General features: G+C 61.5%; 58 protein-coding genes (2 of these 58 only partly in view). 21 read left to right on the top strand and 37 right to left on the bottom strand.

All coding sequences use genetic code 11. From position 1 onward, the window contains the following. Nucleotides 1-597, top strand: partial view of a thymidylate synthase gene (locus ACXR0M_RS02375; RefSeq protein ID WP_458829550.1) — the 3' portion only. 375 nt of this gene lie to the left of the window's left edge; 597 of the gene's 972 nt are visible here — the last part of the coding sequence; its start codon lies off the left edge, out of view; its stop codon occupies nt 595-597. Between the two features lie 134 nt (nt 598-731). Here ACXR0M_RS02375 and cadR read toward each other — a convergent pair whose 3' ends face one another. Beyond that, the gene (cadR, locus tag ACXR0M_RS02380; RefSeq protein WP_458829551.1) at nt 732-1,181 is read right to left on the bottom strand and encodes a Cd(II)/Pb(II)-responsive transcriptional regulator; all 450 of its coding nucleotides are present in this window, start codon (nt 1,179-1,181) and stop codon (nt 732-734) included. Nucleotides 1,182-1,265: 84 nt separating this feature from the next. Between cadR and ACXR0M_RS02385 the strand changes: the two genes are divergently transcribed. Beyond that, nucleotides 1,266-3,521 carry a heavy metal translocating P-type ATPase gene (locus ACXR0M_RS02385; RefSeq protein ID WP_458829553.1) on the top strand — a complete coding sequence of 752 codons (2,256 nt, stop codon included), beginning with the start codon at nt 1,266-1,268 and terminating at the stop codon, nt 3,519-3,521. Nucleotides 3,522-3,532: 11 nt separating this feature from the next. Then, nucleotides 3,533-3,664 carry a hypothetical protein gene (locus ACXR0M_RS02390; RefSeq protein WP_458829864.1) on the top strand — a complete coding sequence of 44 codons (132 nt, stop codon included), beginning with the start codon at nt 3,533-3,535 and terminating at the stop codon, nt 3,662-3,664. 155 nt (nt 3,665-3,819) lie between these two features. Here ACXR0M_RS02390 and ACXR0M_RS02395 read toward each other — a convergent pair whose 3' ends face one another. Together ACXR0M_RS02395 and ACXR0M_RS02400 are read right to left on the bottom strand one after the other, a co-directional pair. Then, nucleotides 3,820-5,196 carry a GTPase/DUF3482 domain-containing protein gene (locus tag ACXR0M_RS02395; RefSeq protein ID WP_458829555.1) on the bottom strand — a complete coding sequence of 459 codons (1,377 nt, stop codon included), beginning with the start codon at nt 5,194-5,196 and terminating at the stop codon, nt 3,820-3,822. Then, on the bottom strand, nt 5,189-6,562 hold the full coding sequence (locus ACXR0M_RS02400; protein WP_458829557.1) for a DUF2868 domain-containing protein: 1,374 nt from the start codon (nt 6,560-6,562) through the stop codon (nt 5,189-5,191). Before ACXR0M_RS02400 ends, ACXR0M_RS02395 begins: the two co-directional genes overlap by 8 nt. 85 nt (nt 6,563-6,647) lie before the next feature. Between ACXR0M_RS02400 and ACXR0M_RS02405 the strand changes: the two genes are divergently transcribed. Further along, nucleotides 6,648-7,160 carry a dihydrofolate reductase gene (locus ACXR0M_RS02405; protein ID WP_458829559.1) on the top strand — a complete coding sequence of 171 codons (513 nt, stop codon included), beginning with the start codon at nt 6,648-6,650 and terminating at the stop codon, nt 7,158-7,160. 94 nt (nt 7,161-7,254) lie between these two features. Here ACXR0M_RS02405 and ACXR0M_RS02410 read toward each other — a convergent pair whose 3' ends face one another. After that, a complete protein-coding gene (locus ACXR0M_RS02410) occupies nt 7,255-8,646 on the bottom strand; it encodes an L-cystine transporter (protein WP_458829561.1) in 1,392 nt (463 codons plus the stop codon). Nucleotides 8,647-8,888: 242 nt separating this feature from the next. Between ACXR0M_RS02410 and ACXR0M_RS02415 the strand changes: the two genes are divergently transcribed. Further along, entirely contained in the window at nt 8,889-9,950 is a 1,062-nt protein-coding gene (locus ACXR0M_RS02415) for an HAD family hydrolase (protein ID WP_458829563.1), read from the top strand. 86 nt (nt 9,951-10,036) lie between these two features. Here the strand turns inward: ACXR0M_RS02415 and ilvD are convergent, their stop codons facing one another. The 6 genes from ilvD to ACXR0M_RS02445 form a co-directional block, all read right to left on the bottom strand. Beyond that, a complete protein-coding gene (ilvD, locus tag ACXR0M_RS02420; RefSeq protein ID WP_458829565.1) occupies nt 10,037-11,878 on the bottom strand; it encodes a dihydroxy-acid dehydratase in 1,842 nt (613 codons plus the stop codon). Nucleotides 11,879-12,137: 259 nt separating this feature from the next. Beyond that, nucleotides 12,138-13,373 (bottom strand): multidrug effflux MFS transporter, encoded by a 1,236-nt coding sequence (locus ACXR0M_RS02425; RefSeq protein WP_458829567.1) that lies wholly within the window; start codon nt 13,371-13,373, stop codon nt 12,138-12,140. Then, entirely contained in the window at nt 13,366-14,343 is a 978-nt protein-coding gene (locus ACXR0M_RS02430) for a diiron oxygenase (protein WP_458829569.1), read from the bottom strand. Before ACXR0M_RS02430 ends, ACXR0M_RS02425 begins: the two co-directional genes overlap by 8 nt. Then, nucleotides 14,340-15,413 carry a SagB family peptide dehydrogenase gene (locus ACXR0M_RS02435; RefSeq protein WP_458829571.1) on the bottom strand — a complete coding sequence of 358 codons (1,074 nt, stop codon included), beginning with the start codon at nt 15,411-15,413 and terminating at the stop codon, nt 14,340-14,342. Before ACXR0M_RS02435 ends, ACXR0M_RS02430 begins: the two co-directional genes overlap by 4 nt. A 442-nt stretch (nt 15,414-15,855) precedes the next feature. After that, entirely contained in the window at nt 15,856-17,052 is a 1,197-nt protein-coding gene (locus ACXR0M_RS02440) for a class I SAM-dependent rRNA methyltransferase (protein WP_458829573.1), read from the bottom strand. A 218-nt stretch (nt 17,053-17,270) separates the two neighbouring features. Beyond that, nucleotides 17,271-17,810, bottom strand: a complete 540-nt coding sequence (locus ACXR0M_RS02445) for a type 1 glutamine amidotransferase domain-containing protein (RefSeq protein ID WP_458829575.1) — start codon at nt 17,808-17,810, stop codon at nt 17,271-17,273. A 228-nt stretch (nt 17,811-18,038) separates the two neighbouring features. Here ACXR0M_RS02445 and ACXR0M_RS02450 point away from each other — a divergent pair, with 228 nt between their 5' ends. The 3 genes from ACXR0M_RS02450 to ACXR0M_RS02460 all read left to right on the top strand — a co-directional run bounded on the left by ACXR0M_RS02450 (nt 18,039) and on the right by ACXR0M_RS02460 (nt 20,069). Continuing rightward, nucleotides 18,039-18,851, top strand: a complete 813-nt coding sequence (locus ACXR0M_RS02450; RefSeq protein ID WP_458829852.1) for an HDOD domain-containing protein — start codon at nt 18,039-18,041, stop codon at nt 18,849-18,851. Between the two features lie 12 nt (nt 18,852-18,863). Then, nucleotides 18,864-19,676 carry a bifunctional DNA-formamidopyrimidine glycosylase/DNA-(apurinic or apyrimidinic site) lyase gene (mutM, locus tag ACXR0M_RS02455; protein ID WP_458829577.1) on the top strand — a complete coding sequence of 271 codons (813 nt, stop codon included), beginning with the start codon at nt 18,864-18,866 and terminating at the stop codon, nt 19,674-19,676. Between the two features lie 69 nt (nt 19,677-19,745). Then, nucleotides 19,746-20,069 (top strand): multidrug transporter, encoded by a 324-nt coding sequence (locus ACXR0M_RS02460; protein WP_458829579.1) that lies wholly within the window; start codon nt 19,746-19,748, stop codon nt 20,067-20,069. A 151-nt stretch (nt 20,070-20,220) separates the two neighbouring features. Here the strand turns inward: ACXR0M_RS02460 and ACXR0M_RS02465 are convergent, their stop codons facing one another. The 5 genes from ACXR0M_RS02465 to ACXR0M_RS02485 all read right to left on the bottom strand — a co-directional run bounded on the left by ACXR0M_RS02465 (nt 20,221) and on the right by ACXR0M_RS02485 (nt 24,944). Next, nucleotides 20,221-20,472, bottom strand: a complete 252-nt coding sequence (locus ACXR0M_RS02465) for a YfhL family 4Fe-4S dicluster ferredoxin (RefSeq protein WP_003195146.1) — start codon at nt 20,470-20,472, stop codon at nt 20,221-20,223. A 146-nt stretch (nt 20,473-20,618) separates the two neighbouring features. Continuing rightward, nucleotides 20,619-21,098: a pantetheine-phosphate adenylyltransferase gene (coaD, locus tag ACXR0M_RS02470; protein ID WP_003229157.1), complete on the bottom strand. Its 480-nt coding sequence runs from the start codon at nt 21,096-21,098 to the stop codon at nt 20,619-20,621. Between the two features lie 115 nt (nt 21,099-21,213). After that, complete coding sequence (locus ACXR0M_RS02475) at nt 21,214-22,809, bottom strand: GMC family oxidoreductase (RefSeq protein WP_458829583.1); 1,596 nt, start codon at nt 22,807-22,809, stop codon at nt 21,214-21,216. Between the two features lie 130 nt (nt 22,810-22,939). After that, nucleotides 22,940-23,485, bottom strand: coding sequence for a twin-arginine translocation pathway signal protein (locus ACXR0M_RS02480; RefSeq protein WP_458829585.1), 546 nt, complete (start codon nt 23,483-23,485; stop codon nt 22,940-22,942). Between the two features lie 28 nt (nt 23,486-23,513). After that, nucleotides 23,514-24,944 (bottom strand): coniferyl aldehyde dehydrogenase, encoded by a 1,431-nt coding sequence (locus ACXR0M_RS02485; protein WP_458829587.1) that lies wholly within the window; start codon nt 24,942-24,944, stop codon nt 23,514-23,516. Between the two features lie 145 nt (nt 24,945-25,089). On the opposite strand from ACXR0M_RS02485, the gene ACXR0M_RS02490 reads away from it, so the two are divergent. After that, complete coding sequence (locus ACXR0M_RS02490; protein WP_458829589.1) at nt 25,090-25,761, top strand: TetR/AcrR family transcriptional regulator; 672 nt, start codon at nt 25,090-25,092, stop codon at nt 25,759-25,761. A gap of 30 nt (nt 25,762-25,791) precedes the next feature. Next, nucleotides 25,792-26,646: a sulfurtransferase gene (locus tag ACXR0M_RS02495; RefSeq protein WP_458829591.1), complete on the top strand. Its 855-nt coding sequence runs from the start codon at nt 25,792-25,794 to the stop codon at nt 26,644-26,646. A 110-nt stretch (nt 26,647-26,756) separates the two neighbouring features. Here ACXR0M_RS02495 and ACXR0M_RS02500 read toward each other — a convergent pair whose 3' ends face one another. The 5 genes from ACXR0M_RS02500 to ACXR0M_RS02520 form a co-directional block, all read right to left on the bottom strand. Next, nucleotides 26,757-27,596 (bottom strand): helix-turn-helix domain-containing protein, encoded by an 840-nt coding sequence (locus ACXR0M_RS02500; protein WP_458829593.1) that lies wholly within the window; start codon nt 27,594-27,596, stop codon nt 26,757-26,759. Then, nucleotides 27,593-28,588 carry a hydrolase gene (locus ACXR0M_RS02505; protein WP_458829595.1) on the bottom strand — a complete coding sequence of 332 codons (996 nt, stop codon included), beginning with the start codon at nt 28,586-28,588 and terminating at the stop codon, nt 27,593-27,595. The genes ACXR0M_RS02500 and ACXR0M_RS02505 overlap by 4 nt, the downstream gene beginning before the upstream one ends. A 161-nt stretch (nt 28,589-28,749) precedes the next feature. Then, nucleotides 28,750-29,361, bottom strand: coding sequence for a 16S rRNA (guanine(966)-N(2))-methyltransferase RsmD (rsmD, locus tag ACXR0M_RS02510; protein ID WP_458829596.1), 612 nt, complete (start codon nt 29,359-29,361; stop codon nt 28,750-28,752). After that, nucleotides 29,361-30,848: a M16 family metallopeptidase gene (locus tag ACXR0M_RS02515; protein WP_458829598.1), complete on the bottom strand. Its 1,488-nt coding sequence runs from the start codon at nt 30,846-30,848 to the stop codon at nt 29,361-29,363. Before ACXR0M_RS02515 ends, rsmD begins: the two co-directional genes overlap by 1 nt. Then, nucleotides 30,841-32,196 (bottom strand): M16 family metallopeptidase, encoded by a 1,356-nt coding sequence (locus tag ACXR0M_RS02520; protein ID WP_458829600.1) that lies wholly within the window; start codon nt 32,194-32,196, stop codon nt 30,841-30,843. Before ACXR0M_RS02520 ends, ACXR0M_RS02515 begins: the two co-directional genes overlap by 8 nt. 344 nt (nt 32,197-32,540) lie before the next feature. Here ACXR0M_RS02520 and ftsY point away from each other — a divergent pair, with 344 nt between their 5' ends. The 4 genes from ftsY (at nt 32,541) to rpoH (ending at nt 36,726) form a co-directional block, all read left to right on the top strand. Continuing rightward, a complete protein-coding gene (gene ftsY / locus ACXR0M_RS02525) occupies nt 32,541-34,067 on the top strand; it encodes a signal recognition particle-docking protein FtsY (protein ID WP_458829602.1) in 1,527 nt (508 codons plus the stop codon). Then, nucleotides 34,064-34,735, top strand: a complete 672-nt coding sequence (ftsE, locus tag ACXR0M_RS02530) for a cell division ATP-binding protein FtsE (RefSeq protein WP_458829604.1) — start codon at nt 34,064-34,066, stop codon at nt 34,733-34,735. The genes ftsY and ftsE overlap by 4 nt, the downstream gene beginning before the upstream one ends. Beyond that, complete coding sequence (gene ftsX, locus ACXR0M_RS02535; RefSeq protein ID WP_458829606.1) at nt 34,732-35,757, top strand: permease-like cell division protein FtsX; 1,026 nt, start codon at nt 34,732-34,734, stop codon at nt 35,755-35,757. The genes ftsE and ftsX overlap by 4 nt, the downstream gene beginning before the upstream one ends. Nucleotides 35,758-35,871: 114 nt before the next feature. Beyond that, complete coding sequence (rpoH, locus tag ACXR0M_RS02540) at nt 35,872-36,726, top strand: RNA polymerase sigma factor RpoH (RefSeq protein ID WP_003229146.1); 855 nt, start codon at nt 35,872-35,874, stop codon at nt 36,724-36,726. A 182-nt stretch (nt 36,727-36,908) separates the two neighbouring features. On the opposite strand, the gene mtgA is transcribed toward rpoH, so the two are convergent. Continuing rightward, on the bottom strand, nt 36,909-37,631 hold the full coding sequence (mtgA, locus tag ACXR0M_RS02545; RefSeq protein ID WP_458829609.1) for a monofunctional biosynthetic peptidoglycan transglycosylase: 723 nt from the start codon (nt 37,629-37,631) through the stop codon (nt 36,909-36,911). Between the two features lie 74 nt (nt 37,632-37,705). Here mtgA and ACXR0M_RS02550 point away from each other — a divergent pair, with 74 nt between their 5' ends. From ACXR0M_RS02550 to ACXR0M_RS02570, 5 genes are all read left to right on the top strand, one after another. Then, entirely contained in the window at nt 37,706-38,077 is a 372-nt protein-coding gene (locus tag ACXR0M_RS02550) for a DUF423 domain-containing protein (protein WP_458829611.1), read from the top strand. A gap of 208 nt (nt 38,078-38,285) precedes the next feature. Beyond that, nucleotides 38,286-38,486 (top strand): sulfur carrier protein ThiS, encoded by a 201-nt coding sequence (thiS, locus tag ACXR0M_RS02555; protein WP_458829613.1) that lies wholly within the window; start codon nt 38,286-38,288, stop codon nt 38,484-38,486. Between the two features lie 60 nt (nt 38,487-38,546). Next, nucleotides 38,547-39,341 carry a thiazole synthase gene (locus ACXR0M_RS02560; RefSeq protein WP_458829615.1) on the top strand — a complete coding sequence of 265 codons (795 nt, stop codon included), beginning with the start codon at nt 38,547-38,549 and terminating at the stop codon, nt 39,339-39,341. Between the two features lie 9 nt (nt 39,342-39,350). After that, entirely contained in the window at nt 39,351-40,076 is a 726-nt protein-coding gene (gene trmB, locus ACXR0M_RS02565) for a tRNA (guanosine(46)-N7)-methyltransferase TrmB (RefSeq protein WP_064589653.1), read from the top strand. 174 nt (nt 40,077-40,250) lie between these two features. Then, on the top strand, nt 40,251-41,039 hold the full coding sequence (locus ACXR0M_RS02570; RefSeq protein WP_458829617.1) for a hypothetical protein: 789 nt from the start codon (nt 40,251-40,253) through the stop codon (nt 41,037-41,039). Nucleotides 41,040-41,162: 123 nt separating this feature from the next. Here the strand turns inward: ACXR0M_RS02570 and ACXR0M_RS02575 are convergent, their stop codons facing one another. The 11 genes from ACXR0M_RS02575 to ACXR0M_RS02625 form a co-directional block, all read right to left on the bottom strand. Then, the gene (locus ACXR0M_RS02575; protein ID WP_458829619.1) at nt 41,163-41,711 is read right to left on the bottom strand and encodes an RNA 2'-phosphotransferase; all 549 of its coding nucleotides are present in this window, start codon (nt 41,709-41,711) and stop codon (nt 41,163-41,165) included. 121 nt (nt 41,712-41,832) lie between these two features. Further along, nucleotides 41,833-42,156, bottom strand: a complete 324-nt coding sequence (locus ACXR0M_RS02580; protein WP_064116274.1) for a DUF3392 domain-containing protein — start codon at nt 42,154-42,156, stop codon at nt 41,833-41,835. Nucleotides 42,157-42,190: 34 nt separating this feature from the next. After that, nucleotides 42,191-43,396 (bottom strand): radical SAM family heme chaperone HemW, encoded by a 1,206-nt coding sequence (gene hemW, locus ACXR0M_RS02585; RefSeq protein ID WP_458829621.1) that lies wholly within the window; start codon nt 43,394-43,396, stop codon nt 42,191-42,193. Further along, nucleotides 43,393-43,989, bottom strand: coding sequence for an RdgB/HAM1 family non-canonical purine NTP pyrophosphatase (gene rdgB, locus ACXR0M_RS02590; RefSeq protein ID WP_458829623.1), 597 nt, complete (start codon nt 43,987-43,989; stop codon nt 43,393-43,395). Before rdgB ends, hemW begins: the two co-directional genes overlap by 4 nt. Next, a complete protein-coding gene (locus ACXR0M_RS02595; RefSeq protein WP_458829625.1) occupies nt 43,986-44,420 on the bottom strand; it encodes a DUF4426 domain-containing protein in 435 nt (144 codons plus the stop codon). Before ACXR0M_RS02595 ends, rdgB begins: the two co-directional genes overlap by 4 nt. A gap of 26 nt (nt 44,421-44,446) precedes the next feature. Continuing rightward, nucleotides 44,447-45,067 carry a methionine biosynthesis protein MetW gene (gene metW, locus ACXR0M_RS02600; RefSeq protein ID WP_458829627.1) on the bottom strand — a complete coding sequence of 207 codons (621 nt, stop codon included), beginning with the start codon at nt 45,065-45,067 and terminating at the stop codon, nt 44,447-44,449. A gap of 7 nt (nt 45,068-45,074) precedes the next feature. Further along, complete coding sequence (metX, locus tag ACXR0M_RS02605; RefSeq protein ID WP_458829629.1) at nt 45,075-46,214, bottom strand: homoserine O-succinyltransferase MetX; 1,140 nt, start codon at nt 46,212-46,214, stop codon at nt 45,075-45,077. Nucleotides 46,215-46,544: 330 nt separating this feature from the next. Next, nucleotides 46,545-46,841, bottom strand: coding sequence for a DUF167 domain-containing protein (locus ACXR0M_RS02610; RefSeq protein WP_458829631.1), 297 nt, complete (start codon nt 46,839-46,841; stop codon nt 46,545-46,547). Further along, nucleotides 46,838-47,428 carry a YggT family protein gene (locus ACXR0M_RS02615; RefSeq protein WP_041063533.1) on the bottom strand — a complete coding sequence of 197 codons (591 nt, stop codon included), beginning with the start codon at nt 47,426-47,428 and terminating at the stop codon, nt 46,838-46,840. Before ACXR0M_RS02615 ends, ACXR0M_RS02610 begins: the two co-directional genes overlap by 4 nt. A 10-nt stretch (nt 47,429-47,438) precedes the next feature. After that, nucleotides 47,439-48,257, bottom strand: coding sequence for a pyrroline-5-carboxylate reductase (proC, locus tag ACXR0M_RS02620; protein ID WP_458829633.1), 819 nt, complete (start codon nt 48,255-48,257; stop codon nt 47,439-47,441). 33 nt (nt 48,258-48,290) lie between these two features. After that, nucleotides 48,291-48,977, bottom strand: coding sequence for a YggS family pyridoxal phosphate-dependent enzyme (locus ACXR0M_RS02625; protein ID WP_458829635.1), 687 nt, complete (start codon nt 48,975-48,977; stop codon nt 48,291-48,293). Nucleotides 48,978-49,033: 56 nt separating this feature from the next. Between ACXR0M_RS02625 and ACXR0M_RS02630 the strand changes: the two genes are divergently transcribed. Further along, nucleotides 49,034-50,068, top strand: a complete 1,035-nt coding sequence (locus ACXR0M_RS02630; RefSeq protein WP_458829637.1) for a type IV pilus twitching motility protein PilT — start codon at nt 49,034-49,036, stop codon at nt 50,066-50,068. 151 nt (nt 50,069-50,219) lie between these two features. Here ACXR0M_RS02630 and ACXR0M_RS02635 read toward each other — a convergent pair whose 3' ends face one another. Continuing rightward, nucleotides 50,220-50,846, bottom strand: coding sequence for a C40 family peptidase (locus ACXR0M_RS02635; RefSeq protein ID WP_128615070.1), 627 nt, complete (start codon nt 50,844-50,846; stop codon nt 50,220-50,222). A gap of 248 nt (nt 50,847-51,094) precedes the next feature. Between ACXR0M_RS02635 and ACXR0M_RS02640 the strand changes: the two genes are divergently transcribed. Then, a complete protein-coding gene (locus ACXR0M_RS02640) occupies nt 51,095-51,529 on the top strand; it encodes an NINE protein (RefSeq protein ID WP_458829639.1) in 435 nt (144 codons plus the stop codon). A gap of 83 nt (nt 51,530-51,612) precedes the next feature. Here the strand turns inward: ACXR0M_RS02640 and ACXR0M_RS02645 are convergent, their stop codons facing one another. The 4 genes from ACXR0M_RS02645 to ruvX form a co-directional block, all read right to left on the bottom strand. Then, nucleotides 51,613-52,884 carry a dihydroorotase gene (locus ACXR0M_RS02645; protein ID WP_458829641.1) on the bottom strand — a complete coding sequence of 424 codons (1,272 nt, stop codon included), beginning with the start codon at nt 52,882-52,884 and terminating at the stop codon, nt 51,613-51,615. Beyond that, the gene (locus tag ACXR0M_RS02650; protein ID WP_007913665.1) at nt 52,881-53,885 is read right to left on the bottom strand and encodes an aspartate carbamoyltransferase catalytic subunit; all 1,005 of its coding nucleotides are present in this window, start codon (nt 53,883-53,885) and stop codon (nt 52,881-52,883) included. The genes ACXR0M_RS02645 and ACXR0M_RS02650 overlap by 4 nt, the downstream gene beginning before the upstream one ends. 27 nt (nt 53,886-53,912) lie before the next feature. Then, nucleotides 53,913-54,419, bottom strand: coding sequence for a bifunctional pyr operon transcriptional regulator/uracil phosphoribosyltransferase PyrR (gene pyrR / locus ACXR0M_RS02655; protein WP_123469541.1), 507 nt, complete (start codon nt 54,417-54,419; stop codon nt 53,913-53,915). Nucleotides 54,420-54,499: 80 nt separating this feature from the next. Beyond that, nucleotides 54,500-54,620: the 3' portion of a Holliday junction resolvase RuvX gene (gene ruvX / locus ACXR0M_RS02660; protein WP_458829644.1), read on the bottom strand. 317 nt of this gene lie beyond the right edge of the window; only the last 121 of its 438 coding nucleotides appear in the window; its start codon lies beyond the right edge, outside the window; its stop codon occupies nt 54,500-54,502.

The raw sequence follows: 54,620 nt of genomic DNA on the forward strand, positions 1-54,620 counted from the left end.
GCTATCGAACAAACCTTGAGCAACGGCTACAAGCAGATTGCCCAGAGCGAAGAAGACGGCCAGGCCTACGTGGTGCTGTACAAAGCCATCGATCAGGTGCGTCAGTGCGTCGACACGATCATCAAGGATCCTGGCAGCCGGCGCATCCTGTTCCACGGCTGGAACTGCGCCCAGCTCGATGAAATGGCCTTGCCACCATGCCATCTGCTGTACCAGTTCCACCCGAATGTCGAGACCAGAGAAATTTCCCTGACCCTCTACATCCGCTCCAACGACCTGGGCCTGGGCACGCCGTTCAACCTCACCGAAGGCGCCGCGCTGCTGAGCCTGATCGGACGCCTGACCGGCTACACGCCGCGCTGGTTCACCTATTTCATCGGTGATGCGCACGTCTACGAAAATCATCTGGACATGCTCAACGAACAGCTCAAGCGCGAGCCGTTCGCCATGCCGAAGCTGAAAATCTCGGATCGGGTGCCGGAGTTTGCCAAGACTGGCGTGTATCAGCCGGAGTGGCTGGAACTGGTGGAACCGAGTGACTTCTCGCTGGAAGGTTACGAGCACCATGCGCCGATGACGGCGCCGATGGCGGTCTGACAAGCAATACGCAGTGCCCTATGTAGGAGCTGCCGAAGGCTCGGGCCGCGTTCGGACGATCTTTTGATCTTGCTGTTTATAAGATCAAAAGATCGCAGCCTGCGGCAGCTCCTACATTTGGTTTTGCGTAGGGCTCAATGGCCGTGGCTGCGGCCTACGTGGGAGGGTTCGACTTCGGTTGCGACAACTCCGCCACTCACCTCCAGCCGCTGCAAAATCCCGCACTGATCCGCTTCCGGCCCTTCGCCACAACGTTGGCGCAGGTCGAGCAGTTGCGTCTGCAACGCCAGTAACCCGTCGATCCGCGCCTTCACATGCTGGATGTGCTCGTCGATCAGCGCATTGACGCTTTCGCACTGGTCCTGCGGACTGTCGCGCAAGGCCAGCAGGCTGCGAATCTCTTCGAGGGTCATGTCGAGGGTGCGGCAGTTGCGGATGAAGGTCAGGCGTTCGGCGTGGGCTTGGGTGTAGACGCGGTAATTGCCGTCGCTGCGCGCCGGTTCCGGCAGCAGGTTTTCGCGCTCGTAGTAGCGGATGGTTTCCACGGCGCAGTCGGTGAGTTTCGCCAGTTCGCCAATCTTCATGACGGCAATCTCCAAATGGGTGCTTGACCCTATAGTGGCTACAGGGTCTTTACTTGGCAACAGGCACCTTTACGGACGCAACCAATGAGCGATTCCCGGCACATTCACAATCCCCACGCGGGGCATGACCACAGTCATAAATTGCAGCCTGTGCATAAACATGATCACGGCGCTGATTCCTGCTGTTCAGCAAAAGCCGTCGTTCCGTCGCTGGTTCAACTGAGCGAGGCAAAAAGCGCCGACGCCCGCCTGAGCAGTTTTCGCATCGAGGCGATGGACTGCCCGACCGAGCAGACGCTGATCCAGAACAAGCTCGGCAAACTGGCCGGCGTGCAACAACTGGAATTCAACCTGATCAACCGCGTGCTCGGCGTGACCCACAACCTGCCGGACACCGCACCGATCACCGCGGCCATTTCTTCCTTGGGCATGCACGCCGAACCGCTGGAGGCGGGCGTCGAAGCATCGTCCCCGGCGCCGGTGAAAAAACACTGGTGGCCATTGGCGCTGTCCGGTGTCGGTGCGCTCGCCGCCGAAGTGATCCACTTCACCAACGCCGCACCAACCTGGGTGGTGGCGGTCATCGCGCTGGTGTCGATCCTCAGCGGTGGCCTGGCCACTTATAAAAAGGGCTGGATCGCCCTGAAGAACCTCAACCTCAACATCAACGCGCTGATGAGCATCGCCGTAACCGGCGCCATCCTCATCGGCCAGTGGCCGGAAGCGGCGATGGTGATGTTCCTGTTCACCGTGGCCGAGCTGATCGAAGCGCGTTCGCTGGACCGTGCGCGTAACGCCATCGGTGGCTTGATGCAGATGACGCCCGAGCAGGCGACCGTGCAGCAGGCCGACGGCACTTGGCTGGAAAAGGAGGTGAAAAGCGTCGAACTCGGTGCGCGGGTGCGGGTAAAACCCGGCGAGCGTATCGCGCTGGACGGTGAAGTGGTCAGCGGCAGCTCGACCATCGACCAGGCACCGATCACCGGTGAAAGCCTGCCGGTGGAGAAAACCGTGGGCGACAAAGTCTTCGCCGGCACCATCAACCAGGCCGGCTCGCTGGAATACACGGTGAGCGCTGCAGCGAACAACTCGACCCTGGCGCGGATCATCCATGCCGTCGAACAGGCGCAAGGCGCACGTGCCCCGACGCAACGCTTTGTCGATCAGTTCTCGAAAATCTACACCCCGGTGGTGTTCGTACTGGCGCTGGCGGTGGCGATCATTCCGCCGCTGTTTATGGGTGCGGTGTGGTTCGACTGGATCTACCGCGCGCTGGTGCTGCTGGTGGTGGCTTGCCCGTGTGCGCTGGTGATTTCCACCCCGGTGACCATCGTCAGCGGCCTCGCGGCAGCGGCGCGCAAAGGCATTCTGGTCAAGGGCGGCGTGTATCTGGAGGGCGGTTTCAAGCTCGATTATCTGGCGCTGGACAAGACCGGGACCATCACCCACGGCAAACCGCTGCAGACCGATTACCTGGCGCTGGACCCAACCGCCGAAGCCACCGCTCCAGCTATTGCTGCGGCGCTGGCCGGGCGTTCCGATCACCCGGTGTCGCTGGCAATCGCCCACGCGGCTGTGGATAAAAACCTCGCCGCGCTGAATGTGGATAACTTCGAAGCGTTGGCCGGGCGCGGGGTGAAGGGGCAAGTCAACGGTCAGACCTATCACTTGGGTAATCACCGTCTGGTCGAAGAACTGGGGCTGTGCTCGCCGCAACTGGAGGAGAAACTGTTTGCCCTGGAGAAACAGGGCAAGTCCGTGGTGCTGCTGCTCGACAGCTCCGGCCCGCTGGCATTGTTCGCCGTGGCCGATACGGTCAAGGAGAGCAGCCGCGAGGCGATCCGTCAGTTGCACGCACTGGGCGTGAAAACCCTGATGCTCACCGGTGACAACGTGCACACCGCGCAGGCCATCGCCGAGCAGGTCGGCATCGATCAGGCCAAGGGCGACTTGCTGCCGACCGACAAGCTGCAAGCCATCGAAGCGCTTTATGCACAAGGCCATCGGGTGGGCATGGTTGGGGACGGCATCAACGACGCCCCGGCGCTGGCCCGCGCGGAGATCGGTTTCGCCATGGCGGCGGCCGGTACCGACACCGCGATCGAGACCGCCGATGTCGCCCTGATGGACGACGATCTTCGCAAGATCCCGGCGTTCATCGGCCTTTCGCGCGACACTGCGAGCATTCTGAAACAGAACATCGCGTTGGCGCTGGTGATCAAGGCTATCTTTCTTGGGGTCACCTTCGCCGGGCTCGCCACCATGTGGATGGCGGTGTTCGCCGACATGGGCGTGAGCCTGTTGGTGGTGTTCAACGGCTTGCGTCTGCTGCGCAAGTAAACGATGGGGGGATGGCTGTGCTGAGTGCCGAGCTGAAAGCGTTTTACATGGTCGCCCGTCTCGGCAGCAGCACGCTGGCAGCGCAGAAGCCGGCGGGGCGCGGAACCGTGCGGCGGGTTTCAGCGAGCGCCTGGCGCGGCTAGAAAACGCTGCGGCTGTTGGCGGCGTAAGCCGTCTCACCGCGGCGCGGCTATCGCTGGCAAGCCAGCTCCCACAAGGATCCGGGTGTTCACACATTATGTGCATCACCTCGGACACTGTGGGAGCTGGCTTGCCAGCGATGGGGCCGGATCGGGCGCTAGAGATCTGCAGCCAGTAAGTCAATCTGCTCCTGCCGCTCCGCCTGATTCAACTTTGCCTGCGGATTGAGCGACGACCACTGCGGATGCGCCCGCGCCTTGCTCAACGCCTCCGGCAATTTGCCCTCGCGCCAGGTCTTGTCTTGCGGGGTGGCAACCTGAACCGCGTCCATCGCGGCATGCCCGCGCTGATCCAGCGCTGACAGCAGCTGCCGCTGACGCAACGCCAACAGCCGCAACACGCCGTCATCCACGGTCAATTCCCGCTGGCCCTTGATCTTGCCGAGCAGGCGACTGCCATAACTGCGCGCCGTCTGTAGCGCTCCGCCAGCGATTGCACCGGCCAATGCCGCAGCCCCGAGGGTAATCCCGCCCACCAGCAAATCAACGCCAGCCCCGGCCGCAGCACCTGCAGCAATCCCGCCGCCGACCCGCACCCCCAGTTGCTTCAGGGTTTCCGGGTTGAACAGATCATCGCCCCAACGCCCGTCGAGCAACGGCAAGTCACTGGCCGCCGCGTCCTGTGGGCGGAACGCGTAGAGCTTGAGCAGCGCCTCGACGCATTTCTGCTCGCGCTGGCGCACGGCCTTGCGCAGTTCACTGATCGCTTGCTGTTCCTGCGCGGCCTCGCTGACCACACTGCGCCGGCACGCCGCGCAATCGATCAGCAACTCGGCGATCAAGCGCGCCGCACTTTGTTGGCGCGCCAGGCGCTGGGCTTGCTGATCGGCGATCAGCCGTTCCAGTTGTGGTCGGGCATTTTCCAGCAGCAGCGCGAGGCTCTCATACAGGCGCCGCTCGCCGTCTTCCGGCGGGGCAACGCTGTCGAAACGCACGAGCGCATGCAGACCGAGGCGTGCCAAGGCTTCGCGCCAGTCCGGCTCGCGATGGTTGGCGCTGCTGACGAAATTCAGCACCGGCAGCAGCGGCTTGCCACAACTGGCGAGCACTTCGAGTTCGTCGCGGTACTTGGCCAGCACCGGTTCGCGGGCATCAATCACATACAGTCCGGCATCGGAGGCGAGCAGCTGCCGCAGCACCTTCGCCTCCTGTTCGAAACGCTGACGCGCCTCGCTGCCGTCGAGGAACCGTGCCAGCCGCGCCGGGCCGTCGAGGCGTTCGCCGGGACGCTCCAGACGTTCCAGAAAATCCAGCAGCGCAATGGCGTCTTCCAGCCCAGGCGTGTCGTACAGATCGAGCAGCGGCTCGCCGTCCACCGACAGCCGCGCACCTTCGACATGCCGGGTGGTGCTCGGCCGGTGCGAGACTTCGCCGAAACCGACGTCGCGGGTCAGGGTGCGCAGCAACGAGGTCTTGCCGACGTTGGTATGGCCGACCACCGCAAGTTTCAGCGGCGCTTTGCGGGCATCAGTCATGACCGTTCTCCAGCCAGTTCAACGGCGCGCAATCGGCGAATGGCAGTTCCAACTGGTGCAGCGCCGCATGCCAGTCGCCGAGGCGCGCGCTGTCCAGCGCTTCACCGGGCGGCGCCTGCAGCAGCCAGACCCGGGTGGCGCTGGCGTTGCGCGCCAGTTCGGCGATCAGCGCGAGGCTGCCGCGGTCCGGCGAGCGCCGTGGATCGCAGGCGATCAGCAGGCGCGCCGCAGGGAAACGGCTGAGTTGTTCGAGCAGTTTGTTGCGTGATTCGCGGCTGTCGAGAATGCCGGCGTTGCTCACGGTTTTCGGCAGGGCCGGTGGCCATGGGCGCTGGTCGTCGAGTTCGATGGCCACCAGCAGCGCACCGTCGCTGGCCTGTTCGCTGACGTGGCTTTCGACCCGATGCAATTGTTCCGGCGCCGCGTCATTGATGCCGAGACGTTCGCTGGTCGGCATCAGACGTTCGCGCAGTTGCGCGTAGCCGGGCAGGTTCAGGTCCAGGCGCAGTGCGGCTTTTCCTCGGCTCCAGCGCCAGAAGCAGAACACCGCCAGCAGCAGGCGCGGCAGTACGCCGTAGACCACCAACACGCCGACCAACCAGGTCGCCCAGGCCTGTCGCGCGCTTTCAATGTCCAGCGCACCGGCGCCGCTGGCGCGGATCATTTCCACAGTCGGCACGTTGAAGCCGAGCAGCGCCGGCAGCGCGCCGAGGGCCTGGGTCATGTTGATGAAAGTGTCGGCGCTAAGGATTGTGGTTTCCCAGACGAAGCCGTAGCGCCGGGTTGCCATTAGCGTCAGCAGCAGCACCAGGGTGCTGAGCATCGCCAGCAGCCACAAACCGTTGACCAGCGTGCCGAGCGCCCAGCGGTTGAGTTTTTGCCGTTGCAGTATCAGCAGCAGGGCCGGTGCCAGTTGCGCGGCTTTGGCGTCCCGGGCGAATTTTTCGCTGAGCCACAGCCACGCGCGTCCAAGAGTGGCGCCGTGTTCGCTGGCAAAGATCAGTCCCAGCGCCCAGCTCAACAGCAGAATCAGGTTCAGCCCGAGCAGGCTGCCCAAGGCCCAGAACACGTTGACCGGTGTCTGGCTCAGCGCGGCGAATGCCAGGCCGGCGCCGCTCAGCACGGCGAAGATCAGCAGCAGCACCAGCGCCAGACGTGCGCCTTGCAGCCAGTGGCTGAGCGCAGCTTTCAGTCCGTCGCGCTCGGCCAGCCACAACGCCCGGCGTTGAATCCGGCTCGGCAGATCGCCGCCAGCCGCGCGGGCCAGGCGATTGGCTTCCAGATCCTCCAGCGGCCCTGCGTGTTCTTCACGCAGGCGGATGGTTTCGCTGAGCCAGAGGTTTTGCAGGGGAGTCAGTTCAGTCACGCGCCATTCCGTTGCTCAATTGAGCCGTGAGCATAACCGCTGTGGCGCTTATCGGGTCAAGCGAGGCTCTGGTATCCTCGCCGGCATGACTAAATCACTCCCCCTTAGCCTGATCGCAGCCCTCGGTGAAAACCGCGTGATCGGCGTCGACAACAGCATGCCCTGGCACCTGCCGGGGGACTTCAAATACTTCAAGGCCACCACCTTGGGCAAGCCGATCATCATGGGCCGCAAGACCTGGGATTCCCTCGGTCGGCCGCTGCCGGGACGCTTGAACATCGTGGTCAGCCGTCAGGCCGATCTGGTGTTGGAGGGGGCCGAGGTGTATCCGTCGCTGGAAGCCGCGGTGCTTCGCGCCGAAGAATGGGCGAAAGCGCAGGGCGTCGATGAGTTGATGCTGATTGGCGGCGCGCAGCTGTATGCGCAAGGGCTGGCGCAGGCCGATCGGCTGTACCTGACCCGCGTGGCGCTGAGCCCGGAGGGCGATGCGTGGTTTCCGGAGTTCGATCCGGACCAGTGGAAACTGGTATCGAACGTCGCTAACCCGGCTGAGGGCGACAAGCCCGCGTACAACTTCGAAGTCTGGGAAAAAGCTTAAGAGCTTCGCGAGCAAGCCCGCTCCCACATTTGGAATGCATTCCAAATGTGGGAGCGGGCTTGCTCGCGAAGAGGCCAGATCAGGCAATGAATATTTAAGCCTGCGCCAACTCCGCATGCTCATCCGCATCCAGCAGCGCTTTATCGGTCTGCTGCATCACCTGACTGGTAATCGCGCCCGCCGTGATCGAACCACTCACGTTCAACGCCGTACGGCCCATGTCGATCAGCGGCTCGACCGAAATCAGCAGCGCGACCAGAGACACCGGCAAGCCCATAGCTGGCAGCACGATCAGGGCGGCAAACGTCGCACCGCCACCAACCCCGGCCACACCGGCCGAACTCAATGTGACAATCGCCACCAGCGTCGCGATCCACAGCGGGTCCAGCGGGTTGATGCCCACGGTGGGCGCCACCATCACCGCCAACATTGCCGGGTACAGACCGGCGCAACCGTTCTGGCCGATGGTCGCACCGAACGACGCGGCGAAACTCGCCACTGACTGCGGAATCCCCAGGCGTCGGGTCTGCGCTTCGATGCTCAGCGGAATGCTCGCCGCGCTGGAGCGACTGGTGAAGGCGAAGGTCAGCACTGGCCAGATCTTGCGGAAGAAGCGCAGCGGGTTGATCCCGGCGGCGGACACCAGCAAGCCATGCACCACGAACATCAGGCCCAGGCCGAGGTACGAAACCACCACGAAACTGCCGAGTTTGATGATGTCTTGCAGGTTGGAACCGGCTACCACTTTGGTCATCAGCGCCAGTACGCCGTATGGGGTCAGTTTCATCACCAGACGCACCAGACGCATCACCCAGGCTTGCAGGGTGTCGATGGCGTTGATCACTTTCTGACCTTTCTCGACGTCATCCTTGAGCAGTTGCAGCGCCGCGACCCCGAGGAATGCAGCGAAAATCACCACGCTGATGATCGAGGTCGGCTTGGCCCGCGCCAGGTCGGCGAACGGGTTTTGCGGAATGAACGACAGCAGCAATTGCGGCACATTCAGATCGGCAACCTTGCCGGCGTAGTCGCTCTGAATGGTTTGCAGACGGGCCATTTCCTGGGTGCCGGCAACCAGACCTTCAGCGGTGAGGCCGAACAGGTTGGTCAGGCCGATACCGATCAGCGCCGCAATCGCGGTGGTGAACAGCAGGGTGCCGATGGTCAGGAAGCTGATCTTGCCCAGCGACGAGGCGTTGTGCAGCCGTGCCACGGCGCTGAGGATCGAGGCGAACACCAGCGGGATGACGATCATTTGCAGCAACTGCACGTAACCGTTGCCGAACAGATCGAACCAGCCGATCGAGGCTTTCAACACCGGGTTGCCGGCGCCGTAAATGCTGTGCAGCGCAACGCCGAACGCCACGCCCAGAACCAGCGCGAGCAGAACTTTTTTCGCCAGGCTCCAGGTGGTGTGGCGGGTTTGCGCCAGACCGAGGAGCAGGGCGAGGAACACCAGCAGATTGAGGATCAGCGGCAGATTCATGAACACTCCGATAAGACTTGTGCCAGTCGCCTTCTGGGGCAACTGCGAACCGGTAAGCCTAACAGCTTGATTTCCAATGAATTAATACCGAAAACGCATGGAAATAGTCGCTTTTGGAATAAGCGCCGGTCGTTCTCGGGAATGCACATGGCGCGAAGTGGACGCGGACGGTCGCTGGCAGACGAGGACTGTCACACTTATTTGTTAGCGTCGATATCTTCACACCTGGGGAGAAAGCGCCGATGAAAATCGCACCGAAGTTTCTGGCTGTCGCCATCACGTTAGGGTTGGGTCTGGCGGGTCAGGCGTTCGCCACCGACCTGAAACACTGGCCAGCGGATCAGGCAAAGGCACTGGACGCGATGATCGCGGCCAACGCCAACAAGGGTAACTTCGCGGTGTTCGACATGGACAACACCAGTTACCGCTACGACCTCGAAGAGTCGTTGCTGCCGTTCATGGAAAACAAGGGCCTGATCACACGTGACAAGCTCGATCCCTCGCTGAAACTGATGCCGTTCAAGGACACCGCCGACCACAAGGAAAGTCTGTTCAGTTACTACTATCGCCTGTGCGAAGTCGACGACATGGTCTGCTACCCGTGGGTGGCGCAAGTGTTCTCCGGTTTTACCCTCAAGGAACTCAAAGGCTACGTCGATGAGCTGATGGCCTCGGGCAAACCGGTTCCGACCACCTACTACGACGGCGACGTGGTGAAGAACCTCGACGTGCAGCCGCCAAAAGTCTTCACCGGCCAGGCCGAGCTGTACAACAAGCTTATGGAGAACGGCATCGAGGTCTACGTGATGACCGCCGCCTCCGAAGAACTGGTGCGTATGGTCGCAGCGGATCCGAAGTACGGCTACAACGTCAAACCGCAGAACGTCATCGGCGTGACCACGCTGCTGAAGAACCGCGAAACCGGCGAGCTGACCACCGCACGCAAACAGATCAGCGCCGGCAAGTATGACGAGAAGGCCAACCTCGGCCTCGAACTGACCCCGTATCTGTGGACCCCGGCGACCTGGATGGCCGGCAAGCATGCCGCGATCCTGACCTACATCGACGAATGGAAAAAACCGGTACTGGTGGGCGGCGACACGCCGAGCAGCGACGGCTACATGCTGTTCCACGATGTGGACGTGGCCAAGGGCGGTATCCACCTGTGGGTCAACCGCAAGGACAAATACATGACGCAGCTCAACGGCATGATGGCCAAGCACGCTGCGGCGCAGGCCAAGGAAGGCTTGCCGGTGACGGCGGACAAGAACTGGGTGATCGTAAAGCCTGAAGAAATTCAATAAAAGCAGTTGCAAGCTGCAAGCTATTAGCGGCAAGAAAGAGCAACTCTGCTCTTTCTTGCCGCTTTTGGCTTGCAGCTTGCGGCTTTTTAGATCCCGTCGAGCATCGCCTTGTTACGCACGGCACCCTTGTCGGCGCTGGTTGCCAGCAGGGCATAGGCCTTGAGGGCGGTGGTCACTTTGCGTGGACGCTGTTCGACCGGTTTCCAGCCTTTCTTGTCCTGCTCGACCCGGCGTGCAGCCAGTTCTTCGTCGCTGACCAACAAGTTGATCGAGCGGTTTGGAATGTCGATCAGCACCTTGTCGCCGTCCTGCACCAGACCGATCGCGCCGCCGGCTGCAGCTTCTGGCGAAGCGTGGCCGATGGACAGACCCGAGGTGCCGCCGGAGAAACGGCCGTCGGTGAGCAAGGCGCAGGCTTTGCCCAGGCCTTTGGATTTGAGGTACGACGTCGGGTAGAGCATTTCCTGCATGCCCGGGCCGCCCTTCGGACCTTCGTAGCGAATGATGACGATGTCGCCTTCCTTCACTTCGTCGACGAGGATGCCGCGAACCGCGCTGTCCTGGCTTTCAAAGATCTTCGCGTTGCCTTCGAAGACGTGGATCGACTCGTCGACCCCGGCGGTTTTCACCACGCAGCCGTCGAGAGCAATGTTGCCGTACAGCACGGCCAGGCCGCCTTCTTTGGAGTAGGCGTGTTCGAAGCTGCGGATGCAGCCGTTTTCACGGTCGTCATCCAGAGTCTCCCAACGGGTCGACTGGCTGAACGCGGTCTGCGTCGGGATGCCCGCCGGACCGGCCTTGAAGAAGTGGTGCACTGCTTCATCGCTGGTCTGGGTGATGTCCCACTTGGCGATGGCTTCTTCCATGCTGCGGCTGTGCACGGTCGGCAGGTCGGTGTGCAGCAGGCCGCCACGGGCCAGCGAACCGAGGATGCTGAAGATGCCGCCGGCGCGGTGCACGTCTTCCATGTGGTACTTCTGGATGTTCGGCGCGACCTTGCACAGTTGCGGCACGCTGCGCGAGAGCCGATCGATGTCGCGCAGGTCGAAATCGATCTCGGCTTCCTGGGCGGCAGCCAGCAAGTGCAGGATGGTGTTGGTCGAACCGCCCATGGCGATGTCGAGCATCATCGCGTTCTCGAACGCCTTGAAGTTGGCGATGTTGCGCGGCAGTACCGATTCGTCGTTCTCGCCGTAGTAACGCTTGCACAGCTCGACGATGGTGCGGCCGGCCTGCAGGAACAGTTGCTCGCGGTCGCTGTGGGTGGCCAGGGTCGAACCGTTGCCTGGCAACGCGAGACCGAGGGCTTCGGTCAGGCAATTCATCGAGTTGGCGGTGAACATGCCGGAGCACGAACCGCAGGTCGGGCAGGCGCTGCGCTCGTACTCGGCGACTTTCTCGTCAGAAGCGCTGGAGTCGGCGGCGATCACCATGGCGTCGACGAGGTCGAGGCCGTGGGAAGCGAGTTTGGTCTTGCCGGCTTCCATCGGGCCGCCGGATACGAAGATCACCGGAATGTTCAGGCGCAGGGCGGCCATCAGCATGCCCGGGGTGATCTTGTCGCAGTTGGAAATGCACACGATGGCGTCGGCGCAGTGAGCGTTGACCATGTACTCGACGGAGTCGGCGATGATCTCGCGGCTTGGCAGCGAATAAAGCATGCCGTCGTGGCCCATGGCGATGCCGTCGTCCACGGCGATGGTGTTGAATTCTTTCGCAACGCCACCGGCGCGTTCGATTTCACGGGCAACCAGTTGACCGAGGTCTTTCAGGTGCACGTGGCCCGGAACGAACTGGGTGAAGGAGTTGGCAATGGCGATGATCGGCTTCTTGAAGTCGTCATCTTTCATCCCGGTGGCGCGCCACAGTGCGCGGGCGCCGGCCATGTTGCGGCCGTGGGTGGATGTTTTCGAACGGTAATCTGGCATGAAGCACTCCGGGCGGCTAAATCAGGTATCAAAAGGGAAGTGAGCTTCTATTGACGTCTGGAACACTCAGAAATGGCCGTGTGTCCTGGATGTTGCCGATGACTTTGCGGGATCGCCGCTTGCCTCAGCCTGAGCTCATAAACCCGCCGGGGGATGAATGGCGATGAATCAGCCGATTCTACACCGCTGGCGTCTGGAGGGAATGGCGCAAAGCATTGTTCCAGTGCCGACGGTGCATGTGGCATGACGACCGGCAGGCTCAATCGCCGTTAGTGGAGGTGATGGCGCTCTTGTCGAGGACGCTGGCGCGGTGGTTGATTCGCTTGTTCAACGCCAAGGCAATGCAACTGAGCAGGACAAAACAGTAACCGAGGGTCGCCTGCAGGTTATTCGGACTCAGGCTGATCAGCGCGCTGATCAAACCGCCACAGACGAAGATGATCGTGCTGCCGGCCGAAGCCGAGGTGCCGGCGCTCTCCGGGAACATGCCCATCGCCCGCGAGGTGGCGGCGGGGCGGGCAATGGTGGTGCCAGCGGTGCAGATCAGCATCGGAATCAGCACCGTGGTGGGCGAGAGTGCGAAGTGCTGCGACAGGAACAGCATCACCAGCCCCGCCAGCAGAATCAGGCTCAACCCGGTGACGATCTGTTGTGCCGGGCTGATGCGCCGGCTCAACAACGCAGCGGCAATCCCGCCCACAACATAGGCCGCACCGTAGATCAGCAGAATCAGCGAGAACTCAAAGGCCGACAGGTGCAGTTGATCCATGAAAATCAGCGGCGAGATGACGATAAACGAAAAGTGGCAGGCAAACGCAAACGCAGAGGTGAGCCAGTAGCCGACGAATTCGAAATCGCCCAACACCCGGCGATACGCGTTGAGGAAATTCAGAGGTGTGCTTCGGGCACCCGGTCGGCTGTTATCCAGGAAAAACCAGACCTGGATCAGCACCACTGCAGCCAGCGCAGTGAACACCCAGAAGCTGCCGCGCCAGCCGAGGGTGGCCTGCAGAAAACTGCCGGCCAGTGGCGACACTGAAATGAAAATCCCCGTTGCGGTCACCATCAGGATGCGCAAGCGGTCACGCGCCTCGCCCTCGAACAGATCCTGGATCAGCGCCTGGGACAGCACGAAGCAGCCGCAGCCCAACGCCTGCAACAACCTGAAGGTGAGGAAAAGAGTGTAGTCCTGGGTCATGGTGCAGCCGAGTGCGCCCAGCATCGACACGCCCATGCCAGCCAACAGCAGGCCCTTGCGTCCGATCACATCGGAGAGTGGCCCGATCAGCAACTGTGCAAACGCGATTCCTACGGCGAACAGACTTATCGACAGGGCAATGTCCGCCGAGGTACCACGAAAATGTTCGGCCAGTGCCGGAAAAGAGGGCAGCAGCACATCCAGAGGAAAGACCCCAAGCAGCACCATGATCAGCAACAGGCTGACTGCACCGCGGCGTTGTCGGGCACTGCGTGTTGTATTCGCTTGGTTATCCATCGATCAGTCCTGCCCTGACAAAAAGTGCGCGGTTATGTGGCAGCGCAAAGAAACCTGCCTTTTCCAATGCCAGCAGCGTGGCGCCGGCACCTGATCGCGCGCGTTGCCGGTTGGCCTTCGCCGTTGCGAGGCCGCCGACAATCTGGGCCGCCTCGATTTCGGCAATGCCGGCGTCCCGCAGGCTCTGTCGCAACCAGCGTTCATCGACTTCAAAGAAAATCCCGATGACGTCCAGCAGGGTTCTGGCGGTGAAGGTGCGCTGGCGGCTGTTCAGGGTCAGCCACAGATAATGAAACACCTCGCTGAAGTAGCGACTGTGGCGGGCCTCATCGCTCAGGTGATCGCGCAGCATGTCATTGACACTGGTGACCAGCGTTTCGCGGCAGACTTCCAGCAACTCCCGGGCAATGATGGTTTCCGAGACGAAACCGAGCAGAAACCATGCCAGTGGGCGATTGTTTTCAGCCGTGCGGGCAATCAGGGCGTTCATTCGGCTGATGCGTAGAGGCATCACCGGACGTGGGGCGAAACCGTGCAAATCGGCGATCTGACTGGCCAGACGATCGGAAAACAACGCGTGGTAGCCCTCGTCCGTATAGAGCTGCAGCGCCGCGGTTTTCATCCGCGGCGGGATGTAGGCAGGCAATTCACCGTGGACAATGGTTTCCACTGCCCGGTTGACGATGCGATGTTCCAGCAGGGTGGTGTAATCGAGAAAATGCACCAGATGATTGGCCGTCAGGCGGTGCATGACGGTCGCACCTGCGGCCTGGATGGCGGGGTGCGCCAGGTAAGGCAGGAAGGCCGGCGGAAACCAGAAACGGGTTTGCAGTTGCTCCTGCACGTCGGGTGGCAGCAGGTAGTCATGCTGACTGGTGCGTACTGAAGCGTGGTTGTCCCAGTCGCCGAGGGTAAAGCGATGCGCCCAGGACACAGGTGCCAGAGATGAGCCTGCGGAGGGGGCCGTCATGTCTGCGTCTCCCCGAGCAGATCCTTCATTTCCTGACACATTGCCTGACCGCCGCTTGCACCACAGCCGACAAAGAACAGCGGTTGTTCGGCACTGCCTTCGATGCCCAGCAGGGATTCGACCTGACGATCGCCAAAGGCGCCTGTCAGCCAGGTGTTGAGTCCCAAGGCTGTGGCCACCAACTGGAATGACTGCGAAAGATGGCCGGCTTCAACGAAGGCCATGCGATAGGCCCGCGAATGCTGGTACTTCCACCAGAGCCGGTCGAAGCGCGCGGTGATGAACAGCCCCAATGGCAGGTTATTGATGAAATGTTGCCCGGCCAGCAGGTGGCCGAGTTCCGGCTCGGGCAAGGGGCCGACCAGACTCAAGGCGTGCTCTGCGGGGTGATAAGCGTAAATGCCCGGCTCCAGGCCGCTGATGTTCTGGGCCAGCACAAAACCTTCGCAGGCATTCAATCCGCCTCCGGAGGGGCTGCTGCGTCGTGCGCCGAGTCCTTTGGCAACGCAGGCATCGCGATCAGGGTCGCGTTCGTCGAGATAACCGATGGATAGATACAGCAGCGTGGCAACGGTCTCAAGGGTGATGGCTTCACCGGTAAAGGCGCGACAGGTTTTTCGTTGCAGCAGCGCATTGCCCAGGCTGCTGTCAGTCAGGACGGCGGGTGCAGGCAGTTTGATGCGTTGCTCGACAGGCATTACCGGGCGTTCGCTGTCTGGCGCCTTCGAGGCCAGTACTTCATTGCAATGATCCAGGTACTGCAGGGACCACTCGTGGATATTCTGCGGCACTTGTTCACAGGGTATGTTCTGTGTGCCGATATGGTAAATCTTCGATAGTTCATCCCAGCCCCATTTTGGGCTGTCTATCTTTGTAATGGTTAATATTTTTGCATTTAACAGTTGTGCATCTATTGTGTTGTTGTGGTTGTACAGGTTTGGGTCGTGAATAAGTTTGACAAGTCTCGACGAATAATCGAAATCAAGTTCGTACTGGATGTGGTCTTTGTAGTTCCAGATGATAAGTCCGGGCGTGCGCGGCAGTATGAAGAAATAAGGATTGATATGCATGGGGGTTCTTCGCTCTGGACAAAGTCGAAAAGGACGCTGGGGTGCCGGCACTCCCCAGCGTCCACCTTACTTAACGGGCTTTAGGGGCAACCAGAAAAGCCAGGTTTGCGATTTTGTTAGCTTCCAGAGTAATTGCTTTCATAGTGTGAACTCCATGTTCAGTGATAGTGAATGCCACCTCGTGGTGACAACTTAATCATAGTTTGTAATGGATTAATGGCAAGTGATTATTAAGTAGGAAAATTCGAGTAATTTTGTCGGAGTGGTCGTGGGGGCAAAGTATGTTTGTAAGTGATAAGTTGCCACATCGAAAATGCAGGGAAATTTCCTTCACTGGTTTAGGAAGTTGTGTGTAGGACGGGATAGAGAGCAGACAGTCGGCGACGTTGCATCGCCAGAACAGCAAACGGGGAGCCCTTGGGCTCCCCGTATTATTTGCCGATCAGCTGTTCGGCAGCAGGCGGCAGGTGATGCTCTTGATGTAGCGGGTTTCGACGATGGCCGGGTGGACCGGGTGGTCTGGACCCTGGCCGCCGCGCTCGAGCATCTGGATGTTGCGGTCCAGGTGGCGGGCGCTGGTCAGCAGGATGTTCTGCAGATCATCTTCCGGCAGGTGCATCGAGCACGAGGCGCTGACCAGGATGCCATCCTTGGTGAGCAGGCGCATGGCTTGCTCGTTCAGACGACGGTAGGCGCCTTCACCGTTTTTCATGTCTTTCTTGCGTTTGATGAACGCCGGCGGGTCGGCAACGATCACGTCGAAGCGCTCTTCGCTGGCCTTGAGCTCTTTCAGGGCTTCGAAAACGTCGCCTTCGATGCAGGTCATCTTGTCGGCGAAGCCGTTCAGCGCCGCATTACGCTCGACGCCGTCGAGGGCGAAACCCGACGCGTCGACGCAGAACACTTCGCTGGCACCGAAAGCGGCCGCCTGTACGCCCCAGCCCCCGATGTAGCTATAAAGGTCGAGGACGCGTTTGCCTTTGGCGTATGGCGCGAGGCGGGCGCGGTTCATGCGGTGGTCGTAGAACCAGCCGGTTTTCTGGCCTTCGATCACCGGTGCTTCGAACTTCACGCCGTTCTCTTCCAGGGCGACCCACTCCGGTACCAGGCCGAACACGGTTTCGACGTAACGGTTGAGGCCTTCGGCATCGCGCGCGGCGGAATCGTTCTTGAACAGAATGCCGCTTGGCTTGAGCACTTGGGTCAGTGCGGCGATCACGTCATCTTTATGCGCTTCCATGGTCGCCGAGGCGATCTGCACCACAAGGATGTCGCCGAAACGGTCGACCACCAGACCCGGCAGCAGGTCGGAGTCACCGTAGACCAGACGGTAGAACGGCTTGTCGAACAGGCGCTCGCGCAGCGACAGGGCCACATTCAGGCGGTGCACCAGCAGCGATTTGTCCAGCGGCAGTTTGATGTCGCGCGACAGCAGGCGCGCGCAGATCAGGTTGTTCGGGCTCATGGCGACGATGCCCAGCGTTTTGCCGCCGGCCGCTTCGAGGATCGCCTGATCGCCGGCCTTGAAGCCGTGCAGTGGCGTGGCGGCCACATCGATTTCGTTGCTGTAGACCCACAAGTGGCCGTTGCGCAGGCGACGGTCGGCGTTGGCTTTGAGGCGCAGGCTAGGCAGGGACATGACGTCGCTCCGGAAAAAAGAGCGGGAGTATAGCGTGTTGCCCGGTCTGATTGGCGGGTGAGTGGACCTGTGGCGAGGGGATTTATCCCCGATCGGCTGCGTAGCAGCCGCAAACCCCCATCGCAGTTTTCTGAAAGGACCGCGTGAGTCGATTTGGGACAGCTGCGCTGTCCATCGGGGATAAATCCCCTCACCACATAAACTTACAAGTCGGCAGATCAGGCCGAAAGCGCGCTGATCAGCTCCTTGCTGAACGCCGGAATATCATCCGGTTGACGGCTGCTGATCAGGTGCCCGTCCTTGACCACTTCCTTGTCCACCCAGTTGGCCCCGGCGTTCACCAGGTCATCCTTGAGGGTCTTGTAGCTGGTCATGGTTTTGCCGTTGACCAGCCCGGCGGAAATCAGCAGCCAGCCGCCATGGCAGATCACCGCAATCGGCTTGCCGGCGGAGGCGCCGGTCTTGACCAGGTGCTGGGCGTCCTGGTCGATACGGATGGTGTCGGAGTTCTGCACGCCGCCGGGCAGGACGATCGCGTCGTACTGCTCGCTGCTGGCGCCTTGAAAGGTCTGGTCGACCTGAAAGTCGTCCGCCGGTTTGTCATGGTTCCAGCCTTTGACCTTGCCGGCCTCGGCAGAAAGGATGTCGACTTGCGCGCCAGCCTGCTCCAGAGCCTGCTTGGGGCCGGTCAGTTCGACCTGCTCGAAACCGTCTGTTACCAAAATGGCGACGCGTTTGCCGTTGAGGGAAGTGTCCATCGCTAAGCTCCTGAGTCTGTGGAAGTTTGTCGCCGTACGGGAGCGCAATCGTCCCGAGGGCCTTACAGGTTCCGAAGCCAGCGCGTTAATGAAAGTTCCTGACAATTACCCACTGGTGTGTCGTCGTGCGGTTTTTAGAGGTTAGAATCGCCGCCTGTCCCAGAGTGTGTACTTATGTCCCAAGAGCTGACCACCGAACAGATTCAACAGTCCCTGCAAGGCATCAGCGTGCCGGCGCAGCCGCAGATCATGGTGGATCTGCAAATGGAGCAGTACATGCCCGACCCGGATCTGGACACGATTGCCAAACTGATCGCCCAGGATCCCGGCCTGTCCGGCTCGCTGCTGAAAATCGTCAACTCGCCTTATTACGGCCTGAGCAACAAGATCACCTCGATCAAGCGCGCGGTGAACCTGTTGGGCAGTCGCTCGATCATCAACCTGATCAACGCCCAGTCGATCAAGGGCGAGATGAACGACGACACCATCGTCACCCTCAATCGTTTCTGGGATACCGCCCAGGATGTGGCCATGACCTGCCTGACCTTGGCCAAGCGCGTCGGTACCGAGGCCAGTGACGAGGCTTACGCATTGGGTCTGTTCCACGATTGTGGCGTGCCGCTGATGCTGCAACGCTTCCCCAATTACATGACGATTCTGGAAAAGGCCTATGCCAACGCCGGTGCCGAGTGCCGGGTGGTGGACACCGAAAACGCCGAGTTCAACACCAACCACGCGGTGGTCGGTTACTACACCGCCAAGTCGTGGCGCCTGCCGGAGCATGTCAGCGCGGCCATTGCCAACCACCACAATGCCCTGGCGATTTTCAGCGACGAGACCTCGCGCAACACGCAGATGAAAAACCTGCTGGCGATCCTCAAGATGGCCGAGCATATCTGCGCGTCGTATCGGGTGCTGGGCAACCAGACCGAAGATTACGAATGGCAGGCCGTCGGGCCGCTGGTGCTCGAGTACATCGGGCTGTCGGACTACGACTTCGAAACCCTCAAACAAACGATCCGCGACCTCGGCGCGCATTGATCAGAGGACGTCATGCCTGAACTGCCGGAAGTCGAAACCACCCGTCGCGGCATTGCCCCGCATCTGGAGGGCCAGCGCGTCAGCCGGGTGATCGTGCGGGATCGCCGGCTGCGCTGGCCGATCCCCGAAGACCTCGATGTGCGCCTGTCCGGGCAGCGCATCGTGCTGGTCGAGCGGCGAGCCAAGTACCTGTTGATCAACGCCGAAGCCGGTACGCTGATCAGCCACCTCGGGATGTCGGGCAACCTGCGTCTGGTGGAGTCCGGATTGCCGGCGTTGAAGCATGAACACGTGGATATCGAGCTGGAATCCGGTCTGGCGTTGCGCTACACCGATCCGCGCCGCTTTGGTGCGATGCTGTGGAGCAGCGATCCGCTCAATCACGAACTGCTGATTCGCCTCGGGCCGGAGCCTTTGACCGATCTGTTCGACGGCGAGCGTCTGTTCCAGCTGTCGCGCGGGCGTTCGATGGCGGTCAAGCCGTTCATCATGGACAACGCGGTGGTGGTCGGTGTCGGCAACATTTACGCCACCGAAGCGCTGTTCGCCGCCGGGATCGACCCGCGCCGTGAGGCAAAGAGCATTTCTCGAGGGCGATATCTGAAGCTGGCGATCGAGATCAAACGCATCCTCGCCGCCGCCATCGAACGCGGCGGCACCACGTTGCGTGATTTCATCGGGGGTGACGGGCAGCCGGGTTATTTCCAGCAGGAGCTGTTTGTCTATGGCCGTGGCGGTGAGCACTGCAAGGTTTGCGGCACTGGCCTGCGAGAGGTCAAGCTCGGCCAGCGGGCTAGCGTGTTCTGCCCGCGCTGCCAGACCTGAGGCAAACGGCTGAAAAAGTCCTACGGTCTATAGTGAGTTGTCTCACTGTTCAGCCCGAAGGATCGTGCCATGAAGTCCCTGCAAGTGCTCTTAGTTGCGCTGCTGTTGTGTTCCAGTCTGGCTGTTGCGGCCACGGAAAGCGGCAGCGGTGACCCACGCTATACCATCCAGAATCCCCCGGCCTACGCGATGATCGGCGATTTGCTGATCGCCCGACCTTTATTGGTGGTGGCGACGGTGATCGGTGCGGGCGCGTTTGTGGTGTCGTTGCCGTTTACCGCGCTGGGTGGCGGGGTGGGCGATGCGGGGCAGGCGCTGGTGGTCGACCCGGCGAAAGCGGCGTTTGTGCGCTGCCTGGGATGTACGGGAGAGGGGTTTGAACAGCGCGAGTGAGCGGGTCAGGATTTTGTGGTGCTGCTGACGGCCTCATCGCGGGCAAGCCCGCTCCCACAAGGTATTGGGTGGTTGCACAATGTGTGTTCCACCACAGAACACTGTGGGAGCGGGCTTGCCCGCGATGGCGGCGGAACGGGCGCTTAAGAGTTCAGGCCTTGCCGGTAATCTTGCGGTACTTCTCCATCAACTGTTCTTCAGTCTCCGGATGGGCTTCGTCCAGTGGAATGCAATCCACCGGGCAGACCTGCTGGCACTGCGGTTCGTCGTAGTGGCCGACGCACTGGGTGCACAGGTTCGGGTCGATCACGTAGATCTCTTCGCCTTGGGAAATGGCGGCGTTCGGGCACTCGGGTTCGCAGACGTCGCAGTTGATGCAATCGTCGGTGATGATCAGGGACATGCTAACTCCAGCCGGGGCGGCAGGCCCGGGCGCTATAAATCAATGCGCGCAATTGTGCCGCATTGGCGAGCGCAGTGCACGCGGCTGCGATCAAGGGCACGCGACTGCAATCTTTGAAAGCCAAAGATCGCAGCCTGCGGCAGCGCCTACTTTTTGAAGCGCAGGGTCAGGGCATCGGCCACGGCCGGGTGCACGAACTTGCTGATATCGCCACCCAGCGCCGCGATTTCCCGGACCAGTGTCGAGGAAATGAACGAATAACGCTCGGACGGCGTGAGAAACAGGCTCTCGACGTCCGGCGCCAATTGACGGTTCATGTTGGCCAGCTGGAATTCGTATTCGAAGTCCGACACCGCGCGCAGACCACGCAGGAACACATTGGCGTTCTGCTCCTTGGCGAAATGCGCCAGCAGCGTCGAGAAGCCGACCACCTCCACGTTCGGCAGGTGTTTGGTGACCTCGCGAGCCAGTTCGACCCGTTGTTCCAGCGGGAACAGCGGGTTTTTCTTCGGGCTGGCAGCGACCGCAATGATCACGTGATCGAACAGGCGCGAGGCGCGTTCGACCAGATCGCCATGGCCCTTGGTAATAGGGTCGAAGGTACCTGGGTACAACACTCGGTTCATCGCGTCGTCCTGGCGGGAGTCCGTTGGGGAGTCGGATGGTATCGCAGCCGTCCCGGTCGGCCAAGTCGCGTGTTGGGTAAGAAAGCACTATAGACGCCGCGATAAAGCGTTTTTTTCACGGATTTCTCAACCGATCGGCGAGGGCCGTCGCCAGTTGTGCGGTCAGTCCATACACCGACAGCTGCGGGTTGGCGCCAATGCTGGTGGGGAACAGCGAGCCGTCGTGGATCGACAGATTGCGCAGTTGGTGATGCCGGCCGAGGCTGTCGGTGACCGCCATTTTCGGATCTTCGCCCATGGCACAACCGCCCATCACATGAGCACTGCCCAGGCGCGTGCGGTACAGCTCAAGACTCAGACCGTCGATCAGCGTGCGCGCTTCGGCCAGGGTATTCACGTACCGCGCATCGGCGTGCATCGGCATCACCGCTTTCGCGCCACCGGCAAACTGAATCTCGGCCATGCTGTGAAAGGCGCGGCGCAAACCTTCCCAGGCGTAAGGCGAGACTTGGTAGTCGAGCACCGGCGAGCCATCGCCGCGCAACTCGACGCTACCGCCGGGGCTGTCCGGGTGGAATCCGTCGCGCAGCAACGCGAGCATCGCGTGGGTGTGCGGCAGATCGGCCATGTGTTCGGCGTTCTGCTGGCCGAAGCCGCCGAGCAGCGTCGCCGCCAGTGCCGGCTGCAGCGGCGGCACTTCGAGTTTGTAGCCCATCGGCCCACGGGTGCCGTCCTTCCACTGGAAATGATCCGAGTAGATCGACTGCGGCGCGCCGTAGAACGGATTGATCACCTCGTCGAAGCGCCCGGCGGACATGTTCACCAGATGCAGAAACGTGCGTTTGCCGAGGCGCTGATGCGGATCGGGCGCGTCCGAGCGCAGGAGCAGCGCCGGGCTGTTGATGCCGCCGCCGGCCAGCACGTAATGCCGCGCTTTGACCGTGATTTCGCGTCCGGTCGATGCGACGCAACGTTCGTCCATCGCCACGCATTGCAGACCGGTGATGTTGTCGCCGCTGATCAGCAGTTTTTCCGCGCGCGCCAGATAAAGCAGTTCGCCGCCCTTTTCCAGCGTTGCCGGAATGGTGGTGACCATCATCGATTGCTTGGCGTTGGTCGGGCAGCCCATGCCGCAGTAACCGAGGTTCCAGCAACCGCGCACATTGCGCGGAATCACGTGCCAGCTATAGCCGAGCTGCTCGCAGCCCTTGCGGATCACGTCGTTGTTGGCATTAGCCGGGACCATCCACGGCGCGACGCCAAGGCGTTGCTCCATTTTCTCGAACCACGGCGCCATTTCGGCCGGGCTGTGGCCTTTGACGTTGTGCTCTCTGGCCCAGTGTTCGAGGGTCGGTTCCGGGGTGCGGAAGCTCGAGGTCCAGTTGATCAGCGTGGTGCCGCCCACCGCCCGGCCCTGAAGGATGGTGATCGCGCCGTCCTTGCTCATGCGGCCGATGCCTTCCTGATAGAGGCTGCTGTAGGCCTGGTCTTCGAGCAGCTTGAAATCGGAGCTGGTCTTGAGCGGGCCTTCTTCGATCAGCAGCACTTTGTAGCCGGCGGCGCTGAGGATTTCCGCGGTGGTGCCGCCACCGGCGCCGCTGCCGATGATGGCGACGTCGGCGTGCAGCGTCAGGTCGTCGCTCAGTTGTGCGCCGTTGTAGGTTTTCCAGCCACGGGCAAGGCCTTCGCGGAACAGGTCGGGTACGGGCATCGATCAGGTTCTCTTTATTATTCTGGGTGTGGTGGTGAGGCTGATGGCGCCTTCGCGAGCAAGCTCGCTCCCACATTGAAATGCATGTCCCTGTGTGAGCGGGCTTGCTCGCGAAGGCCGCGCCCCGATTTCAAACCGCAGGCGGCCCGGGATAACCGCAGTGCGCCCAGGACTCGGCGCGGGTGTACCAGGCCATCATCACCATCTGCAGCAGGGAGCTGTGACCCATGCGCAACAGGCTCAACGAACTGTTCCGCCAGCGTTCGAGGAAGTGGCGCAGCGCCTCGGGACTGGCGTTTTCCCAACTGCCCCAGATGCCGGTGAGCGGCCCGCGGGTGACCGCCATGCCGAGCACATCGAACAGTTGTCGAGTGAGCTTGAGCATCTCTGGCGAAAGATGGTTGAGGCTGTAATCCAGCGACTTGAGGGTGCCCTCGACGGCTGCGGGCATTTTGTCGCTGACCACGGCGCCGTCGAGCATCACCGGAATCAAGGCGCGCAGGAACAACAGGTCGCCGTCGCGCAGAGCGACAAAGCCGTTGGCCGCGACATTCGATGAGCAACCACTGAGGCTGGCGCCAAGGCCGGCGGTGGCAAGAAACGCGGTGGCGCCGAGGCTGAATTTCAGCAGGCCACGGCGCGACAGCGCAGGTGTTTCGGTCAGGCTTGGGTGCATTGTTGTTATTACCCGGCGATGACGACGATTAACGAATAAACAGTTTCTGGATCAGTTTCTGGATCGATTTGCCGTACGGCGGATAAATCAGCTTCGCCGCGTTGAAGCGCTGTTTGATCAACACGCCTTTGGCTTTGCTGAAGGTCAGGAATCCTTCGTGGCCGTGATAGTGGCCCATGCCTGACGGGCCAATCCCACCGAACGGCATGTCGTCCTGCGCCACATGCAGCAGGGTGTCGTTGAGGCACACGCCGCCGGAGTGGGTTTCGTGCAGCACGCGGTTCTGTTCGCGCTTGTCGTAGCCGAAGTAGTAAAGGGCCAGAGGACGAGGGCGCTGATTGATGTAGGCAAACGCCTGGTCGAGGTCCTGATACGGCACGATCGGCAGCAGCGGGCCGAAGATCTCGTCCTGCATCACGATCATTTCGTCAGTCACGTTCAGCAGCAGGCTGTGCGGCATGCGCCGGCCCTGGCCCTGTTCGAACAGCGGGATCAGCAGCGCGCCCTTGCTGGTGGCGTCGCTGACATAACTGTTGAGCCGCGCCAGTTGGCGCTCGTTGATGATTGCGGTGTAGTCCGGGTTGTCGGCGAGGGTCGGGTAGAAAGCGTTGACCGCCTGGCGATAGGCTTCGACGAACGCACCGACGCGGTCTTGTGGCACCAGCACGTAATCGGGGGCGACGCAGGTCTGCCCGGCATTCAGGGTTTTGCCGAAGGCGATGCGTTCGGCGGCGTCCTTGAGCGGCACGTCATGTGAGACGATGGCCGGGGATTTGCCGCCCAGTTCGAGGGTCACCGGGGTCAGGTTTTCCGCGGCGGCGCGCATCACGTGTTTGCCGATGCTGGTAGCGCCGGTGAACAACAGGTGATCGAAGCGCAGGCGGGAAAACGCCACGCCAACGTCCGACTCGCCGAGCACCACGCACACCAGGTCTTCGGGGAAAGTCCGCGCGAGCAGCGTCTTGAGCAACTGCCCGGTGGCCGGGGTCGACTCGCTGAGCTTGAGCATCACCCGATTACCCGCCGCCAGCGCGCCGACCAACGGGCCGATGGCCAGATACAGCGGGTAGTTCCACGGCACGATAATGCCGACCACGCCCAGCGGCTGATACACCACTTTGGCCGACGCCGGCTGAAAGGCCAGGCCGACTTTGCGTCGTGAAGATTTCATCCAGCCTTTGAGGTGGCGGCTGGCGTAATGAATGCCGTGCAGACTCGGCATTAATTCGGCGAGCAGGGTTTCATCGGCGCTGCGATGGCTGAAGTCGCTGCTGATCGCACCGATCAGGGCCTGGCGCTCATCGCTGAGCAAGTCGCGCAATGCCTTGAGCCATTGCTGACGCTGCGCCGCTGCCGGCATCGGGTTGGCGGCATAGGCCGCGCGCTGTGCCGCGAATAGCCGGTTCAGCTCATCGAGGGGCTGTTGCAGCGTTTGCAGGTAAGCAATGTCGGCAGTCATCGTCTGCTCCGGATTTATTGTAGTGAGGACTTTTTAGAGTCTGGACTCTAGAAAGTCAAATGACTTCCCGACACAGCTTTGTTTTATCCATTTCCGGTTAGGTCGTAAGATGCCCCTCACCGCACTCTGGATTAAAGCTCAAGCCATGGCCCCACGAATAAAAACCAGCGAGCGCATCGTGCAGAACAGCCTGGAGCTGTTCAACCAGCAGGGCGAGCGCAGCATCAGCACCAACCACATTGCCGCGCACATGGAGATTTCCCCAGGCAACCTGTACTACCACTTCCCCAACAAGCAGGCGATCATCGCCGTGTTGTTCAGTGAGTACGAGAGTCTGGTGGACAGCTTCCTGCGCCCGCCCCAAGGGCGCGCCGCTACAGTCGAAGACAAGCGCTACTACCTCAAGGAACTGCTGTCGGCGATGTGGGGCTACCGTTTCCTGCACCGCGATCTGGAACACCTGCTCGACAGCGACCCGGACCTCGCCGCACGTTATCGGCGGTTTTCCCAACGCTGTGTGATTCAGGGCATGGCGATCTACGAAGGGTTTGTCGCCGCCGGCATTCTGAAGATGGATCGGGTGCAGATCGAATCCCTGACGATCAATGCCTGGATCATCCTCACCTCATGGGTACGCTTTCTGTGCACCACCCGGGAAAACTCCAATCACCTCAGCGAGCAGGCCATCAAGCGTGGCGTGTACCAGGTGCTGGTGCTGGAAGCCGGGTTCGTCACCGATCAGGCCCGTGACGAGGTGAATGCCTTGTTCGACGAGTTCTACGTGCCGCTGGCCCAGGCCCTTGAGGAAGGGCGCTAACCTTTTCGAAGTCGCTCACAGGAGTCCGTTATGTCGATTGCGCAACTGATCAGCCCGACCGCACTGGATGCCCGCAAGGAGCAGCCGGGGCTGGTGATTCTCGATTGTCGTTTTGCCCTCGAAGACCCGGATTACGGGCAGCGCAGCTACGCCGAAGGGCACATTGCCGGCGCGCGTTTCGCCGACCTTGAGCGAGACCTCAGTGGCAAAGTGACCAAGGGCGTCACTGGTCGCCATCCGCTGCCCGAGCCGGCGGCGTTGATCGAGCGCCTGCAAGCGTGGGGCATCAATGCCGACAGCGAAGTGGTTCTCTATGACGACGGCCCCGGCGCCTACGCGGCGCGCGCCTGGTGGCTGCTGGCATGGCTGGGAAAACGCGACGGCGTGTTCATTCTCGACGGCGGACTCAAGGCCTGGCACGCAGCGGGTTTGCCGTTGAGTCTGGATGCGCCGGTGGTCAGTCGCGGCAATTTCAGCGGCCAGCCGGACATGACCCTGCTGCTGAGCGCCGAACAATTGCAGCAGCGCCTCGCCCAGCCGTCACTGACCTTGCTCGACGCCCGCGCCTTGCCGCGCTTCAAGGGCGAAGTCGAGCCGATCGACCCGATTGCCGGGCACATTCCCGGCGCGCAATGCGCGGCGTTTACCGACAACCTTGGCAGCGACGGGTGCTTCCTGCCGGCAGAACAGCTCAAACAGCGCTTTGCGGCGAAGCTCGGCGATCGTTCGCCAGCGGACCTGGTGGCCTATTGCGGTTCCGGGGTGACGGCGTGTCACAACCTGTTTGCGCTGTGTCTGGCAGGTTATCCGCTGGGTTCGTTGTATGCCGGGTCGTGGAGTGAGTGGATCAACGACCCGGCTCGCGAGATCGCCACCGGCGAATAAAGTTACCATCCCCCCCCCGTGGGAGCGGGCTTGCTCGCGAAAGCGGTGTGTCAGTCACAGTGATGCCTGCTGATACACCGCTTTCGCGAGCAAGCCCGCTCCCACAGGGGTTAATCGTTGCCAATCGATTGTCGGGCACTGCGATACGCCGCCGGCCCGACACCATAAACCTGCTTGAACTGCCGGCTCAAATGACTCTGGTCGGCAAAGCCCAGTTGCAGGGCGACGTCCACCGGCAAGCAGCCGTGCTGCAGGAGTGCGCGAGCCTGGGCGATACGTTGTTGCATCAGCCAGGTGTGCGGTGGCATTCCGGTGGCGCGGCGGAATACCCGGGCGAAGTGGAAGGGCGACAGGTTCACCGCGGCCGCCAGTTCTTCCAGTGACGGCGGCGCGGCGAGTCGCGCATGCAACAACTCCTTGGCCATCACCACCGCGCGATGTTCCTTGCCCGGTTTGCCTCTGATCTGCACGGCCGCATGACGCTGCAACAGCAACATCATCATCTCGCGCCATATCGTCTGCTGTTGCAGCGCCGTGGCGGGGCTTTCCAGCAAACGATGCAATTGACTGAAGCCGTTGACCAGATCCGGGTCGCGATACAGCGTCGCGCCAAACGCCGGCATGGGCAGGATGGGCAGTTCCAGTTCTTCGAGCAAGGACACGATCTGCCGGGTGTCGGGGTAAAACGCCCGGTACCGCCAGCCGTCCTCAGTGCCCTTGTATCCGGTGTGCAACTCGTCCGGATTGATCAGTACCAGCGTGCCGCTGCCGGCCAGGTGTTCGGCGCCGCGATAACGGTAGCGCTGGGCGCCGGCCATGATCATGCCGATCACATAGCCGTCGTGGACGTGCGGGGCGAAGCGATGATCGATGTAGCGCGCCGACAGCAATTCGACCCCGGCCAGTGGCGCGGTTTGCCAGAATCGGATCGACTCGCCCTGATTGTTCATGGTGTCACGCCGGCCAGCCATTGCGGGATGCGCCGCTCCAGGTAGTAACCGGGCTGGCGCAACGTGCCATCGACAAACCCGACATGCCCGCCCTTGGCCTGCAGCTCGAACTGCGTGGTGGCGGACAGTTCTTCGGCTGTCGGCAGGCTGTGGGGGAATACAAACGGATCGTCAGCGGCCTGAATGATCAGGGTCGGGGTGCGAATCTCACCGAGAAAATAACGGCTCGACGCCCGCCGATAGTAGTCCTCGGCATCGCTGAAACCGTGCAGCGGCGCGGTGACCCGGCCATCGAAATCCCAGAACGTGCGCATGTTCTCCAGCGAACCGAGCGCCGCCAGTGCCGCCAGACCATCCTCGCGGCCGTCGTGCTGGAACTGACGTTGCTTGTTCTTGATGTAGGCGACCATCTCGCGCATGAAGTGCGCCTGATAGACCTTGGAAAAACCCTGGCCAATGCGGTCGGCGCACTGATCGAGACGAAACGGTACCGACACCGCCACCGCTCCAAGCACACCGCTGGCGCTGCCGGTCTCCCCCAGATGCTTGAGCAACACGTTGCCACCGAGGGAATAACCGACCGCATACAGCGGCGCCAGCGGTCGCTTGGCACGCAGGTGCTGGATGGCTTCGGCGAGGTCTTCGCTGGCCCCGGAGTGGTAACTGCGTGGCAGCAGGTTGGGTTCGCCGGAGCAGCCGCGCCAGTTCAGCGCGACACTGGCCCAGCCTTGCGCGTCGAGCGCAGCCTGGATGCCGGCGACGTAAGGCGAGTTGGATGAACCGGTCAGCCCGTGCAACACCAACACCAGCGGCGCCTCGGCGCTGTGCGGGCCGTACCAGTCGAGGTCGAGGAAATCTCCGTCGTCCAGCCACAAGCGTTCGCGTTGGCGATCAAGGTGCACGGTTTTGCGCCACAGCGGCCCCCACAAGGTCTGCATGTGCGGATTGCCGAGGCCGAAGGCGGGGGTGAAGTGTTCTGAAGAAGCGGGCACGATGGTTCTCGATGCAGCTTTGTGGGCAGAGTAAGCACGCTTTTGTGGCGAGGGAGCTTGCTCCTGCTGGACTGCGCAACAGGCCTCGCTTCTGAAAAAGGGCCGCTTCGCGACCCAGCGGGAGCAAGCTCCCTCGCCACAGGTCTGGCGCAAACCTTCAGTTAAGCGGTGCCCGCAGCCAGACGTTGCCACAACGCGTAGTAGACCCGCCCGGATTTCTGCTCGCGGTGCAGGCGCCAGTTGCCCGGCAGGCCCAGCGTTGAAGGCGCGGTTTCACTTTCAGTGTAGATCCACGAATCCGCTGCCAGCCATTGGCGTTCTTCCAGCAAGGTGCAGACCGCAGGCAGCAGGTTCTGATTGAACGGCGGATCCAGAAAAACCAGGTCATATGGCGTGGCGACCTGGGTTTCCAGATAACGCAGCGCGTCAGCGGTCTGCACCTGACCGTTGGTGCAACGCAGGGTGCCGAGGTGTTCTTTCAGACTGGACACGGCCACATGGCTGGCATCCAGCGCCTGCCCCATGGCCGCGCCACGGGACAGGGCCTCCAGAAACAGCGCGCCGCTGCCGGCGAACGGGTCCAGCACCTTGGCCCCGGCGACATACGGCGCGAGCCAGTTGAACAGGGTTTCGCGCACCCGGTCCGGCGTCGGGCGCAGGCCCGGCGCGTCGGGGAAGCTCAGTTTGCGGCTGCGCCATTCGCCGCCGATGATGCGCAGCTGGTTCACACCGTTGTGGACGTTCTGCGCAGGTTTTTTCGGGCGAGTCGCCATTAATGCTCCGGAACCCCGAGCGGTTGCTCGGCAGGTTTATCAGATGGGGCCGGTAACGGCTTTTGCGGCACGGTCGGGCCGGCGCTGACGATGACCAGTTTGTCCGTGCTCAGGTGTTTGTTCATCGCGTCCTTGACCTGCTCGACGGTCAGGCTCTGCGACTGACGCATGAAGTCATCCAGATAGCTCAGCGGCAGATTATAGAAGCCCATGGCACCGAGTTGGCCGACGATATCGGCGTTGCTCGCGGTGGACAGCGGGAAGCTGCCGGCCAATTCGCGCTTGGCGTCGTCGAGTTCTTTCTGGGTCGGACCGGTCTTCAGGTAATCGGCAAGCACGTCCTGCACCAGTTTCAGCGTGCCTTCGCTCATTTCCGCGCGGGTCTGCAGGTTGATCATGAACGGACCACGGGCCTGCATCGGGCTGAACCCGGAGTACACGCCATAGGCCAGGCCGCGCTTCTCGCGCACTTCGCTCATCAGACGGGTGCCGAAACCGCCGCCACCGAGGATCTGGTTGCCCATCGACAGCGCGGCGTAATCCGGGTCGTCACGGTCGATGCCCAGTTGCGCGAGCAACAGGGTGGTCTGCTTCGACGGGAATTCGATATGGCCGATGCTCGCCTTGGGTTCCTGCGGCGCGGCGATTTTCGCCAGTGCCGGACCTTTGGGCAGCGCACCGGAGACCTGATTGGCAATCGCCTCGGCCTCGGCGCGCGACAGGTCGCCGACCAGCGCGATCACCACATTGCCGGCCGCGTAGGCCTTGGCGTGGAACTCACGCAGTTGCGCCAGGGTAATCTTCGGCACGCTCTGCGTATCACCGTCGCTGGAATGCGCGTACGGATGGTCGCCGTACAAACGCTTCATCAGCTCCAGACTGGCGAGTTTGCCGGGGTTCTGTTTCTGGTATTCGAAACCGGCGAGCAACTGATTCTTGATGCGCGCGAAGGAGTCGGCCGGGAACGTCGGTTTGCCCACCACTTCAGAGAACAGCTTGAGCGCCGGCTCGCGTTTGTCGGCGGCACTCAGGCTGCGCAGCGAAGCCAGCGCCATGTCCTTGTAGGCACCGTTGCCGAAATCCGCACCGAGGCCTTCGAAACCCTGGGCGATGGCGCCGACGTCCTTGCCGGCCACGCCCTCGTTGAGCATGGCGTTGGTCAGAACTGCCAGCCCCGGTGCGTTGCCGTCCTGGCTGCTGCCGGCGGCAAAGATCAGGCGCATGTCGAACATCGGCAGTTCATGGGCTTCGACGAACAGCACTTTGGCGCCTTCGGCGGTGTTCCAGGTCTGCACGTCGAGCTTGCGGCTGGCCGGGGCCTTGCCATCGAGCTCAGTCAGCGATTGCAGTTTCTGGCTGGTCTTGGCGTTGTCGAGGGCTTCACTGGCGTCGGTCTTGACGCCGGGCATCAGGTAAAACCCGGCGGAGCCGATCACCGCCACGGCGATCAGGCCGAGCAGCAGGCGTGGGGCGTTGCGCTTACTCATGAGTCGCCTCCAGTGGCAGGACGTGGGCGACGCTGAGACGTTCGCGGGTGAAATACTGCTTGGCGGCGCTCTGGATGTCTTGCGGGGTCACGCTTTCCAGATCAGCCAGTTCGCTGTCCATCAGTTTCCACGACAGACCGACGGTTTCCAGTTGACCAATAGCGGTGGCCTGGCTGGTGATCGAATCGCGCTCGAACACCAGGCCGGCGATGACCTGCGCTCGTACACGCTCCAGTTCTTCGGCGGACGGTGCGGTGGTTTTCAGCTGTTCCAGCAGTTTCCACAGACCGGCTTCGGCTTGTGCCATGGTCTTTTTCTTCTGCGTGTTCGGGGTTGCCGACAGGGTGAACAGACTGTCGCCGCGGGTGTAGGCGTCGTAGCTCGACGAGCCGCCAGACACCAGCTCTTCGCCGCGCTCCAATTGCGTCGGAATGCGTCCGCTGTAACCGCCGTCGAGCAGTGCCGAGATCAGGCGCAGGGCGTTGACCGAGCGCTTGTCTTCAGCGGTGGCGATGCTTGGCACGTTGAAACCGAGCATCAGGCTCGGCAGTTGGGTTTGCACATGCAAGGTGATCTGGCGTTCGCCGGGTTCGGCCAGTTCCAGCGGTTTCTTCGCCGGCGGCACGTCGCGCTTGGCGATTGGCCCGAAATAACGCTGGGCGAGGTTTTTCACTTCGTCCGGGGTGACGTCGCCGACCACCACCAGCGTGGCGTTGTTCGGCACATACCAGGACTGATACCAGTGGCGCAGCTCTTCGACCTTCATCCGGTCGAGGTCAGCCATCCAGCCGATGGTCGGCGTGTGGTAGCCGCTGGCCGGGTAGGCCATGGCGCGGAAGCGCTCGTAGGCCTTGGACATTGGCTTGTCGTCGGTGCGCAGCCGGCGCTCTTCCTTGATGACTTCGATTTCCTTGGCGAACTCGTCTGCCGGCAGGCGCAGATTGGCCATGCGGTCGGCTTCCAGTTCAAAGGCCACGCCCAGGCGATCGCGAGCCAACACCTGGTAGTAAGCGGTGAAGTCGTCGCTGGTAAACGCGTTCTCTTCGGCGCCGAGGTCACGCAGGATCAACGAGGCTTCGCCGGGGCCGACTTTCTCGCTGCCCTTGAACATCATGTGCTCAAGCGCGTGGGACAGACCGGTCTGCCCCGGGGTTTCGTAGCTGGAACCGACCTTGTACCAGACCTGCGACACCACCACTGGCGCACGATGGTCTTCGCGCACGACGACCTTGAGGCCGTTGTCGAGGGTGAATTCGTGGGTCGGTTGCGGGTCGGCCGCCAAGGCCGAAAGGGGCAGGCAGACTGTGCTGAGCAGCAGGCCTGCAGCGCGGCGGGCTAGAGCATTCATTCGTTTTTTAACCTGTTGGGCTGCCCGCTTGGTCTTAGCCTAGGCGGGCGAGGAGGTGCTAGGATACTGATCCGTTTTACCGGCGACCACGCCTATCAGGATTTCAGTCCTGATGCGGCTGTATAGGTTGGCGGCAGAAAGCTGCGGTTTATCGACTAGACTTCGCTTTTTCGCCGATTTTTCCGGTTTAGTCCTTCGTTAATACGAATCTTTGAGGTGCCGCTGGCGCCTCGACAAAATGTTGCGCGTGAACAAGCTGGATGAAACACAGTCTGTTCTGCATCGAATATTTATTTGCCGGGGCGCCCTTATGGCGCGTCGCTACCGTGAGATAGCCGTCCTCCATGTTTGGTTCCAACGACGACAAGAAGACCCCAGCTGCGGCTGGCGAGAAGAAAAGCCTGTTCGGATGGCTGCGTAAGAAACCGCAGGAACCCGTCGTCGAACAGCCGCCCGCGACCCCTGAGCCAGCTCCTGCGCCGGCGCCAGTAATAGAAGAAGAGCCGGCGCCGATCGTTCTGCCGATTACCGAGCCGGTGCTGCAACCGAGCGAGCCCGAGCCTGAGCCTGAAGCTCTCGTGGCGCCAGAATTGCCGCTGACGCCGGCGGCTCAGCCATGGCTGACCTTGCCGGTGGAGGAAGAGCCGGTGGCATTGGTCGAAGAGGCCGCGCCGCACGTGACGCCACCGATTCCGGCGCCTGCTGCAGTTGTCCCTGAAATTGCTGCGACTCCGGTGGTTGAACCGGTTGTCGAGCCTGCGCCGGTTGTTCCTGAGCCCGCTGCGCCAGTATTCGTTGCTCCAGTTGCTCCGGTCGTTCAACCTGCCGAGCCTGCACCTGCACCTGCACCTGCACCTGCACCGGTTGCCGCTGCGCCAGTCGCGCCGGTTGAAGTGGTCGCTGAAACGCCAGTCGAAGCGCCGCGTACCGAAGAAACCAAAGCCGGCTTCTTCGCCCGTCTCAAGCAAGGTCTGTCGAAAACCAGCGCGAGCATCGGCGAGGGCATGGCCAGCCTGTTCCTCGGCCGCAAAACCATCGATGACGATCTGCTCGACGATCTGGAAACCCGCCTGCTCACCGCCGACGTGGGCGTCGAAGCCACCACGCAGATCATCCAACGCCTGACCCAGAAGGTCGCGCGCAAGGAACTGGCAGACGCCGATGCGCTGTACAAATCGTTGCAGGCCGAACTGGCCGCAATGCTCAAACCGGTCGAACAGCCGCTGAAAATCGCCTCGCAGCACAAGCCATTCGTGATTCTGGTGGTGGGCGTCAACGGCGCCGGCAAGACCACCACCATCGGCAAACTGGCGAAGAAGCTGCAACTCGAAGGCAAGAAAGTCATGCTCGCCGCCGGTGACACCTTCCGTGCCGCTGCCGTTGAGCAACTGCAGGTCTGGGGTGAGCGCAACAAGATCCCGGTGATCGCCCAGCACACCGGCGCCGACTCCGCTTCGGTGATCTTCGATGCGGTGCAGGCCGCCAAGGCCCGTGGCATCGACGTGCTGATCGCCGACACCGCCGGTCGTCTGCACACCAAAGACAACCTGATGGAAGAACTGAAGAAGGTTCGCCGGGTGATCGGCAAGCTCGACGCCGACGCACCGCACGAAGTGCTGCTGGTGCTCGACGCCGGTACTGGTCAGAACGCCATCAATCAGGCCAAGCAATTCAACCAGACTGTCGAACTGACCGGCCTGGCGCTGACCAAGCTCGACGGCACCGCCAAGGGCGGGGTGATTTTCGCCCTGGCCAAGCAGTTTGGCCTGCCGATCCGCTACATCGGCGTCGGTGAAGGCATCGACGATCTGCGTACCTTTGAAGCCGAACCCTTTGTCCAGGCACTGTTTGCCGAGCGGGAGCGTTCATGATTCGTTTCGAACAGGTCGGTAAACGCTACCCGAACGGTCACGTCGGCTTGCATGAGCTGAGCTTTCGAGTCCGTCGTGGCGAGTTTCTGTTTGTCACCGGCCACTCCGGTGCCGGTAAATCCACGTTGTTGCGCCTGTTGCTGGCGATGGAGCGTCCGACCAGCGGCAAACTGTTGCTGGCCGGGCAGGACCTGAGCACCATCAGCAATGCGCAGATTCCGTTTCTGCGTCGGCAGATCGGCGTGGTGTTCCAGAACCATCAGTTGCTGTTCGATCGCACGGTGTTCAACAACGTCGCGCTGCCGCTGCAGATTCTCGGGCTGTCCAAAGCCGAGATCGCCAAGCGGGTCGATTCGGCGCTGGACCGCGTGGCGCTTTCGGATAAAGCCGAGCTGTACCCGGGCGACCTGTCCACCGGTCAGCAACAGCGTGTCGGTATCGCCCGCGCCATCGTGCACCGTCCGGCGCTGCTGCTGGCGGACGAACCGACCGGTAACCTCGACCCGCGTCTGGCAGCCGAGATCATGGGTGTGTTCGAAGATATCAACCGGCTCGGCACCAGTGTGCTGATCGCCAGTCACGACCTGGCCCTGATTGCCCGCATGCGCCACCGCATGCTGACCTTGCAACGCGGCCGCTTGATCGGCGACGGGGAGGCCGGCGTATGAGTGCGACACGCAGTCCGAAGGTTTCCGAACGCGTGGCTCCGAAGGCCGCCGACCCGCAACCGCCGAAAAAGAAAAAACACGACGATGACGACGGCCCGGATTTCTCCACGCTGTTGCATTCGTGGCTCGAAAGTCACCGCGCCAGCCTGCTCGACAGTCTGCGTCGGCTTGGCAAGCAGCCGATCGGCAGCTTCTTCACCTGCATGGTGATGGCCGTGGCGCTGAGCCTGCCGATGGGGCTGTCGCTGCTGATCAACAATGTCGAGCGTCTCGGCGGTTCGTGGCAGCGTGCGGCGCAGATTTCGCTGTACCTGCAGCTCGATGCCACACCGGCGCAAGGCGAGTCATTGCGCGAGCAGATCAAAGGCATGCCCGGGGTTGCTGATGCCGAATATGTCGGGCGTGATCAGGCGCTGGAGGAGTTTCAGCAGCAGTCGGGTCTGGGCGAAGCCCTGCGCGAACTGCCGGAAAACCCGCTGCCGGGCGTGGTGCTGGTAACCCCGAAGGAGGTCGACAAGCCGACCCTGGAAGCATTAAGACAAAAACTTTCCGAGCTGCCCAAGGTACAACAGGCGCAACTTGATCTAGTCTGGGTCGAGCGTCTGGCAGCGATCCTCAAGCTCGGCGACCGCTTTGTCTTCGGTCTGACGGTGCTTCTGGTTTCTGCATTACTTTTGGTGATAGGCAATACCATTCGTCTTCATATTGAAAACCGCCGCACAGAGATAGAAGTGATTAAACTCGTCGGCGGCACTGACAGTTATGTGCGTCGTCCCTTCCTGTATATGGGCGCGTTGTATGGCTTCGGTGCGGGTATCTTGTCCTGGGGTGTGCTGGCGTTCGGCCTGAACTGGCTGAACGACGCGGTGGTTGGACTGGCCGGCTTGTACGGCAGTGATTTCGCGCTGGCCGGAGTGCCAGTTGCCGACGGTCTGTCGCTCTTGCTTGGCGCGGTGCTGTTGGGTTATATCGGTGCATGGATTGCAGTCGCGCGTCATCTCAGGGAGCTGGCGCCGAAATAGAATCTTTTTTGCGCGTGATTGGCCTTGTAGGTTTTTGGGAACTTGTACCTGAGTTCCCGGTCAATTTTTCGCAGTGCCGAAAGGCACGAGTATGTAAGTCGGAGGTTTTTTCGCATGACCAATTCTTTGCAACCTGCGTACGCGTTGGTTCCGGGTGCGAACCTGGAAGCCTATGTGCACACCGTCAACAGCATTCCATTGCTGACGCCGGAGCAGGAGCGTGAACTGGCCGAGAGTCTCTACTATGAGCAGGATTTGGGGGCGGCTCGGCAGATGGTGCTCGCCCACCTGCGTTTTGTTGTACACATTGCCCGTAGCTATTCCGGCTACGGTCTGGCTCAGGCTGACCTGATCCAGGAAGGCAACGTCGGCCTGATGAAGGCCGTGAAGCGTTTCAACCCGGAAATGGGTGTGCGTCTGGTGTCGTTCGCCGTGCACTGGATCAAGGCGGAAATTCACGAGTTCATCCTGCGCAACTGGCGCATCGTGAAGGTCGCGACCACCAAGGCCCAGCGCAAGCTGTTCTTCAACCTGCGCAGCCAGAAGAAACGTCTGGCGTGGCTGAACAACGAGGAAGTCCACCGTGTGGCGGAAAGCCTTGGCGTCGAGCCGCGTGAAGTGCGCGAGATGGAAAGTCGCCTGACCGGCCATGACATGGCCTTCGACCCGGCCGCAGAAGCGGACGACGACAGCGCTTTCCAGTCGCCGGCCAACTATCTGGAAGACCACCGGTACGACCCGGCCCGTCAGCTGGAAGATGCCGACTGGAGCGACAACTCCAACCACAACCTGCACGAAGCGCTGGAAGTGCTGGACGAACGTAGCCGTGACATCCTCTACCAGCGCTGGCTGGCAGAAGAGAAAGCCACGCTGCACGACCTGGCGCAGAAGTACAACGTGTCGGCCGAGCGGATCCGCCAGCTCGAGAAGAGCGCGATGAACAAGCTCAAGTTGTCGATTGCCGCCTGACCGGCGCCCCGGCAATAAAAAAACGCCCCGATCAGCGATGATCGGGGCGTTTTCATTTCGGGCTCCACACAAAACCCATGTGGGAGCGAGCTTGCTCGCGAAGGCGGAGTGTCAGTCACCGCCAGTGCTGAATGATCCACCGCATTCGCGAGCAAGCTCGCTCCCACAGGTGATCTTCAGCGCTATTCAGACCAAGGCGCCCGACGCGAATCATCCAGCCCCAGCAAATAGCTGGTCCCGCCCAACTGGCTCATCTGCTGGCGGATCCACCCCGCCCGGCGCGACACATACGCCGTCGGATGGCTGGCGCTCCACACTCGCGGATTGGGCAGCACCGCCGCCAGATAACTTGCTTGCTGGCGCGACAGCGACTTCGCGCTCACGCCAAAGTGATGCCGTGCCGCCGCTTCGGCGCCAAATACACCGTCGTCCCATTCGACGCTGTTGAGGTACACCTCAAGAATCCGCTGCTTGGGCCAGAGCACTTCGATCAATGCGGTAAACCAGGCTTCCAGGCCTTTGCGCAGATAGCTGCGACCGGACCACAGGAACAGGTTCTTCGACACTTGTTGACTCAAGGTGCTGGCGCCGCGAATCGAGCCGCCGAGTTCGTTGTGGGCCAGCGCGGCCTGGATCGCGCTGAAGTCGAAACCCCAGTGCTCGGGAAACTTCTGGTCTTCGCCGGCCATGACCGCCACCTTGAGGTCGTCGGAGATCTCGTCCCACGGTTTCCAGGTGCGCTGCAGGTCGATCGGCTCGCCGTCGACCCAGGATTCGATCTTGCGCTCGACCATCAGCGCTGTACCTGGCGGCGGTACGAAGCGAAAGATCAATACCAGCAAAACGCTGCCACCCGCGAACCAGAGCAGGGCCTTCGTGAGACGACGCAAAAGTGAACGCAGCATAGAGATGGCTTGGCCGAACCGATAGAGCGAGCCATTATACAGACCCTGCCGAACGAGTCTGACTGGAGTTCCACATGCTGCGTGGCTTTCTGATGCTGGCCGCTTTCTTTGGTTTTACCGGCGTCGCCCTCGGCGCATTCGCCGCTCATGGCCTGAAAAGCCGCCTCACGCCCGAGTATCTGGCGATCTTCCATACTGGCGTGACCTATCAATTGGTGCACACTCTGGCGTTGTTCGGCGTAGCGCTGCTGGCCACGCAGATTCAGGGACGTCTGATCACCTGGGCCGGTGCCTTGTTCAGCGTCGGCATCCTGCTGTTCTCCGGCAGTCTGTACCTGCTGACCACCACCGGCATCAGCAAGCTCGGCATCATCACCCCGTTCGGCGGCCTCGCATTTCTGATCGGCTGGCTGTGCCTGGGTCTCGCCGCCTGGCGCTTGACCTGAGCCCACCGCCAATACTGTAGGAGCTGCCGCAGGCTGCGATCTTTTGATCCTGAAAAACACAATCAAAAGATCGCAGCCTGCGGCAGCTCCTGCACGCGTGCATGGTCAGGCATTTCACCGGGGCACTGGCTTTCAAGACGAATGGCTTGGGTCAGTCTGACTGATCGGGCTAGAATGCCAGCCCCTAAAAATGATGGCGGCATCCGGCATGCGCATTCAGTTGAACGGCGAATCCCTTGAACTGCCCGACGGCGAGACCGTTGCGGCCCTGATTACCCGTCTGGACCTGACCGGTCGCCGGGTGGCAGTCGAACTCAATCTGGATATCGTCCCGCGCAGCCAGCATGCCGACACCGTTCTCAACGACGGCGACAACGTCGAAGTGGTACACGCCATCGGCGGCGGCTGATCGTCCGGCGCGCAAGGGCACAGCATTCTGCAAGACCCTCACCCCTCAAGAGGATTCCCCATGAGCATCGTTCGTAGCGACAAGCCTTTCGTTCTGGCCGGTCGTACTTACCAGTCGCGTTTGCTGGTTGGTACCGGCAAGTACCGTGACATGGAAGAAACCCGTCAGGCCATCGAGACCTCGGGTGCCGAGATCGTCACGTTCGCCGTGCGCCGCACCAACCTGGGCCAGATCGCCGGCGAACCGAACCTGCTCGATGTGCTGTCGCCGGAGCGCTACACTTTCCTGCCGAACACCGCCGGTTGCTACGACGCCATCGAAGCCGTGCGCACCTGCCGCCTGGCCCGTGAGCTGCTCGACGGCCACAATCTGGTGAAGCTGGAAGTGCTGGCCGACCAGAAAACCCTGTTCCCCAACGTGATCGAAACCCTCAAGGCCGCGCAAACGCTGGTCAAGGAAGGCTTCGACGTGATGGTTTACACCAGTGATGATCCGATCATCGCGCGCCAGCTGGCGGAAATCGGCTGCATCGCGGTGATGCCGCTGGCCGGTCTGATCGGTTCCGGCCTGGGGATCTGCAACCCGTACAACCTGCAGATCATCCTCGAAGAAGCGAAAATTCCTGTGTTGGTCGATGCCGGTGTCGGTACTGCGTCCGACGCGACCATCGCCATGGAGCTGGGTTGCGATGCGGTGCTGATGAACTCGGCGATCGCCCATGCGCAGCAGCCCGTGATGATGGCTGAAGCCATGAAACACGCCATCGTTGCAGGCCGCCTGGCCTACCTCGCTGGCCGTATGCCGAAAAAACTCTATGCCAGCGCTTCTTCGCCGCTGGATGGTCTGATCAAGTAAGAGCCATTGATGACTGAATCGAACGACACGCCTATCCAGACGGAAGAGGGCGACGAGCGCCAACACCGCCGCATCAAGAGTTTCGTGATGCGCGCCGGGCGCATGACCGAAGGCCAGCAACGCGGCCTGGACCAGGGCGCGCCGCTGTACGTGCTGCCGCTGGCCGACGCGCCGGTGGATTACGATCAAGTGTTCGGCCGTTCGGCACCGCGCTCGCTGGAGATCGGTTTCGGCATGGGCCACTCGCTGCTGGAAATGGCCGCCGCTGCGCCGGATCAGGACTTCATCGGTGTGGAAGTGCACCGTCCGGGTGTCGGCGCGCTGCTCAATGGCGTGCTGACCCAGGGCCTGACCAACCTGCGGGTCTACGATTGCGACGCGATCGAAGTGCTCAACCGCTGCATCGCCGACAACAGCCTCGATCGCCTGATGCTGTTCTTCCCGGACCCATGGCACAAGAGCCGTCACCACAAGCGTCGTATCGTTCAGGCGTCCTTCGCCGAACTGGTACGGAGCAAGCTGAAGGTCGGTGGCATCCTGCACATGGCCACCGACTGGGAACCGTACGCCGAGTACATGCTGGAAGTGATGAACGTCGCCCCGGGCTACCGCAACCTCGCCGAAGACGGCAAATGCGTACCGCGCCCGGCCGAACGCCCGATCACCAAGTTCGAACGCCGCGGCGAACGTCTTGGGCATGGCGTGTGGGACCTGAAGTTCGAAAAACTGTCGTAAGCGCTACGCAACACTCAATGTAGGAGCTGCGGCACGCTGCGATCTCTTGATCTGGATTTGAAGATCAAAAGATCGCAGCGTGCCGCAGCTCCTACAGCTGTTTCTGGAGTTTGCTCAAGTTTGGCTATGATCCGCCGAAAGCTCGAGGCCCCCATTTGTAAAGGACGACAAATCTTGAAAACCATTTTTGCCTGCACGCTGGTTCTGGGTCTCATTTGTTGCGCAGCGTGCGAACGGGTAGTCAGCCCCGAGGAATACTTCGCGAGTGCGCAGAGAACGGCGGCAAAGATCGAGCGCGACGCCAATGACCGGATCAAGCGTGAGGCCGCCGGGGAAAGCGTGCAATACACCCCTGAACAGTTGCGCGTTGCCGAAGGTGATCTCGAGGCTCTTGTGGACAACCTCAAGCATGCGTCGGACGGCGGGCACACGCTGGCCACCTATGTTCTGGCCAGCCTGCAGGACAACCCGATGTTTTCCGAGCAGACGCGCTTACAGACCTGTGGTCTTTATCAGCAGGCCATGGATGATGGATTGTTAGCGGCTGCGGTGGGCTATTACCATTTGTGCGACAAAGCGTATGAACGATTTGATGCGCAAAATCCTGATCATTTGAAATTCTTGCAGTCTCTCGAGCAGTTGCTGCTCAAGCCTGATACGCATGCTGACGACTATCCGTTGCAGGCCAAACGTTCGCTGTGTTTCGAAGAACACGGGGCGCCTGCCGGCAAGGTCGGGCCGATGGCCGCCATGCGAGCCCGCGCAGCTGGCTTGGTATTGTCCGAAGACCAGTTTCGGGCTGAGGCCTACTACATACTCGCATTGACTCGTGTGAACGGCAGCGATATGCGCGACAGCGGCAATATCGAACACTTCGATAAAGCGATAGCGCTGGGCTGCAAGGATTCCGTTGGCCTCAAGGCGATCCTTCAGGCGCAGAGCCGCTTATCGAAGAATCATTGAACCAAGGCCCAATAGTGGGAGCGAGCCTGCTCGCGAAAGCGGTCTGACAATCAACGATGTTGTTGGATGTTAAGACGCCTTCGCGAGCAGATTCGCTCTAACAGTTGTTTGTGTATTAGGAGATTACAGGGGCGCAAGAAATCGAGCGGGCACCTGCTCTGTCAACCAGACGCCATTTTCGGCCTGATAGAACTTGAAGCCTTCTTCCAGCATCTGCTGCGTGGCGACCGCGAGGATCACTACGCTGCCGTAGCGTTGACCTACGGAAGTGGCAGTGGCGATCTCTTCCGAAAGATGCACGTGATGGCGTGATCCAGGGATCAAACCTTGTTCATTGATCGAATCGAGAAAACGCGTCGCGGTGCCGTGATACAGCGTTTGCGGTGGGGGTTTCTCGTCGAACTGCAACTCGACAGTCTTCGTCGAGTGGCCCTGAACAGCGCGGATGCACAAGCCGTCAGTAGAAATCGCAAAACGCTTTTTGTCGCTACTTGCCACCACCGTTTCAATCAAATCGCGATCGAGGTTACGACCGTCACGCGCAGCGCCATTAATCAGTGCGTCGATATCTGCCCAGCCATCCGAATCCAGCGTAAGACCAATCGCTTGAGGCTCGTGACGCAACACGAAGCTGAGAAACTTGCTTGTCTCGTCCAGCGTTTTTTTACTCATGAACGTCCCTGACTAACAGTAAAAAAGGAAGAACCACGCGCTGTAGGAGCTGCGGCACGCTGCGATCTTTTGATCTGATCGTTCCCACGCGAAGCGTAGGAACGCTCAATCGGCTGGCAAGTCAGCGGCGATCAGCAACCACGCCGATCAGCACCAGCACCACCAACAACACCGGCGCCAGGCTGTAGTTGTTGAACTGGCTCAAACCCTTGACCACCCAAGGCGTGGCATAGATCAGCGCCGCGCCGCTGCCGATCACGCACAGCAGCGACATCAGCGGTACGCGCAAGGCGCCGGCGATGCTGCCCAGACGTTGCTCGACCCAGCCTTTGAAGTCAGCGCCGAACAGCACCAGCAGGCAGCCGACCAGGGCCAGGGCGATTTCCGAGAGGTTGCTGCGGCTCCAGCGGGACACGGTGGCGAGCAGGTCGAGTATCAAATCCATGCGGTTTTCCTTAGGGCAGCCGTTTGAGCTGGGCTCAGCTCAGAAATGTCTGCAGCAAATCGTTGAGGAACAGTTGTCCGCGCTCGGTGGCCGCCAGACGTGACGGTTCGACCTGCATCAGGCCGCTTTGTTCGGCCTCGCGGCGCTGCTCGGCGAGACTTTCCAGTGGCAGGCCGGTGCGCTCCGTATACAGGCGCGATTCGACCCCGGCGGTCAGGCGCAGGGCATTCATCAGGAACTCGAACGGCATCTCGTCGTTGCTCAGCGTTTTCTCGCCGGCCTGGAAGCTTTTGGCCGGGTTCAGATAGTCCTTCGGCAGTCGGGTTTTCCAGGTGCGCACGACGCGCCCGTCCGGATGGCTGAGCTTGCCGTGAGCGCCGGCACCGATGCCGATAAAGTCGCCGAAACTCCAGTAATTGAGGTTATGCCGCGCCGGGCGACCGGGTTGGGCGTAGGCCGATACTTCGTATTGCGCATAACCGTGCTCGGCCAGCAGCGCCTGCCCGGCCTCTTGGATGTCCCACAGTGTGTCGTCTTCCGGCAGCACCGGCGGCTGATTCCAGAATACGGTGTTCGGCTCCAGCGTCAGTTGATACCAGGAGATGTGCGTTGGTTTCAGTTCGATGGCCTGGCGCAGGTCGCTCAAGGCATCTTCCAGCGACTGATCGGGCAAGCCGTGCATCAAGTCGAGGTTGAAGTTATCGAACCCGGCCTGCCGCGCCATGCCGGCCGCGCGTACCGCTTCGTCGCCGTTGTGAATGCGTCCGAGCGCTTCCAGCTTCTGCTGCTGGAAACTCTGGATGCCGATCGACAGGCGATTGATCCCCAGTTTGCGGTAGGCGACAAATTTCTCTTGTTCGAAGGTACCGGGGTTGGCCTCCAGCGTGATTTCGATGTCGTCAGCGAACGGAATTCGCTGCTCGACGCCTTTGAGCAGACGGCCCAGCACTTCGGCGCTGAACAGGCTCGGTGTGCCACCACCGAAGAAGATCGAGCTGATTTCCCGGCCGTACACCGCGTGCAGGTCCTGATCGAGATCGGCCAGCAAGGCGTCGACGTATTCCTGCTCCGGCAGCACCGGGCTGGCGGTGTGCGAGTTGAAATCGCAATACGGACATTTGCGCACACACCACGGAATGTGGATGTACAGCGCCAAGGGCGGCAGCGTTGGCAGCGGCGCCCGAGGCGAGGAGGCGGCGCCGCCGATGATCAGCGACGACGCGGAGGGGCTGTCGGTCATTGCAGGCCCAGACGCTGGCGCAGCAACGCCATTGCGCGGGCGCGGTGGCTGATCTGGTTCTTGTCGGCCGGGCTCAGTTCGGCGCTGGATACGTCACGCTCTGGCACCCAGAACAATGGGTCATAGCCGAAACCGTGTTCGCCGCTGGCGGCGGTGAGGATGCGCCCGTGCCACAAGCCTTCGCAAAGGATCGGCAACGGATCGTCGGCGTGACGCACCAACGCCAGCACACAGACGAACTGCGCGCCGCGCTCGGCTTCCGGCACACCTTTAAGGGCATCGAGCAACTTGGCGTTGTTCGCTGCATCGCCCTTGCCATCGGCATAACGTGCGGAATAGATGCCCGGGGCGCCGCCGAGGAAATCCACCGCCAGACCGGAATCGTCAGCCAGCGCCGGCAAGCCGGAAATGCGTGCGGCATTGCGCGCCTTGAGGATTGCGTTCTCGACGAACGACAGCCCGGTTTCTTCCGGCTCGACCTTGCTCCATTCGCCGATCGAGCGCAGTTGCACCGAATCGCCGAGCATGGCCTGGAGTTCCTTGAGTTTGCCGGCGTTATGGCTGGCCAGTACGAGTTGCTTGATGTTCATCATTCGCCGGGAAAGAGTTCTTGGTTGAAATTGATGGTGTCGATCTTGTCGCCGTTCTGCACCTTGATTTCAAAGGTGCGGGTTTCCTGCTGCTCCACCGGGAACTGGGCGATGTAGTAGATCGCGCCCTGTTCGGTGACCTGGCGGAAGTTCAGCGGCACGCTGTTGCTGGTCAGGTCTTTGACCGTGCCGGTGACGGTGGCGATCAGCGGTTTGCCGTCCTTGATCACCGAGACGTTGATCACGCCCTGGTTCTTGCTGCGGATCAGCTCGGCGGCCCGGGCGATGTCCGGCTGCAAATAGGTGGAGTTGAAGGTGTTGTAATGCACGGTCACGTCACTGAACACTTCCTTGCGCTCGCCCTTGATGACGTCGGCTGCCAGGGCGCTGACGCTCAGGCAGGCGGTTATTACCAACAACGCTAGACGACCCATGCTCATTCTCCTCCAGATATCGTGGTTCAGACGGCGAGCCGATGATCTGCAAGCACCGGGCTGCTGACGCGGTAGATACCGATCTCACCTAACAGATTAGGCCACAGCTTACTGGCCCACCCGTGGCGGTGCTGTTGATCCACGGCAAGCCGATCAATGACCTTCGCATCGCGTTCGCGACACAGTTCTTCAAAGTCTTCGAAGGTGCAGAAGTGGATGTTCGGCGTGTTGTACCAGGTGTATGGCAGAAACTCCGACACCGGCATCCGCCCCTTGCTCGCCAGGTACCAGCGGCAGCGCCAGTGGCCGAAGTTGGGGAAGGTAATGATGCACTGGCGCCCGACCCGGAGCATTTCGTCGAGGATCTTGTCCGGGTAATGCACGGCCTGCAGGGCCTGGGTCATCACCACGATGTCGAAGCTGTTGCTGGCAAAGTTGCCGAGGCCCTTGTCCAGGTCCTGCTCGATGACGTTGATGCCCTTGGCCACGCACTCGGCGATGTTGTCCGGGTCGTTTTCCAGGCCATAACCGGTGACCCGCTTGTGGTCGCGCAGCCAGGTCAGCAGTTCGCCGTCGCCGCAACCGAGGTCGAGCACGCGGCTGCCGGCGGGGATCCATTCCTGGATGATTTCCAGATCAGCTCTCATGGCTTGTTCACACCGTAATTCGGTTCATGTAATTGCCGAACGCCTGCAAATAGCGCGGGATCGGAATCAGGAAGGCGTCGTGGCCCTGCGGAGCGTCGATTTCCAGATAGCTGACGTCCTTGCGCGCCGCCATCAGTGCGTCCACCAGCTCGCGCGAGCGGGCCGGGGAGAAGCGCCAGTCGGTGGTGAACGACATCACGCAGAATTTGGCCGTGGCGTTCTCGAAGGTTTTCGCCAGGTTATCGTCGAAGTTCGCCGCCGGATCGAAGTAGTCCAGCGCCTTGGTCATCAACAGATAAGTGTTGGCGTCGAAACGCCCGGAAAACTCTTCGCCCTGATAACGCAGGTAGCTTTCGACCTGGAACTCGACACTGTGGAAGTCGTAGTTGAGCTTTTCGCTCTTCAGACCACGGCCGAATTTCTCGCCCATGGAGTCGTCGGACAGGTAAGTGATGTGCCCGACCATCCGCGCCAGCATCAGCCCGCGCTTGGGGATCACGCCTTGCTCCTGGAACGAACCGCCGTGGAACTCAGGGTCGGTGAGGATCGCCTGCCGCGCCACTTCGTTGAAAGCAATGTTCTGCGCCGACAGCTTGGGTGCCGAGGCGATGGCCAGGCAGTGCCGCACGCGATCCGGGTAGGTGATGGTCCACTGCAGGGCCTGCATGCCGCCGAGGCTGCCGCCGATCACTGCGGCAAACTGGCGAATGCCAAGCAGATCCGCCAGACGCGCCTGACTGTGCACCCAGTCTTCCACGGTCAGCACCGGGAAATCGGCGCCGAACGGCTTGCCGGTGTCCGGGTTGATGCTGCTCGGCCCGGTGGAGCCGTTGCAGCCGCCGAGATTGTTCAGGCTGACCACAAAGAACTTGTTGGTGTCGATTGGCTTGCCGGGGCCGATGCAGCTGTCCCACCAACCGGGCTTGCGGTCATCGACGCTGTGATAGCCGGCGGCATGGTGATGCCCGGACAGGGCATGACAGATCAGCACGGCGTTGCTCGCCTGTGCGTTCAGCGTGCCGTAGGTTTCATAGATGAGGTCGTAGGCGGCCAGTGAACGGCCGCAGGCCAGGGCCAGGGGTTCACTGAAGTGCGCCGTTTGCGGCGTCACCAGACCAACAGAATCGGGGGGAAAGGCAGCTGGCATCGACCCTGCTCTCGTTGAAATGAGGCGTAAGTCTAAAGACCGGTGGGGTTAGCGGCAAGCGGCCCTCACCCTAGCCCTCTCCCAGAGGTAGAGGGGACTGACCGAGGTGCTCTTTTGAGCTACGCCGACCTGATCTATCGAGTCGAACTCAGGCCTTGAAAATCACCCAAATCGGCTCCTTCTCCCGGAGAAAGTGGGGACTGACTGGGGTGGATGTTCGAGATACGCCGACGTGGGATATCGAGTCGAACCCAAGTTTTGAAAACACCATAGGTCGGCTCCCTCTCCAGGGGGAGAGGGCTGGGGTGAGGGGCACGGACGCCGCAACATTCAAGGCAAGCGCCCAACCAACCCCGGCAACTCCGGCAGCTTCTTCGGCGAACAGATCTTCACCCGTTTCTGCCGATTCAACTCGCCGCTGAGCAAACTCACCTGGCTCTTGGACACCCCGAAAGCCTTGGCCAGAAAGCCCAGCAGATACGCATTGGCCTTGCCCTCCACCGGTGGTGCGGTCAGGCGGATCTTCAGGCGATCGCCGTGCAGCCCGGCGAAATCATCGCTGCGGGCTGCCGGTTGCAGATGACATTCGAGGATCAGATCGTCCCCGTCCCAGCGAAACCAGCTCACATCAGCAGGCGCAGGATTTCCGGCATCATCGTCATCGCCGCGAGGTTATTGATCACCAGCATGTCGATCAGCTTCAGCGCGAGGAAGGCGAAAATCGGCGACAGGTCCAGACCGCCGAGATTCGGCAGAATCTTGCGGAACGGCGCGAGGGCCGGTTCACAGATCTGATTGACCAGCTCGGCGCCCGGGTTATGGCTGCCCGGAGCGACCCACGACAGGATCACGCTGATGATCAGGGCGAAGAAGAAGATCTTCAGGAACAGCGCGGTGACGCCGATGATCGACCAGATAAACAGCTGCAGCGGATTGCCGGTGGTACCGTAGGTCAGCAGCAGGGTCAGGGCCATCAGCGCCAGTTGCACCAGAATCGCCAGCACCAGCGACGACATGTCGAGGCCGAACAGGCTCGGGATAATCCGGCGCAGGGGCTTGAGCAGCGGCTGCGTGGCCTTGACCACGAACTGGCACAGCGGGTTGTAGAAGTTCGCCCGCACCAATTGCAGGACGAAGCGCAGCAACACGATCAGCAGGTACAGGCTGCCCAGGGTTTGCAGCACGTAAACCGCTGCGGTGTTCAATCCAATCATGTAAGGCTCCTTATTTGCCCAGTTGTTCGGCCATTTCGGCCGAGCGGTGCGCGGCGGCGCCGAGTGCTTTTTCCACCAGGGCTTCGAAGCCGCTGGCCTGGAACGATTTGATGGCGGCTTCGGTGGTGCCGTTTGGCGAGGTCACGCGGCGGCGCAGCTCGGCAGCGTCGACATCGCTGGAAACGGCCATGTGCGCGGCGCCCAGAGCGGTCTGCTGGGTCAGTTGCTCAGCGATTTCCTTGGGCAGACCGAGTTTGACGCCGGCGGCGGTCATCGCTTCGATCAGCAGGAAAAAGTACGCCGGGCCGGAACCGGACACCGCAGTGACCGCGTCAAGTTGCTGTTCTTCATTCAGCCACAGCGCGATACCCACGGCGGACAGCAGTTCTTCAGCCTGCTGACGCTGCTCGGCGGTCACTTCACTGGTGGCATACAAACCGCTGACGCCCTGACGCAGCAGCGCCGGAGTGTTCGGCATGCAGCGCACGATCGGCTGCTCGCCGAGCCAGGCAGTCATGCTGGCGCAGGTGATGCCGGCAGCAATCGAGACCACCAGCTGCTGCGGCTTCAGGCTTGGGCGGATGGCTTCGCACACGGCTTTCATCGCCTGTGGCTTGACCGCCAGCACGATCACGTCGACGCCTTCAATGGCTTCGGCGTTGTCCGCGAAGGTTTCGATGCCGTGCTCGGCGCTGACGCGTTGGCGCGTCTCTTCGCCCGGATCGCTGGCGCGGATATGGCTGGCTTGCAGACCCTTGGCGCGCAGGCCGCCGATCAGGCTGGCGGCCATGTTGCCGGCACCGATAAAGGCAATACGTGTGTTGCTCATGTCAGGTCCTTATTCAGAGGTTTGTCAGCCATGTCAGGGCTGGCCGTAGTCGCGAGCACCAAACAGGGCGGTACCGATCCGCACCCAGGTGGCGCCTTGGGCGATGGCCGATTCGAGGTCGTGGCTCATGCCCATGGAAAGTGTGTCGAGCGGCAGGTTCAGGCTGGCCTGCAAACGTTGCACGGCAGCAAAAGCGGCGTCCTGGGCGGCACGATCGTCGGTCGGCTCGGGAATCGCCATCAGCCCGCGCAACTTCAGGCGCGGCAGGGCGCTGATGGCCTCGGCCAGCGCCGGCAGGTCGGCCGCGGTGCAACCGGATTTGCTGGCTTCACCGCTGACGTTGACCTGAATGCAGATGTTCAGCGGCGGCAGCTCGGCCGGGCGCTGTTCGGACAGGCGTTGGGCGATTTTCAGACGATCCACGGAGTGCACCCAGTCGAAATGCTCGGCAATCGCGCGAGTCTTGTTCGATTGAATGGGGCCGATGAAGTGCCAGATCAAGGGCAGGTCGGCCAGTTCGAGCTGTTTGCCCAGCGCTTCCTGCAGGTAATTCTCGCCAAAGTCGCGCAGGCCGGCGGCGTAGGCTTCACGCAGGGCCTCGGCAGGTTTGGTCTTGCTGACGGCCAGCAACTGAACGCTGTTTTCAGGTCGGTGTGCGGCCTGGGTCGCGGTCTGGATACGCGAACTAACCTGAAGAATGTTGTCTGCTATCGTGGACATCAAGAGGCGCCGGCGGTCTGAAGGTTCGCGGCATTCTACTGGAATTGAGGGACGCTATGGATATCACTGAACTGCTGGCGTTCAGCGCCAAACAGGGCGCTTCCGACCTGCACCTGTCGGCTGGTCTGCCGCCGATGATCCGCGTCGATGGCGATGTACGGCGGATCAATCTGCCGGCGCTGGATCACAAGCAAGTGCACGAACTGATCTACGACATCATGAACGACACCCAGCGGGTCGACTTCGAGAAACACCTGGAAACCGATTTCTCGTTCGAAGTCCCCGGTGTCGCGCGTTTTCGGGTCAATGCGTTCAACCACAACCGTGGCGCTGGCGCGGTGTTCCGCACCATTCCCTCGAAGGTGCTGAGCATGGAAGACCTCGGCATGGGCGATGTCTTTCGCAAGATCACCGATGCGCCGCGCGGGCTGGTGCTGGTGACCGGGCCGACCGGCTCCGGCAAGTCGACCACGCTGGCGGCGATGATCGACTACCTCAACACCCATCGCCATCACCATATCCTCACCATTGAAGACCCGATCGAGTTTGTCCACGAATCGCGCAAATGCCTGATCAATCAGCGCGAAGTGCACCGCGATACCCGCAGTTTCGCCACCGCTTTGCGTTCAGCATTGCGTGAAGACCCGGATGTGATTCTGGTCGGCGAGATGCGCGATCTGGAAACCATTCGCCTGGCCCTGACCGCTGCCGAGACCGGGCACCTGGTGTTCGGCACCCTGCACACCACCTCTGCGGCGAAAACCATCGACCGGGTCGTGGATGTGTTCCCGGGGGACGAGAAGTCCATGGTGCGTTCGATGCTTTCGGAATCGTTGCTGGCGGTGGTCTCGCAGACCCTGATCAAGAAGATCGGCGGCGGACGGGTGGCGGCGCACGAGATCATGCTGGGCACTTCGGCGATCCGTAACCTGATCCGCGAGGACAAGGTGGCGCAGATGTATTCGGCGATTCAGACCGGCGGGTCGTTGGGCATGCAGACACTCGACATGTGCCTGAAGGAGCTGGTGATCAAGGGCTTGATCAGTCGCGAGCATGCGCGGGAGAAGGCGCGTACGCCGGATAATTTCTGAAAGGGATTTTCGGTGTTCTCACCGGCCCTTTCGCGAGCAAGCCCGCTCCCACATTTGATGGCATTCCTTCAGTTGGAATGCATTCACCTGTGGGAGCGGGCTTGCTCGCGAAGGGGTCAGTACTGCATGAGCAGATTCAGGATCAGTCAACTCAGCGCTGAACGACGCGCATCTGCTTGCCAGCAGGCTCTTTCGGCAACACCCGCTTGGCAACCACGTAATGCTGTTCCCAATACGGCTTGTTCAGCGTGTCGATGCTCACCGCTTTGCCGCGTCGCGGGGCGTGGATGAAGCGGTCGTTGCCCAGGTAGATGGCAACGTGATTGACCCGACGGCTCTTGATGTTGAAGAAAATCAGGTCGCCCGGCTTCAGATCCTTGCGTTCGACTTTCTCGCCATGCCCGCTGGCCATGGCGTTGGAGGTGCGTGGCAGGTCGAAGGTGGCGTCGTTGAACGCATATTTCACCAGACCGCTGCAGTCGAAACCTTTACTTGGGCTGCTGCCGCCCCAACGATAAGGAGTACCGAGGACGTTCACCGCACGGCTCAGGACGTTGCTGCTTTCCTTGTTCGCCATCGGCGGTACCAGCTTGCCGTGATTGTTGCTGGCGAGCGTGGTGTGTTTCGTCTGTTTGCTGCTCTTGCTCGAAGGAGCCGAAGCATGGGATTTAGGGGTGAAACCGTTAACGTTGGGAAGACGTTGCTCACGATTGGTGGCGTGGGCGGCCAGTGGCATTAATAGGCAAATAGTTAGCCATGTCTTGAAAAAAGGTCGCATTAGGCGTGGCTCTCAGGTGGTAGCGCGCAACTTTATAACAGCTTTTTGGTCCCTTCCGAGGCCGTTGGTCGATTCAATCCGGCGGCAACGGAACCAAACAGGCGGCAAATGGACGCGATTGTCCGACAGGAGTCAGGTGTTATAAGGCTTTGACGGTAGACACGGTACCATTTGCCATACGTCGGCAACCTGTAAAAAAGTCACAAAGATTTAAAGAATATTTATCTATCGCGTGCATCGAGGTCTTCATGAACAGCTATCAGTTACCCCGTGTGCAGGAAAAAGACACCCACAGCAAGATCATCGGATACCTGCTGTGGATCTTTGGATTCACCGGCGCTCACCGCTTCTATTACGGCAAACCGGTCACCGGGACGATCTGGTTTTTCACCTTCGGCTTGCTGGGTATCGGCTGGCTGATCGACGTGTTCCTGATCCCGGCCATGGACCGTGAAGCCGACCTGCGTTTTGCCGCCGGACCGATCGAGTACAACGTGGCGTGGATTCTGCTGACATTCCTCGGCGTGTTCGGCGTGCACCGGATGTACCAAGGCAAGTGGATCAGCGGGTTGCTGTACCTGCTGACCGGCGGGTTGTTCTTTGTCGGAGTGCTGTATGACTTCTGGACGCTGAATGATCAGGTGTCTGTACGCAACGCCGAGGGCAGAGGCGCCTTCCAGTAAGCCTTCGCGAGCAAGCCCGCTCCCACAGGGTTCGCAGTGATCCTTGTGGGAGCGGGCTTGCTCGCGAATGGGGCTACTCGGTATCAAGCCTGGTGACTGATCCGCCCATCCACCAGGGTGTAACGCACCACGCCCGGCAGGGTGTGGCCGAGGAACGGGCAGTTCTCGCCCTTCGACAGCCAGCGTTCACCGGCCACGGTGGAGGCCTTCGGATCGAACAGCACGATATCCGCCGCACCGCCCACCGCCAGTTTGCCCGCTGGCAGGCGCAGCGCGTTCGCTGGGCCGGCGCTCAGGCGCGCGAGCAGGGTCGGCAGGTCCAGCAAGCCATCTTCAACCAGGGTCATCGCCAGCGGCAGCAACAGTTCGACGCTGCTGATGCCCGGCTCGGTCGCGCCGAACGGCGCCAGTTTGGCGTCGCGTTCGTGCGGCTGGTGGTGGCTGGAGATCGCCGACACCACGCCGGATTTCACTGCCTCGCGCAGGCCATCGCGGTCGGCGCGGGTGCGCAGCGGCGGTTGCACGTGGTACAGGCTGCTGAAGTCGATCAGCGCTTCATCGGTGAGGATCAACTGGTACAGCGCGACATCCGCCGTCACCTTCAAACCACGGGCCTGCGCCTGGGCGATCAGGGTCACACCGCGAGCGCTGGTCAACTGGCTGAAGTGCGCGCGCACGCCGGTTTGCTCGACCAGCAGCAGGTCGCGGGCCAAGGCTACGGTTTCCGCCGTTTCAGGGATGCCCGGCAGACCGAGGAAGCTGGCGACTGCGCCTTCGTGGGCCAGGCCGCCGTCCGCCAGATCGTGATCCTGCGAGTTGAAAATCACTGTCAGGTCGAAGGTCGCCGCGTATTCCAGTGCCCGGCACAGGGTGCGGGTGTTGCGGAAACTCTCCAGACCATTGCCGAACGCGACGCAGCCGGCGTCACGCAAAGCCACCAACTCTGCAAGCTGTTCGCCGTCCAGGCCTTTGCTCAGCGCGCCACTAGGGAACACCTTGGTGTTGCCGGCTTCGCGGGCGCGGTCGAGGATCAGTTCGGCCACTGCCGAGGTGTCGAGCACCGGTCTGGTTTTCGGCGGGCAGCACAGGCTGGTCACGCCACCGGCCGCTGCCGCACGGGTTTCGCTGGCGATGCTGCCTTTGCGGCTGTAACCCGGCTCGCGCAGGGCCACGTTCAGATCGACCAGCCCGGGCGCGGCCACCAGGCCCTGGGCGTCGATGGTTTCTACGGCAGTGAAACCGGCCGGTGCGGCGCCGAGGGCGACGATCTTGCAGGCTTCAACGTGGATATCGGTGATTTGATCCAGGCCGCTGCTTGGATCGATGACTCGGGCGCCGAGAATGCTGAGCTTCACTGGGCGTTCTCCTGCTCGAATTGACGTTGCGCGGTTTGCCCGCTCATGGCCATCGACAGCACAGCCATGCGGATCGCGATGCCATAAGTGACCTGGTTGAGGATCACCGAATGCGGGCCGTCGGCCACTGCCGATTCGATTTCCACACCCCGGTTGATCGGCCCCGGGTGCATGACGATGCAATCCGGCTTGGCGCCGGCCAGACGCGCGGTGGTCAGGCCGAACAGACGGTAGAACTCGCCTTCACTCGGCAGCAGGCCGCCGGTCATGCGCTCACGCTGCAGGCGCAGCATGATCACCACGTCGACGTCTTTCAGGCCTTCGGTCATGTCGGTGTAGACCTTGACGCCGTACTGCTCGATGCCGATCGGCAGCAGGGTTTTCGGCGCGATCACGCGGATGTCCGGGCAGCCAAGAGTCTTCAGCGCGAGCATGTTCGAGCGCGCGACTCGCGAATGCAGGATATCGCCGACGATCGCCACCGAGAGGTTTTCAAAACCGCCCTTGTGCCGACGGATGGTGAGCATGTCGAGCATGCCTTGGGTCGGGTGTGCATGCCGGCCGTCGCCGCCGTTGATGATCGCCACTTGCGGGCAGACATGCTCGGCGATGAAGTGTGCGGCGCCGGAATCGCCGTGGCGCACGACGAACATGTCGGCGGCCATGGCTTCGAGGTTGCGCAGCGTGTCGAGCAGGGTTTCGCCCTTGCTCGCCGACGAGGTCGACACGTTCAGGGTGATCACGTCCGCCGACAGCCGCTGGGCTGCCAGTTCGAAGGTGGTGCGGGTGCGCGTGGAGTTTTCGAAGAACACGTTGCACACGGTCTTGCCGCGCAGCAACGGGACCTTCTTCACCGCCCGGGCACCGACTTCGAGGAACGAGTCGGCAGTGTCGAGGATTTCCGTCAGCAACTCGCGGCGCAGGCCGTCGAGCGAGAGGAAGTGGCGCAGCTGGCCCTGATCATTGAGCTGCAGCGGGCGCTTGGTATCTAGAGGCGTCATCGCGAAGGGGACTCTCAATAGGGCGGATTAAGGATTCAGGTCTTGAAGTTCGAGGGTCAGCGGCTCCGGGCCGGACAGCTTGACCCGCTCATGGGCCGCCAGCGACAGGGTCGCGCCAACCACGTTCGGGCGGATCGGCAGCTCGCCGGCGTCCAGGTCGAGCAGGCAGACCAGAGTCACGCTGGCCGGGCGGCCGTAGTCGAACAGTTCGTTCATCGCGGCGCGGATGGTGCGGCCGCTCATCAGCACGTCGTCGATCAGCACCAGGTGCTGGCCTTCGATCTCGAAGGGCAGGGCCGAGGGGCGCACTTGCGGGTGCAGGCCGTTCTGGCTGAAATCGTCGCGGTAGAAGGAAACATCCAGCGTGCCCAGCGGCGCATCGCTGCCCAATTCCTTGAGCAGGGCCTGCGCGACCCAGATGCCGCCGGTGCGGATGCCGATGTAGCGCGGTTCGCTGATCTCACGCTGGGCCAGGTGCGCCTTGAGGCGTGTCGCCATCTGGCTGATCAGATCGGCGGGATTGGGCAGGCTCATGGTTGCTCCTTCTTGGGGGCGAGCCGGGTCCTCGGACGCGGCTCGGTTCTTAGCTCAAAAGAAAAGCGCCGAAGCGCTTGTCAGGATTCAAACAATGCAGTGTTTTCATCGAGCCAGCCCTGCAGCAGCAGGGCGGCGGCGATGGCGTCCACCGGGTTGTCGCGGTAACTGCCTTTCTGCCCGCCACGCACCAGTCGCTCA

This window comes from Pseudomonas sp. Eth.TT006 (assembly GCF_054456575.1).

Coding starts and splice junctions, on each gene's coding strand:
- cadR (WP_458829551.1), bottom strand. CDS start 1,181: ATGAAGATTGGCGAACTGGCGAAACTCACCGACTGCGCCGTGGAAACC.
- ACXR0M_RS02385 (WP_458829553.1), top strand. CDS start 1,266: ATGAGCGATTCCCGGCACATTCACAATCCCCACGCGGGGCATGACCAC.
- ACXR0M_RS02390 (WP_458829864.1), top strand. CDS start 3,533: ATGGCTGTGCTGAGTGCCGAGCTGAAAGCGTTTTACATGGTCGCCCGT.
- ACXR0M_RS02395 (WP_458829555.1), bottom strand. CDS start 5,196: ATGACTGATGCCCGCAAAGCGCCGCTGAAACTTGCGGTGGTCGGCCAT.
- ACXR0M_RS02405 (WP_458829559.1), top strand. CDS start 6,648: ATGACTAAATCACTCCCCCTTAGCCTGATCGCAGCCCTCGGTGAAAAC.
- ACXR0M_RS02410 (WP_458829561.1), bottom strand. CDS start 8,646: ATGAATCTGCCGCTGATCCTCAATCTGCTGGTGTTCCTCGCCCTGCTC.
- ACXR0M_RS02415 (WP_458829563.1), top strand. CDS start 8,889: ATGAAAATCGCACCGAAGTTTCTGGCTGTCGCCATCACGTTAGGGTTG.
- ilvD (WP_458829565.1), bottom strand. CDS start 11,878: ATGCCAGATTACCGTTCGAAAACATCCACCCACGGCCGCAACATGGCC.
- ACXR0M_RS02425 (WP_458829567.1), bottom strand. CDS start 13,373: ATGGATAACCAAGCGAATACAACACGCAGTGCCCGACAACGCCGCGGT.
- ACXR0M_RS02430 (WP_458829569.1), bottom strand. CDS start 14,343: ATGACGGCCCCCTCCGCAGGCTCATCTCTGGCACCTGTGTCCTGGGCG.
- ACXR0M_RS02435 (WP_458829571.1), bottom strand. CDS start 15,413: ATGCATATCAATCCTTATTTCTTCATACTGCCGCGCACGCCCGGACTT.
- ACXR0M_RS02440 (WP_458829573.1), bottom strand. CDS start 17,052: ATGTCCCTGCCTAGCCTGCGCCTCAAAGCCAACGCCGACCGTCGCCTG.
- ACXR0M_RS02445 (WP_458829575.1), bottom strand. CDS start 17,810: ATGGACACTTCCCTCAACGGCAAACGCGTCGCCATTTTGGTAACAGAC.
- mutM (WP_458829577.1), top strand. CDS start 18,864: ATGCCTGAACTGCCGGAAGTCGAAACCACCCGTCGCGGCATTGCCCCG.
- ACXR0M_RS02460 (WP_458829579.1), top strand. CDS start 19,746: ATGAAGTCCCTGCAAGTGCTCTTAGTTGCGCTGCTGTTGTGTTCCAGT.
- ACXR0M_RS02465 (WP_003195146.1), bottom strand. CDS start 20,472: ATGTCCCTGATCATCACCGACGATTGCATCAACTGCGACGTCTGCGAA.
- coaD (WP_003229157.1), bottom strand. CDS start 21,098: ATGAACCGAGTGTTGTACCCAGGTACCTTCGACCCTATTACCAAGGGC.
- ACXR0M_RS02475 (WP_458829583.1), bottom strand. CDS start 22,809: ATGCCCGTACCCGACCTGTTCCGCGAAGGCCTTGCCCGTGGCTGGAAA.
- ACXR0M_RS02480 (WP_458829585.1), bottom strand. CDS start 23,485: ATGCACCCAAGCCTGACCGAAACACCTGCGCTGTCGCGCCGTGGCCTG.
- ACXR0M_RS02485 (WP_458829587.1), bottom strand. CDS start 24,944: ATGACTGCCGACATTGCTTACCTGCAAACGCTGCAACAGCCCCTCGAT.
- ACXR0M_RS02490 (WP_458829589.1), top strand. CDS start 25,090: ATGGCCCCACGAATAAAAACCAGCGAGCGCATCGTGCAGAACAGCCTG.
- ACXR0M_RS02495 (WP_458829591.1), top strand. CDS start 25,792: ATGTCGATTGCGCAACTGATCAGCCCGACCGCACTGGATGCCCGCAAG.
- ACXR0M_RS02500 (WP_458829593.1), bottom strand. CDS start 27,596: ATGAACAATCAGGGCGAGTCGATCCGATTCTGGCAAACCGCGCCACTG.
- rsmD (WP_458829596.1), bottom strand. CDS start 29,361: ATGGCGACTCGCCCGAAAAAACCTGCGCAGAACGTCCACAACGGTGTG.
- ACXR0M_RS02515 (WP_458829598.1), bottom strand. CDS start 30,848: ATGAGTAAGCGCAACGCCCCACGCCTGCTGCTCGGCCTGATCGCCGTG.
- ACXR0M_RS02520 (WP_458829600.1), bottom strand. CDS start 32,196: ATGAATGCTCTAGCCCGCCGCGCTGCAGGCCTGCTGCTCAGCACAGTC.
- ftsY (WP_458829602.1), top strand. CDS start 32,541: ATGTTTGGTTCCAACGACGACAAGAAGACCCCAGCTGCGGCTGGCGAG.
- ftsE (WP_458829604.1), top strand. CDS start 34,064: ATGATTCGTTTCGAACAGGTCGGTAAACGCTACCCGAACGGTCACGTC.
- ftsX (WP_458829606.1), top strand. CDS start 34,732: ATGAGTGCGACACGCAGTCCGAAGGTTTCCGAACGCGTGGCTCCGAAG.
- rpoH (WP_003229146.1), top strand. CDS start 35,872: ATGACCAATTCTTTGCAACCTGCGTACGCGTTGGTTCCGGGTGCGAAC.
- mtgA (WP_458829609.1), bottom strand. CDS start 37,631: ATGCTGCGTTCACTTTTGCGTCGTCTCACGAAGGCCCTGCTCTGGTTC.
- ACXR0M_RS02550 (WP_458829611.1), top strand. CDS start 37,706: ATGCTGCGTGGCTTTCTGATGCTGGCCGCTTTCTTTGGTTTTACCGGC.
- thiS (WP_458829613.1), top strand. CDS start 38,286: ATGCGCATTCAGTTGAACGGCGAATCCCTTGAACTGCCCGACGGCGAG.
- ACXR0M_RS02560 (WP_458829615.1), top strand. CDS start 38,547: ATGAGCATCGTTCGTAGCGACAAGCCTTTCGTTCTGGCCGGTCGTACT.
- trmB (WP_064589653.1), top strand. CDS start 39,351: ATGACTGAATCGAACGACACGCCTATCCAGACGGAAGAGGGCGACGAG.
- ACXR0M_RS02575 (WP_458829619.1), bottom strand. CDS start 41,711: ATGAGTAAAAAAACGCTGGACGAGACAAGCAAGTTTCTCAGCTTCGTG.
- ACXR0M_RS02580 (WP_064116274.1), bottom strand. CDS start 42,156: ATGGATTTGATACTCGACCTGCTCGCCACCGTGTCCCGCTGGAGCCGC.
- hemW (WP_458829621.1), bottom strand. CDS start 43,396: ATGACCGACAGCCCCTCCGCGTCGTCGCTGATCATCGGCGGCGCCGCC.
- rdgB (WP_458829623.1), bottom strand. CDS start 43,989: ATGATGAACATCAAGCAACTCGTACTGGCCAGCCATAACGCCGGCAAA.
- ACXR0M_RS02595 (WP_458829625.1), bottom strand. CDS start 44,420: ATGGGTCGTCTAGCGTTGTTGGTAATAACCGCCTGCCTGAGCGTCAGC.
- metW (WP_458829627.1), bottom strand. CDS start 45,067: ATGAGAGCTGATCTGGAAATCATCCAGGAATGGATCCCCGCCGGCAGC.
- metX (WP_458829629.1), bottom strand. CDS start 46,214: ATGCCAGCTGCCTTTCCCCCCGATTCTGTTGGTCTGGTGACGCCGCAA.
- ACXR0M_RS02615 (WP_041063533.1), bottom strand. CDS start 47,428: ATGATTGGATTGAACACCGCAGCGGTTTACGTGCTGCAAACCCTGGGC.
- proC (WP_458829633.1), bottom strand. CDS start 48,257: ATGAGCAACACACGTATTGCCTTTATCGGTGCCGGCAACATGGCCGCC.
- ACXR0M_RS02625 (WP_458829635.1), bottom strand. CDS start 48,977: ATGTCCACGATAGCAGACAACATTCTTCAGGTTAGTTCGCGTATCCAG.
- ACXR0M_RS02630 (WP_458829637.1), top strand. CDS start 49,034: ATGGATATCACTGAACTGCTGGCGTTCAGCGCCAAACAGGGCGCTTCC.
- ACXR0M_RS02635 (WP_128615070.1), bottom strand. CDS start 50,846: ATGCGACCTTTTTTCAAGACATGGCTAACTATTTGCCTATTAATGCCA.
- ACXR0M_RS02640 (WP_458829639.1), top strand. CDS start 51,095: ATGAACAGCTATCAGTTACCCCGTGTGCAGGAAAAAGACACCCACAGC.
- ACXR0M_RS02650 (WP_007913665.1), bottom strand. CDS start 53,885: ATGACGCCTCTAGATACCAAGCGCCCGCTGCAGCTCAATGATCAGGGC.
- pyrR (WP_123469541.1), bottom strand. CDS start 54,419: ATGAGCCTGCCCAATCCCGCCGATCTGATCAGCCAGATGGCGACACGC.